57 protein-coding genes, 2 pseudogenes and 1 riboswitch (2 of these 60 running past the window's edge) are annotated in these 57,671 nt (G+C 35.2%); of the genes and pseudogenes, 36 read left to right on the forward strand and 23 right to left on the reverse strand.

What is annotated here, in order from left to right; all coding sequences use genetic code 11:
- Positions 1 to 405 carry the 3' portion of an aspartate ammonia-lyase gene (locus AC2G3J_RS08915; protein ID WP_483770972.1) on the forward strand. 1,014 nt of this gene lie to the left of the window's left edge, so the window shows 405 of its 1,419 coding nt (coding positions 1,015-1,419); its start codon lies beyond the left edge, outside the window; its stop codon occupies positions 403 to 405.
- A 141-nt stretch (positions 406 to 546) separates the two neighbouring features.
- On the opposite strand, the gene AC2G3J_RS08920 is transcribed toward AC2G3J_RS08915, so the two are convergent.
- Entirely contained in the window at positions 547 to 1,011 is a 465-nt protein-coding gene (locus AC2G3J_RS08920) for a hypothetical protein (RefSeq protein WP_004719918.1), read from the reverse strand.
- A gap of 229 nt (positions 1,012 to 1,240) precedes the next feature.
- On the opposite strand from AC2G3J_RS08920, the gene AC2G3J_RS08925 reads away from it, so the two are divergent.
- From AC2G3J_RS08925 to AC2G3J_RS08965, 9 genes are all read left to right on the forward strand, one after another.
- Positions 1,241 to 2,881, forward strand: a complete 1,641-nt coding sequence (locus AC2G3J_RS08925) for a CTP synthase (protein ID WP_336950949.1) — start codon at positions 1,241 to 1,243, stop codon at positions 2,879 to 2,881.
- Positions 2,882 to 2,911: 30 nt separating this feature from the next.
- On the forward strand, positions 2,912 to 3,769 hold the full coding sequence (gene kdsA, locus AC2G3J_RS08930) for a 3-deoxy-8-phosphooctulonate synthase (protein WP_336950950.1): 858 nt from the start codon (positions 2,912 to 2,914) through the stop codon (positions 3,767 to 3,769).
- A gap of 45 nt (positions 3,770 to 3,814) precedes the next feature.
- Positions 3,815 to 5,104, forward strand: a complete 1,290-nt coding sequence (gene eno, locus AC2G3J_RS08935; protein WP_004719930.1) for a phosphopyruvate hydratase — start codon at positions 3,815 to 3,817, stop codon at positions 5,102 to 5,104.
- 400 nt (positions 5,105 to 5,504) lie between these two features.
- Positions 5,505 to 5,891, forward strand: coding sequence for a cell division protein FtsB (ftsB, locus tag AC2G3J_RS08940; RefSeq protein WP_336950951.1), 387 nt, complete (start codon positions 5,505 to 5,507; stop codon positions 5,889 to 5,891).
- A complete protein-coding gene (gene ispD / locus AC2G3J_RS08945; protein ID WP_483770973.1) occupies positions 5,854 to 6,573 on the forward strand; it encodes a 2-C-methyl-D-erythritol 4-phosphate cytidylyltransferase in 720 nt (239 codons plus the stop codon). Before ftsB ends, ispD begins: the two co-directional genes overlap by 38 nt.
- Before the next feature lie 99 nt (positions 6,574 to 6,672).
- On the forward strand, positions 6,673 to 7,809 hold the full coding sequence (gene rodA, locus AC2G3J_RS08950) for a rod shape-determining protein RodA (RefSeq protein WP_483770974.1): 1,137 nt from the start codon (positions 6,673 to 6,675) through the stop codon (positions 7,807 to 7,809).
- Between the two features lie 730 nt (positions 7,810 to 8,539).
- Positions 8,540 to 9,808 (forward strand): D-amino acid dehydrogenase, encoded by a 1,269-nt coding sequence (locus AC2G3J_RS08955; protein ID WP_419359742.1) that lies wholly within the window; start codon positions 8,540 to 8,542, stop codon positions 9,806 to 9,808.
- A 293-nt stretch (positions 9,809 to 10,101) separates the two neighbouring features.
- Positions 10,102 to 10,190: riboswitch (glycine riboswitch) on the forward strand.
- A gap of 172 nt (positions 10,191 to 10,362) precedes the next feature.
- Positions 10,363 to 11,607 carry a D-amino acid dehydrogenase gene (locus AC2G3J_RS08960; RefSeq protein ID WP_419327362.1) on the forward strand — a complete coding sequence of 415 codons (1,245 nt, stop codon included), beginning with the start codon at positions 10,363 to 10,365 and terminating at the stop codon, positions 11,605 to 11,607.
- 82 nt (positions 11,608 to 11,689) lie between these two features.
- Positions 11,690 to 12,298, forward strand: a complete 609-nt coding sequence (locus AC2G3J_RS08965; RefSeq protein ID WP_483770975.1) for a DUF4303 domain-containing protein — start codon at positions 11,690 to 11,692, stop codon at positions 12,296 to 12,298.
- Positions 12,299 to 12,378: 80 nt separating this feature from the next.
- Here the strand turns inward: AC2G3J_RS08965 and nfsB are convergent, their stop codons facing one another.
- The 3 genes from nfsB to AC2G3J_RS08980 form a co-directional block, all read right to left on the reverse strand.
- On the reverse strand, positions 12,379 to 13,032 hold the full coding sequence (gene nfsB, locus AC2G3J_RS08970; RefSeq protein WP_483770976.1) for an oxygen-insensitive NAD(P)H nitroreductase: 654 nt from the start codon (positions 13,030 to 13,032) through the stop codon (positions 12,379 to 12,381).
- A gap of 592 nt (positions 13,033 to 13,624) precedes the next feature.
- On the reverse strand, positions 13,625 to 14,347 hold the full coding sequence (locus AC2G3J_RS08975; protein ID WP_483770977.1) for a UDP-2,3-diacylglucosamine diphosphatase: 723 nt from the start codon (positions 14,345 to 14,347) through the stop codon (positions 13,625 to 13,627).
- A gap of 92 nt (positions 14,348 to 14,439) precedes the next feature.
- Complete coding sequence (locus AC2G3J_RS08980) at positions 14,440 to 14,949, reverse strand: peptidylprolyl isomerase (RefSeq protein WP_105712525.1); 510 nt, start codon at positions 14,947 to 14,949, stop codon at positions 14,440 to 14,442.
- Positions 14,950 to 15,117: 168 nt separating this feature from the next.
- Between AC2G3J_RS08980 and AC2G3J_RS08985 the strand changes: the two genes are divergently transcribed.
- Positions 15,118 to 16,839, forward strand: coding sequence for a glutamine--tRNA ligase/YqeY domain fusion protein (locus AC2G3J_RS08985; protein WP_336950958.1), 1,722 nt, complete (start codon positions 15,118 to 15,120; stop codon positions 16,837 to 16,839).
- A 136-nt stretch (positions 16,840 to 16,975) separates the two neighbouring features.
- Positions 16,976 to 17,296: a pyrimidine/purine nucleoside phosphorylase gene (locus tag AC2G3J_RS08990; RefSeq protein ID WP_336950959.1), complete on the forward strand. Its 321-nt coding sequence runs from the start codon at positions 16,976 to 16,978 to the stop codon at positions 17,294 to 17,296.
- A gap of 24 nt (positions 17,297 to 17,320) precedes the next feature.
- On the opposite strand, the gene AC2G3J_RS08995 is transcribed toward AC2G3J_RS08990, so the two are convergent.
- Positions 17,321 to 18,217 (reverse strand): LysR family transcriptional regulator, encoded by an 897-nt coding sequence (locus AC2G3J_RS08995; RefSeq protein WP_483770978.1) that lies wholly within the window; start codon positions 18,215 to 18,217, stop codon positions 17,321 to 17,323.
- 104 nt (positions 18,218 to 18,321) lie between these two features.
- Here AC2G3J_RS08995 and AC2G3J_RS09000 point away from each other — a divergent pair, with 104 nt between their 5' ends.
- Positions 18,322 to 19,374, forward strand: a complete 1,053-nt coding sequence (locus AC2G3J_RS09000) for an aldo/keto reductase (RefSeq protein WP_483770979.1) — start codon at positions 18,322 to 18,324, stop codon at positions 19,372 to 19,374.
- Positions 19,375 to 19,482: 108 nt separating this feature from the next.
- Positions 19,483 to 19,926 carry an SRPBCC domain-containing protein gene (locus tag AC2G3J_RS09005; RefSeq protein ID WP_336950962.1) on the forward strand — a complete coding sequence of 148 codons (444 nt, stop codon included), beginning with the start codon at positions 19,483 to 19,485 and terminating at the stop codon, positions 19,924 to 19,926.
- 57 nt (positions 19,927 to 19,983) lie between these two features.
- On the opposite strand, the gene AC2G3J_RS09010 is transcribed toward AC2G3J_RS09005, so the two are convergent.
- Positions 19,984 to 20,520, reverse strand: coding sequence for a lecithin retinol acyltransferase family protein (locus AC2G3J_RS09010; RefSeq protein ID WP_209826074.1), 537 nt, complete (start codon positions 20,518 to 20,520; stop codon positions 19,984 to 19,986).
- A 189-nt stretch (positions 20,521 to 20,709) separates the two neighbouring features.
- Between AC2G3J_RS09010 and AC2G3J_RS09015 the strand changes: the two genes are divergently transcribed.
- The gene (locus AC2G3J_RS09015; RefSeq protein WP_419327286.1) at positions 20,710 to 21,468 is read left to right on the forward strand and encodes a phosphodiester glycosidase family protein; all 759 of its coding nucleotides are present in this window, start codon (positions 20,710 to 20,712) and stop codon (positions 21,466 to 21,468) included.
- A gap of 88 nt (positions 21,469 to 21,556) precedes the next feature.
- Here the strand turns inward: AC2G3J_RS09015 and AC2G3J_RS09020 are convergent, their stop codons facing one another.
- The gene (locus tag AC2G3J_RS09020; RefSeq protein WP_004719975.1) at positions 21,557 to 21,802 is read right to left on the reverse strand and encodes a hypothetical protein; all 246 of its coding nucleotides are present in this window, start codon (positions 21,800 to 21,802) and stop codon (positions 21,557 to 21,559) included.
- Positions 21,803 to 21,993: 191 nt separating this feature from the next.
- Complete coding sequence (locus tag AC2G3J_RS09025) at positions 21,994 to 23,235, reverse strand: transporter (RefSeq protein WP_419327285.1); 1,242 nt, start codon at positions 23,233 to 23,235, stop codon at positions 21,994 to 21,996.
- Positions 23,236 to 23,749: 514 nt separating this feature from the next.
- Here AC2G3J_RS09025 and AC2G3J_RS09030 point away from each other — a divergent pair.
- Both AC2G3J_RS09030 and AC2G3J_RS09035 read left to right on the forward strand, forming a co-directional pair.
- Positions 23,750 to 24,379, forward strand: coding sequence for a TetR/AcrR family transcriptional regulator (locus tag AC2G3J_RS09030; RefSeq protein ID WP_336950965.1), 630 nt, complete (start codon positions 23,750 to 23,752; stop codon positions 24,377 to 24,379).
- A gap of 29 nt (positions 24,380 to 24,408) precedes the next feature.
- Positions 24,409 to 25,089 (forward strand): class I SAM-dependent methyltransferase, encoded by a 681-nt coding sequence (locus tag AC2G3J_RS09035; RefSeq protein ID WP_336950966.1) that lies wholly within the window; start codon positions 24,409 to 24,411, stop codon positions 25,087 to 25,089.
- A gap of 145 nt (positions 25,090 to 25,234) precedes the next feature.
- Here AC2G3J_RS09035 and plsB read toward each other — a convergent pair whose 3' ends face one another.
- Positions 25,235 to 27,436, reverse strand: a complete 2,202-nt coding sequence (gene plsB, locus AC2G3J_RS09040) for a glycerol-3-phosphate 1-O-acyltransferase PlsB (protein WP_419327283.1) — start codon at positions 27,434 to 27,436, stop codon at positions 25,235 to 25,237.
- A gap of 232 nt (positions 27,437 to 27,668) precedes the next feature.
- Between plsB and cysK the strand changes: the two genes are divergently transcribed.
- Positions 27,669 to 28,667, forward strand: coding sequence for a cysteine synthase A (gene cysK, locus AC2G3J_RS09045; RefSeq protein ID WP_483770980.1), 999 nt, complete (start codon positions 27,669 to 27,671; stop codon positions 28,665 to 28,667).
- A 119-nt stretch (positions 28,668 to 28,786) separates the two neighbouring features.
- On the opposite strand, the gene AC2G3J_RS09050 is transcribed toward cysK, so the two are convergent.
- From AC2G3J_RS09050 to AC2G3J_RS09085, 8 genes are all read right to left on the reverse strand, one after another.
- Positions 28,787 to 29,323, reverse strand: a complete 537-nt coding sequence (locus tag AC2G3J_RS09050) for a lytic transglycosylase domain-containing protein (protein WP_336950969.1) — start codon at positions 29,321 to 29,323, stop codon at positions 28,787 to 28,789.
- A gap of 131 nt (positions 29,324 to 29,454) precedes the next feature.
- Positions 29,455 to 30,036 carry a hypothetical protein gene (locus AC2G3J_RS09055; protein ID WP_419359734.1) on the reverse strand — a complete coding sequence of 194 codons (582 nt, stop codon included), beginning with the start codon at positions 30,034 to 30,036 and terminating at the stop codon, positions 29,455 to 29,457.
- A 28-nt stretch (positions 30,037 to 30,064) separates the two neighbouring features.
- Complete coding sequence (locus AC2G3J_RS09060) at positions 30,065 to 31,009, reverse strand: phosphatidate cytidylyltransferase (RefSeq protein ID WP_004719987.1); 945 nt, start codon at positions 31,007 to 31,009, stop codon at positions 30,065 to 30,067.
- Positions 31,006 to 31,746, reverse strand: a complete 741-nt coding sequence (locus AC2G3J_RS09065; RefSeq protein ID WP_336950976.1) for a lysophospholipid acyltransferase family protein — start codon at positions 31,744 to 31,746, stop codon at positions 31,006 to 31,008. The genes AC2G3J_RS09060 and AC2G3J_RS09065 overlap by 4 nt, the downstream gene beginning before the upstream one ends.
- 314 nt (positions 31,747 to 32,060) lie before the next feature.
- Positions 32,061 to 32,489 carry a hypothetical protein gene (locus AC2G3J_RS09070; protein ID WP_336950977.1) on the reverse strand — a complete coding sequence of 143 codons (429 nt, stop codon included), beginning with the start codon at positions 32,487 to 32,489 and terminating at the stop codon, positions 32,061 to 32,063.
- Entirely contained in the window at positions 32,486 to 33,841 is a 1,356-nt protein-coding gene (locus AC2G3J_RS09075) for a phosphatase PAP2/dual specificity phosphatase family protein (RefSeq protein ID WP_483770981.1), read from the reverse strand. Before AC2G3J_RS09075 ends, AC2G3J_RS09070 begins: the two co-directional genes overlap by 4 nt.
- 93 nt (positions 33,842 to 33,934) lie before the next feature.
- Positions 33,935 to 35,683, reverse strand: a complete 1,749-nt coding sequence (locus AC2G3J_RS09080; RefSeq protein ID WP_336950978.1) for a bifunctional alpha/beta hydrolase/class I SAM-dependent methyltransferase — start codon at positions 35,681 to 35,683, stop codon at positions 33,935 to 33,937.
- Between the two features lie 28 nt (positions 35,684 to 35,711).
- Positions 35,712 to 36,347 (reverse strand): CDP-alcohol phosphatidyltransferase family protein, encoded by a 636-nt coding sequence (locus AC2G3J_RS09085; RefSeq protein ID WP_336950980.1) that lies wholly within the window; start codon positions 36,345 to 36,347, stop codon positions 35,712 to 35,714.
- Between the two features lie 492 nt (positions 36,348 to 36,839).
- On the opposite strand from AC2G3J_RS09085, the gene ybaK reads away from it, so the two are divergent.
- A complete protein-coding gene (gene ybaK, locus AC2G3J_RS09090) occupies positions 36,840 to 37,307 on the forward strand; it encodes a Cys-tRNA(Pro) deacylase (protein WP_483770982.1) in 468 nt (155 codons plus the stop codon).
- Positions 37,308 to 37,360: 53 nt separating this feature from the next.
- Here the strand turns inward: ybaK and AC2G3J_RS09095 are convergent, their stop codons facing one another.
- The gene (locus AC2G3J_RS09095) at positions 37,361 to 37,657 is read right to left on the reverse strand and encodes a hypothetical protein (RefSeq protein WP_483770983.1); all 297 of its coding nucleotides are present in this window, start codon (positions 37,655 to 37,657) and stop codon (positions 37,361 to 37,363) included.
- A 487-nt stretch (positions 37,658 to 38,144) separates the two neighbouring features.
- Here AC2G3J_RS09095 and AC2G3J_RS09100 point away from each other — a divergent pair, with 487 nt between their 5' ends.
- From AC2G3J_RS09100 to AC2G3J_RS09120, 5 genes and pseudogenes are all read left to right on the forward strand, one after another.
- Positions 38,145 to 38,486 carry a hypothetical protein gene (locus AC2G3J_RS09100; RefSeq protein ID WP_336950983.1) on the forward strand — a complete coding sequence of 114 codons (342 nt, stop codon included), beginning with the start codon at positions 38,145 to 38,147 and terminating at the stop codon, positions 38,484 to 38,486.
- A gap of 101 nt (positions 38,487 to 38,587) precedes the next feature.
- On the forward strand, positions 38,588 to 38,821 hold the full coding sequence (locus AC2G3J_RS09105) for a hypothetical protein (protein ID WP_483770984.1): 234 nt from the start codon (positions 38,588 to 38,590) through the stop codon (positions 38,819 to 38,821).
- 149 nt (positions 38,822 to 38,970) lie between these two features.
- Positions 38,971 to 39,207 (forward strand): hypothetical protein, encoded by a 237-nt coding sequence (locus AC2G3J_RS09110; protein WP_419327266.1) that lies wholly within the window; start codon positions 38,971 to 38,973, stop codon positions 39,205 to 39,207.
- 498 nt (positions 39,208 to 39,705) lie between these two features.
- A pseudogene (locus tag AC2G3J_RS09115) lies at positions 39,706 to 39,801 on the forward strand (DUF2280 domain-containing protein); the annotation flags it as partial.
- Positions 39,802 to 40,411: 610 nt separating this feature from the next.
- Entirely contained in the window at positions 40,412 to 40,906 is a 495-nt protein-coding gene (locus AC2G3J_RS09120) for a GNAT family N-acetyltransferase (protein WP_483770985.1), read from the forward strand.
- Positions 40,907 to 41,046: 140 nt separating this feature from the next.
- Here AC2G3J_RS09120 and AC2G3J_RS09125 read toward each other — a convergent pair whose 3' ends face one another.
- The 3 genes from AC2G3J_RS09125 to AC2G3J_RS09135 all read right to left on the reverse strand — a co-directional run bounded on the left by AC2G3J_RS09125 (position 41,047) and on the right by AC2G3J_RS09135 (position 42,491).
- Positions 41,047 to 41,241 (reverse strand): hypothetical protein, encoded by a 195-nt coding sequence (locus AC2G3J_RS09125; protein ID WP_336950987.1) that lies wholly within the window; start codon positions 41,239 to 41,241, stop codon positions 41,047 to 41,049.
- Between the two features lie 137 nt (positions 41,242 to 41,378).
- Entirely contained in the window at positions 41,379 to 41,849 is a 471-nt protein-coding gene (locus tag AC2G3J_RS09130) for a hypothetical protein (protein ID WP_419359726.1), read from the reverse strand.
- A 252-nt stretch (positions 41,850 to 42,101) separates the two neighbouring features.
- Positions 42,102 to 42,491: a hypothetical protein gene (locus AC2G3J_RS09135; RefSeq protein ID WP_336950989.1), complete on the reverse strand. Its 390-nt coding sequence runs from the start codon at positions 42,489 to 42,491 to the stop codon at positions 42,102 to 42,104.
- 985 nt (positions 42,492 to 43,476) lie between these two features.
- Here AC2G3J_RS09135 and AC2G3J_RS09140 point away from each other — a divergent pair.
- Complete coding sequence (locus AC2G3J_RS09140; protein WP_483770986.1) at positions 43,477 to 44,088, forward strand: NAD(P)-dependent oxidoreductase; 612 nt, start codon at positions 43,477 to 43,479, stop codon at positions 44,086 to 44,088.
- A gap of 300 nt (positions 44,089 to 44,388) precedes the next feature.
- Positions 44,389 to 44,622 (forward strand): hypothetical protein, encoded by a 234-nt coding sequence (locus AC2G3J_RS09145; RefSeq protein ID WP_419359725.1) that lies wholly within the window; start codon positions 44,389 to 44,391, stop codon positions 44,620 to 44,622.
- A 274-nt stretch (positions 44,623 to 44,896) separates the two neighbouring features.
- On the opposite strand, the gene AC2G3J_RS09150 is transcribed toward AC2G3J_RS09145, so the two are convergent.
- Positions 44,897 to 46,216 carry an NAD(P)/FAD-dependent oxidoreductase gene (locus AC2G3J_RS09150; protein WP_483770987.1) on the reverse strand — a complete coding sequence of 440 codons (1,320 nt, stop codon included), beginning with the start codon at positions 46,214 to 46,216 and terminating at the stop codon, positions 44,897 to 44,899.
- 298 nt (positions 46,217 to 46,514) lie between these two features.
- Between AC2G3J_RS09150 and AC2G3J_RS09155 the strand changes: the two genes are divergently transcribed.
- The 10 genes and pseudogenes from AC2G3J_RS09155 to AC2G3J_RS09200 all read left to right on the forward strand — a co-directional run bounded on the left by AC2G3J_RS09155 (position 46,515) and on the right by AC2G3J_RS09200 (position 55,870).
- Positions 46,515 to 46,952: a DNA breaking-rejoining protein gene (locus AC2G3J_RS09155; RefSeq protein WP_419327260.1), complete on the forward strand. Its 438-nt coding sequence runs from the start codon at positions 46,515 to 46,517 to the stop codon at positions 46,950 to 46,952.
- A 355-nt stretch (positions 46,953 to 47,307) separates the two neighbouring features.
- Positions 47,308 to 47,883 (forward strand): annotated as a pseudogene (locus AC2G3J_RS09160) (TMEM165/GDT1 family protein).
- A 131-nt stretch (positions 47,884 to 48,014) separates the two neighbouring features.
- Positions 48,015 to 49,502 (forward strand): phosphoethanolamine transferase, encoded by a 1,488-nt coding sequence (locus AC2G3J_RS09165; RefSeq protein WP_419820359.1) that lies wholly within the window; start codon positions 48,015 to 48,017, stop codon positions 49,500 to 49,502.
- A gap of 251 nt (positions 49,503 to 49,753) precedes the next feature.
- Positions 49,754 to 51,352 carry a histidine-type phosphatase gene (locus AC2G3J_RS09170; RefSeq protein ID WP_336951467.1) on the forward strand — a complete coding sequence of 533 codons (1,599 nt, stop codon included), beginning with the start codon at positions 49,754 to 49,756 and terminating at the stop codon, positions 51,350 to 51,352.
- Between the two features lie 62 nt (positions 51,353 to 51,414).
- Positions 51,415 to 52,089 carry an HAD family hydrolase gene (locus tag AC2G3J_RS09175; RefSeq protein WP_336950996.1) on the forward strand — a complete coding sequence of 225 codons (675 nt, stop codon included), beginning with the start codon at positions 51,415 to 51,417 and terminating at the stop codon, positions 52,087 to 52,089.
- 100 nt (positions 52,090 to 52,189) lie between these two features.
- On the forward strand, positions 52,190 to 52,858 hold the full coding sequence (locus AC2G3J_RS09180; RefSeq protein ID WP_336950997.1) for a 2'-5' RNA ligase family protein: 669 nt from the start codon (positions 52,190 to 52,192) through the stop codon (positions 52,856 to 52,858).
- A complete protein-coding gene (gene cobU / locus AC2G3J_RS09185; protein ID WP_336950998.1) occupies positions 52,846 to 53,358 on the forward strand; it encodes a bifunctional adenosylcobinamide kinase/adenosylcobinamide-phosphate guanylyltransferase in 513 nt (170 codons plus the stop codon). Before AC2G3J_RS09180 ends, cobU begins: the two co-directional genes overlap by 13 nt.
- 80 nt (positions 53,359 to 53,438) lie before the next feature.
- The gene (gene cobT / locus AC2G3J_RS09190; protein ID WP_336950999.1) at positions 53,439 to 54,491 is read left to right on the forward strand and encodes a nicotinate-nucleotide--dimethylbenzimidazole phosphoribosyltransferase; all 1,053 of its coding nucleotides are present in this window, start codon (positions 53,439 to 53,441) and stop codon (positions 54,489 to 54,491) included.
- A 30-nt stretch (positions 54,492 to 54,521) separates the two neighbouring features.
- Complete coding sequence (locus tag AC2G3J_RS09195; RefSeq protein WP_336951000.1) at positions 54,522 to 55,133, forward strand: histidine phosphatase family protein; 612 nt, start codon at positions 54,522 to 54,524, stop codon at positions 55,131 to 55,133.
- A complete protein-coding gene (locus AC2G3J_RS09200; RefSeq protein WP_419327252.1) occupies positions 55,130 to 55,870 on the forward strand; it encodes an adenosylcobinamide-GDP ribazoletransferase in 741 nt (246 codons plus the stop codon). The genes AC2G3J_RS09195 and AC2G3J_RS09200 overlap by 4 nt, the downstream gene beginning before the upstream one ends.
- Positions 55,871 to 56,003: 133 nt before the next feature.
- Here AC2G3J_RS09200 and AC2G3J_RS09205 read toward each other — a convergent pair whose 3' ends face one another.
- Positions 56,004 to 57,671, reverse strand: partial view of a TonB-dependent receptor plug domain-containing protein gene (locus tag AC2G3J_RS09205; protein ID WP_483770988.1) — the 3' portion only. 420 nt of this gene lie beyond the right edge of the window; only the last 1,668 of its 2,088 coding nucleotides appear in the window; the start codon falls outside the window, past its right edge; the stop codon is at positions 56,004 to 56,006.

A 57,671-nucleotide genomic window follows, 5' to 3' on the forward strand; every position in this document is an offset into this window, starting at 1 on the left:
AATTTGGCGTGTTATCAAATTATTGCAAATGATTTAGCAATTACTATGGCTGCAGAAGGTGGACAACTACAATTAAATGCGTTTGAGCCATTAATTGCGCTTAAACTATTTGAATCTATTGAACTATTAGGTAAAGCAATGCAAATGCTGAATGAAAAGTGCATCCAAAATATTCGTGCCAATGCGGCACATTGTCAGCATTTAGTGGATAACTCAATTGGTATCATTACGGTGTTAAACCCATATTTAGGTTATGAAACTACTACACGAATTGCAAAGATGGCAAATGAATCTGGGGAGAGTGTTTTGGCTTTGATTAAAGCTGAGGGATTACTTTCAGATGAAATTTTGGCAGATGTACTTGCTGTTCATAACATGGTTCAGCCAAAACAACACGCAGCTTAGTTTTTAAACTTATTGTGCAATTTAAGCAATTCATGACTTACATTAGAAATTAAGTTTCATATGACAGATAAAGCTTAATATTTATACAGAGTTATAAAAAAAGGGAAATTATAATTTCCCTTTTTTTAGTGATGAAAAATCTTAGTTTTTCAAAGCTGGTGTAGCAGCAGCGATGGCTGCGGCAACAGCATCATCTTCAGATTGGGCTGAACCAGAGCTTGCTTTTGGTGCTGGAGTTTTAGTTTGTGCAGTTTCAGTTTTTACTGACTCTGCTTTTGCAGGCTTTGCCTCAGTCGCAGCAGGTTTACTTTCTGCTTGTGCACTTGGCATTGTTGCATGAGCTTCATGCGTTGGCTCGCGTCGAATTTCTGTGGTTGTATTTGCTGTTTCAGTGCGTTCAACTTCTACATGTGCCGGAATTTCGACTTGTTGTGCATTATTCTGTTCAACGCTTGGTAAGCTTTCAAACTGTGTCGGTTCAGAAGTCGCAGGCTGAGCAGTTTCAACTTTCTCTTGCTCAGCTTCTTTAGGCTCTTCTTTTTTTACACAAGCAGATACCAAAAGCGCTGTCGCAATTGCACCACAAATTAAAAATTTCTTATTCATAATGACTCAAAACAAAACGTATTAAAGAGATGTTACTTAGTATAACAGCAAAATGATATTTAAAAATCACCTTATCAAGTGCTAATTTTTTATTGGAAATGCTGATAGAATAGCCAATTGTTTATTGTTCTATGAATTGATGTGAATTGACTTTGCTTTCTTGGTACAAGGTAAAGTAAAATCGCACAACATTGTAGGCCAATTTAGGCTCCATTGTACGAGAAACTTAATGACCCATTTTATATTCGTAACTGGTGGTGTTGTATCATCACTAGGTAAAGGTATTTCAGCTGCTTCAGTTGCTGCACTTTTAGAAGCCCGTGGTTTAAAAGTAACCATGGTCAAAATGGATCCATACATTAATGTCGATCCTGGGACTATGAGCCCATTCCAGCACGGTGAAGTATTTGTCACAGAAGATGGTGCTGAAACTGACTTAGATTTGGGTTATTACGAGCGTTTCTTACGTCGTGCCAAAATGACCAAATTGAATAACTTTACTTCAGGTCGTGTTTATCAAGACGTTTTAAATAAAGAACGTCGTGGTGATTACCTCGGCGGTACAGTACAAGTTATTCCGCATATTACGGATAATATTAAAGAACGTGTTCTTCGCGCAGGCGAAGGTTATGACGTTGCCATTGTGGAAATCGGTGGGACAGTAGGTGACATTGAATCTCTCCCATTCATGGAATCTGTACGTCAGTTGATGGTTGAGCTTGGTCATAAACGTACCATGTTGATGCATTTGACTTTATTGCCATATATCAAGTCTGCTGCTGAACTTAAAACCAAACCAACTCAACATTCTGTTAAAGAATTATTGTCGATTGGTATTCAACCCGACATTCTGATTTGTCGTACTGAACATGATGTTGACGCAGATACTACCCGTAAAATCGCACTCTTTACAAACGTTGAAGCACGTGCCGTTGTGGTGTGTAAAGATGCGCGTTCAATTTATCAAATTCCTCGTACATTTTATGAACAAAATGTTGATGATTTAATCTGTGAACGTTTTGGTTATGACAGCTTGCCTGAAGCTGATCTTTCGGATTGGGATCATGTTGTTGAAGCATTATTGAACCCAGAATACACAGTTCGAGTTGCGATGGTAGGTAAATATGTTGAATTGCCTGATGCATATAAGTCTGTTAATGAAGCACTATTACATGCAGGTATTCAAAATCGTGTCAAAGTTCAAATTGAGTATATCAATGCAGAAGAACTTGAAGGCCAAAATCCTGCTGAAGTATTAAAAGGTATTGATGCAATATTAGTTCCTGGCGGTTTTGGTGAGCGCGGTACTGAAGGTAAAATGCAGGCGATTCAATATGCCCGTGAAAACAAAGTACCTTTCTTGGGTATTTGTTTAGGTATGCAATTGGCCGTAATTGAATTTGCTCGTCATGTTGCTGCTATGCCAGAAGCGACTTCTACTGAGTTTAATCGTTCAACAAAATTCCCATTGATTGGTTTAATTACGGAATGGCTAGATGAACGTGGTGAAATCCAGCATCGTAGTACTGAGTCAAACCTTGGTGGCACAATGCGTTTAGGTGCCCAAAAATCAGAATTGGTTGAAGGTACTAAAACACGTGAAGTTTACGGCAAAGCTGAAATTACTGAACGTCATCGTCACCGTTATGAAATGAATGATCGCTTCATTCCTGCAATTGAACAAGCAGGTATGAAAATTTCAGGTTATTCTACTGCGCAACATCTTGTTGAAACTGTAGAAATTCCTGAACATCCTTGGTTTATTGCTGTACAATTCCACCCAGAATTTACAAGTTCACCACGTGATGGACATCCATTATTTGCTAGTTTTATCGATGCTGCTAAAAAGCAGCACCAAAACAGCAAGTAAGTATGTAAGAACTTAAACTAGGAAGTTTAAATGTCACAATTAAAACCACAAGAAATTGTACGTTTAGGCGATATACAAATGGCAAATCACTTGCCATTTGTATTATTCGGCGGCATGAACGTACTTGAGTCGAAAGACTTAGCTTTTGAAATTGCAGAAACTTATGTCGATATCTGTACGCGTTTAGAAATACCATATGTATTTAAAGCCAGTTTTGATAAAGCCAATCGTTCAAGCTTACATTCGTTCCGTGGCCCTGGTTTGGAAAAAGGTATCGAATGGTTAGGTGACATTAAAAAGCATTTTAATGTTCCGATTATTACCGATGTCCATGAACCTCACCAAGCTGCCGCTGTCGCTGAAGTTGCAGATATTATCCAGCTTCCAGCATTTCTCAGTCGTCAGACTGATTTGGTTGAAGCAATGGCGAAAACTCAAGCCATTATTAATATCAAAAAAGCGCAATTCCTTTCTCCTCGTGAAATGAGCCATATTCTAAATAAGTGTTTAGAAGCGGGTAATAACAAACTCATTTTGTGTGAACGTGGTACGTCATTTGGCTATAACAACTTAGTCGTTGATATGCTGGGTTTCGACACCATGAAAGAAATGAATGTACCAGTATTTTTTGATGTAACGCATGCATTGCAAACACCGGGCGGTCGTGCAGATTCAGCAGGCGGACGTCGTGCTCAAATCACAACCTTAGCTCGTGCAGGTATGGCGACTGGGCTTGCAGGTTTGTTTTTAGAAAGTCATCCAGACCCTGAAAATGCAAAATGTGATGGACCTTGTGCATTACGTATGTCGCAGCTTGAGCCGTTTTTAGCGCAGTTAAAAGAATTGGATACCTTAGTTAAAGGTTTCAAAAAGTTAGATACACATTGATGCGCTTAGAAAGCATCTTATTTTTAATCAACTGAGGAATTATTCATGAGCCAAATCGTTGACATTCGTGCACGTGAAATTTTGGACTCTCGTGGTAACCCAACCATCGAAGCAGACGTAATCCTAGACTCTGGCGTTGTTGGCCGTGCATGTGCACCATCTGGTGCTTCAACTGGTTCTCGTGAAGCTTTAGAACTTCGTGACGGTGATCAATCACGTTACTTAGGTAAAGGTGTTCGCACTGCTGTTCAAAACGTAAATGGTCAAATCAAAGACTTATTAAAAGGTCAAAACGTATTTGAACAAAAAGCACTTGATGACAAAATGATTGCGCTTGATGGCACTGAAAACAAAGAAAAATTAGGTGCAAACGCAACTTTAGCTGTATCTTTAGCTGCTGCGCGTGCTGCTGCTGTTGAGAAGAAAACTGAACTATTCCAATATATTGCAGATCTTCGTGGCCAAACAACTTTGTCTATGCCTGTTCCAATGATGAACATCTTGAACGGTGGCGCACATGCAGACAACACTGTTGATATTCAAGAATTCATGATTGAACCTGTAGGTTTCACATCTTTTGCTGAATCTTTACGTGCTGGTGCTGAAATTTTCCATGCTTTGAAATCTGTATTGAAAAAGCAAGGTTTAAATACAGCAGTTGGTGATGAAGGTGGTTTTGCGCCTAACTTACGTTCAAATGAAGAAGCAATTACTGTTATTCTTTCTGCAATTGAAACAACTGGCTATAAAGCAGGTTCTGATATTATGCTTGCACTTGATTGTGCATCTTCAGAATTCTACAAAAATGGTCAATATATTCTTGCAGGTGAAGGCAACAAAGCATTCACAAGTAACCAATTTGCTGACTATCTTGCTGGTCTTGTTAAACAATATCCAATTATCTCAATCGAAGATGGTTTAGATGAGTCTGATTGGGAAGGCTGGAGCTATTTGACTTCTATCCTAGGCGATAAAATCCAATTGGTCGGTGATGATTTGTTCGTTACAAATCCTAAGATTTTACAACGTGGTATTGATGAGAAAGTAGGTAACTCTATCTTAATTAAATACAATCAAATTGGTACTTTGTCTGAAACTTTAGATGCAATCTATCTTGCTAAAGCAAATGGCTACAGCACTGTGATTTCACACCGTTCTGGTGAAACTGAAGATTCTACAATTGCAGATCTTGCTGTAGGTACAGCAGCAGGTCAAATTAAGACTGGTTCACTTTGCCGTTCTGACCGCGTTGCAAAATATAACCAATTGCTTCGTATTGAAGAATTGACTCATGCTGCTTATCGCGGTAAAGCTGAGTTTAAAGGTTTAAATTAATATCTTTTATTGATTTAATTTAAAAAAGGCCATTCCTTTATTTGATATAGGGAATGGCTTTTTATTCGCTAAAAATAATCAAGAATAGTATGTGTTAAGTGAGATTTAATATCATGTGATTGATTAATAATGAAATTTAGAGGTGGAGTTTAATTAGCATAGTTTGTGGAAAAGAAAATTTATAATAAATAATATCGCGATATATGAGTTTTTAGCATAAAGATAATTCTTAAATTTTTAATTACAAAGTAGATTATTGAGCACATAATTATTCTTTTATAAAAAAGAGAATTTATTTTGTTCTAGTTTTGCAGTTTTCGCATAGTTTAGTGTTCTTCATACAAAATATTTGATGTATATTAGCATCTTAATTTAATGCTGTTACTCAAGACGCAAATACATGTTAGAAGTCTTTAAAACAACTTCAAGTAAAGTGATTGCAATACTCGCGATTTTAATCGTTGTGGTATTACAATATCGCTTTTGGTTTGGTGAGGGTGGTCATTTCCCTCATCAAGCTTTACTACAGCAAATTGAACAGCAAGCTGAAGTCAATGCTGAGTTAAAAGAACGCAACCGAATTCTTGCTGCTGAAGTGTATGATTTAAAAAATGGTGCTGAAGCCATAGAAGAACATGCACGTTTAGACCTTGGCTTAGTAAAGCCACATGAAACTTTTGTACAAATGAGTACCATTAGTACCCATTACAAACCTATTTATACCGATCCAAGTGTAGATTTAAGAACCAATGAAGATGACAACGAACCTGCGCCAGAACAACCGTAAAATTTGGGCAATTGTTCCTGCGGCTGGCTCAGGTCGTCGTTTTTCAAAAACTGAACTAAAACAATACCAAGTAATCCAAAATCAAACAGTTTTAGCGCATACCATAGCGCGTTTAAACGATTTACCACTTGCGGGTTATGTACTTGCTGTGGGTGAGCAAGATCATTATGCTCAAACATTGCCATTAAAAAATAAACATTTGAGTCATTTTTGTTTGGGTGGTGCAGAACGTGTTGATTCGGTTTTAAATGCGTTGCGTTATTTAGAACAATTTGCACAAGCCGATGATTTGGTTTTTGTACATGATGCTGCTCGTCCTTGTGTGACACAGCAATGTCTTGAAAACTTAGTCGATACCGCAATAAACCTGAACAGCAGTGCAATTCTTGCAATTCCTGTACGAGATACTTTGAAGTGTGTTGAAAATCAGCAAGATATCAATAAAACAATCAGTCGTGATCAATTGTGGCAAGCACAAACACCACAAATTTCTACCTTTTCAAAGCTTAAAACGGCAATCGAAAAAGCTTTAGCGAATAATATTGTCATTACAGACGAGGCGAGTGCATTGGAATATATCAATGAACCTGTCAAAGTAGTGATGGGGCGTTCTGATAATATTAAAATTACTTATCCAGATGATTTGGAGTTGGCCAAGTTAATTTTGCAATCGCAGCAATAAAACAACGAAAATAAAAATAATTATGCATTGATTGATTTTCTCAACCGCTATTTATCTCTATAATTTGACCAGATTAAACTAGGTTTAAGATTTGTATTCATGACACCATCGCCACAGTATAAGTTTTTACGTCAATCAGTCAGAGATGGTTTAAGTATTAATCAAAAAGTTTCAAGGTGGGACAAACTACACCTTGATCCTTGGTTATTGGGCTTTTTAATTATCAATGCAATTTTGGGTTTATTGATGGTCTATAGCGCATCTTCTGAAGATATGTCTATGGTCATTCGACAAGCCGTGAGTTTCGGTGTTGGTTTTATTTTGCTTTTTATTTGTGCACAAATTCCACCAAAAGTATATCAAGCGATTAGCCCTTGGTTTTATTTGTTTGCAATTTTGTTGTTGATACTGGTTTTATTGGTCGGTGATGTTCGATTAGGTGCAAAGCGCTGGCTGACCATTCCAGGGATTGGCAGTATGCAACCCAGCGAATTTATGAAGTTTGCCATGCCACTGATGATGGCATGGTATTTTGCACGTAACCCGTTGCCGCCAAAGTTTAAACATATTGTAATTGCCTTGATTATTATGATGGTGCCTTTCATATTAGCATTATTACAACCAGACTTGGCAATTGGTATCGTGATTGGTGGCGTGTTTGCTTTGTTTTTAAGTGGCATGTCGTGGACTTTAATTATTGGGACTTTAGCAGCATTGGCACTGGCGTTCCCTTTAATTTGGACTTTTGTATTACAAGCTTATCAAAAGAAAAGGATTATGACCTTATTTGATCCTGAGTCAGATGCGCTTGGGGCAGGATGGAATATTATCCAATCTAAAATCGCGATTGGTTCAGGCGGAATGACAGGGCGTGGATTCTTAGAAGGAACACAGTCTCAGTTGGGCTATTTACCTGAACATCATACTGATTTTATTATGTCGACCTATGCAGAAGAATTTGGCTTTATTGGGGTATTCTTCTTATTTGCACTTTATACCGCAATGATTTTTAGATGTATGATCATTAGCTTAAGCAGTTTTCATAATTATGGTCGTTTATTGGCAGGTACGATTGGTTTGTCTTTGTTTTTCTATGTATTTGTAAACTCTGGTATGGTCAGTGGGATTTTACCTGTGACTGGTGATCCATTACCACTTATGAGTTATGGTGGATCGGCGGTAATTGCGTTGTTAGCGAGTTTTGGTATCGTTATGTCTATCCATACGCATAAATAAATAAATAAATAGAATCTTCAAAATTTAAAATTTCTTAAACTAAAGCTATTCCTTCTCTTTTTTAGAGGAGGATAGTATCAAATATAAATAAAAAAAAGTTTTTCTTAAATTTAAGTTCCTTAGATTGTCAAACTACCTAATAATTCATACAAGTGCAATGCATCAAATTATTGATCGTAAATAATAATTATTTTTTTGGATGAGCTTTTAGATACTGTTGGTTTTAAATTCGTTTGGTGTACTTTTGAATCATAGATGGTTGTTTTATAGTGTGGCGACATGGATGTCGCCGTTGGGCGGCGCCCATGAGTAAAGAAAAAGCACTGCTTTGTTTGCAGCGCAAGGTTTGGCATCTCCTACGAAAAGTGAGGTATCGCCAACGCAAAGGAATTGAAACTTTGAATGTAAAGTGTGGCATTGCAAGTTTTTTTATAACGGAACAATTTCTTTTTCTATGCAATTAATTTAACTAAAAATATTAATTAGGAGAAATTGTATTCTTATGTCTGAGTTTTTTGACTAGGCAGCTATAATTTGCTGATGGTTTAAAAATCATGTGATACTGTGAATGATTTATCTATTTGAAATCGAATTTAAGCTGACACTTCAACATCAAATCAGTATTGCTAAATCTGTTCTAAGTGCTAAATTAAAATAGTCATATAAATTATTTCTCTAACTACATTATTCTTATTATAAGACGATTAAATCGTATAAGGTTCGGTTCAATATGCATATCATCATCATGGGAGCTGGTGTTATTGGTACAACATCCGCCTACTATCTAAAACAAGCAGGTCATGAAGTCACTGTGATCGATCGACAACCCAATGTGGCTTTAGAAACCAGTTTTGCCAACGCTGGGCAGATTTCGCCGGGTTATGCGTCGCCTTGGGCTGCACCAGGTATTCCATTAAAAGCGTTTAAATGGATGTTTCAACCACATTCACCATTGGCAATTAAGCTAACGGGTGATATGCATCAGTATCAGTGGATGATCCGTATGTTGGCTGAATGTAATATCAATCGCTACCAAATCAATAAAGAGCGAATGGTACGGATTTCTGAATATAGCCGTGACTGTCTAGATGAATTACGTGCGGAGACTAAAATTCATTTTGATGAGCGCCAATTAGGTACATTACAACTTTTTCGAAAACAACATCAATTGGATGTGGCAGGCAAAGATACCGAAGTTTTAAAACATGAAGGCGTGCCATTTGAGTTGTTGGATAAAGCTGGCGTAATCAAGGCTGAACCTGCTTTAGCCCACGCAACTGTTGATTTTGTTGGTGGTTTGCGTTTACCGAATGACCAGACAGGCGATTGCCAAAAATTTACAACAGAGTTGGCGGAGCTTGCAGCCAAACAAGGGGTCAATTTTTTATTTAATACGGTAATAGAATCAATCGAAAAAGATGCTGAACGGATTACCGCGATTCATTTAAAAGATGGTCGTAAAATCAAGGGAGATGTTTATGTCATGGCACTGGGCAGCTATAGTCATGAAATGCTCAAACAATTGGAAATTGATGCGCCTGTATATCCATTAAAAGGCTATTCGATCACCACCAAAATTGTTGATCCGGCACTTTCACCAGTGTCTACAATCTTAGATGAGTCTTATAAAATTGCCTTAACCCGTTTTGATGATCGAATTCGTGTAGGGGGGATGGCTGAAATTAATGGGTTTGATCGCTCGTTAAAATCTAGTCGTGAAGACACTTTGCTTATGGTTTTACAACAATTATTTCCAAATGCAAGTGACTTATCAGATGCACATTTCTGGACGGGTTTAAGACCTGCGACACCAGATGGTACCCCGATTGTTGGGCAAACAAGGTATCAAAATCTATATACCAATACAGGGCACGGTACCTTGGGTTGGACCATGTCATGTGGTTCTGCAAAATTATTATCAGACATTATTTCTGGAACCACACCACAAATTGAATATGATGATTTGAATGTGTTTCGATATGACTCAGTGAATCACTAAGATGTTTGTGAAACTGATATGAACCAAAGTTAGCAAGTCGCAGAACAGGCAATTTCATTTTCCAATGTGCATTTTTGGCATTGGTTTATGCTTTCACTTCGTGGTTTTAATGAAGAAAATTCAGATGAGGCGATTTAGGCTAATTTCAATCAAACTACAACAAAGCCAGAGTCAGTGATCAAGTTATTGACTAAGCTATTTAATTCTTAAGCGATTTAAAAATTAGATAATAATTGAACATATTTTACTTGTATTCGAGCAAATTCATGGCATATTAATTGCTAATACAAGGAAAGATGATTGCAGGAGAGAAGTCTCTTGCGGACTCGCCGAAGGAGCAACGACCCCGGAAACTCTCAGGCAAAAGGACTGTAATCATTGTAAAACCTCTGGAGAGAAGTCATTCTATTGAAAACAAAAAAGAAATGACTCACCGAAGGGGATGGTAAAGCCTAAATAGTTTAGGTTTTTATCGAAGCTCTCAGGTACACATGACAGATGGGGCATACATTGACAATGTAATTAAAAATATTGCATTTCAACGGAGTGTGCGTATGTGTCATGTCGTCATTATTGGTTCTGGTATTACAGGTGTTACTTCTGCCTATGAACTTGCTCAATTAGGTTATCAAGTTACTGTTATTGATAAACATTTATTTCCCGCAATGGAAACATCATTTGCCAATGGTGGACAGCTGTCTGCGTGTAATGCTGAAGTGTGGAATCAAAAATCCACTGTGTTAAAAGGTATTAAATGGATGGCGAAGAAAGATGCACCATTATTGCTCAATCCATCTTTTGATTTGCACAAATATGCATGGCTGGTCGAATTCCTTGGCAATATCAAACACTATGAAGCAAATACTCAAAATACAGTGAAAATGGCACTTTTAGCGCGTCAAAGGCTATTTAATATTGCTGAACAAGAAGGGATTGATTTTGATTTAGAAAAACGTGGCATCTTGCATTTCTACCATTCTGAATATGATTATAAAGTGGCAACCAACGTCAATGCGCTGTTATGTAAAGGTGGTTTAGAACGCCATGCAGTGACCAATGAAGAAATTAAATCTATCGAACCGAGTTTGACGGGTGAGTACTATGGAGGCTTTTATTGTCCAGGTGATGCAACGGGGGATATTCATAAATTTACCACTGGACTTGCCAAAGCGACTGAAAAATATGGGGTAAAATATTTATTTGGTATGGAAGTTATTAATGTAGAACACACTGCCAATGGGGTGAATATTCAATATCATTCGAGTGTTGAAAACATGGAAGGTGGTTCAGTAGCAGTTGAACAACTCAGTGCAGATGCCGTGGTGATTTGTGGCGGTGTTGGTAGTTATCAATTGGCCAATCAATTGGGCGATCGTGTGAATGTTTATCCTGTAAAAGGCTATTCGATCACCGTACAATTGAATGATGAAGAAAGTATTAATGGTGCACCTTGGGTCAGCTTGCTCGATGAAAGCGCGAAAATCGTCACGTCACGATTAGGCGCTAATCGTTTACGTATTGCTGGAACTGCTGAATTTAATGGCTATAATCGAGATATCCGCTCAGATCGTATCCAACCTTTAACAGATTGGGTCAATAAGAACTTCGATATTTCAACCGAGCATTGTATCCCGTGGGCGGGTTTACGACCAATGATGCCGAATATGATGCCTGTGGTAAAACGTGGAAAACGTGAACGGGTATTTTATAATACAGGGCATGGACATTTAGGCTGGACGTTGTCTGCTGCAACAGCTGTGATGATTAGTCAGGAAATTGCAAGCTCGCATCCGATTTAATCGTATAGGCAATATTTTTGTATTTGCACTTTGGTGAATGTCCATATTCACCAGAGTGCTGGTAAAAATAATTAGGTGTGTTATGAATATAGAATCAACAACTCAAAAGCACTGGCATGAAACGAGCTATGTAAAGTTAGTTGAATCGATTCAATATATTGCACAAAATTACCACGATGTGCACGCCTTGGCCTTGTACTATTATTGTGATGATGATGAACCTTGTTTTCCCAAAGTTGAGCTGAACTTTAATACCATTGAACAGTTTGAGTCGCAAATTTCTGAAGCTTCGAGTCAAGCTGAAGCGAAATGGAATTATGCCTATTGGTTACAACAACCGTCTTGGGATATTGGGGGAGAGAATGATCAGCTTTTGGCACAATGGTTTGAGCAAACACCATTTTATTATTCTCAAAAACAGATGGAATATGCTGAACAAGAAGATGATGCACTATTTAATGAACTTTTAGAAAAAGGCGAGCAGTTTGCTCAATTGTTTATTACACAAATAATCAAAATAGTTCAGCAATTATTTTCTGAAAATATTCTTCAAGATACATTTGGGAAAAATCTTCCAGTCATTATTCATGAGCTTGAATATTATGAAGAACCCATTTCGTGGACCAAAAGAGCCAATCCAAGTGCATTAATCAATGAATTTATGGATGCCTGTGAAAGTGATTTCTCTTAACAAAATATGCTTATGATTCAATGCTGAGGGACGTGATGTGCCCCACAGCACTTATTGAGTGGAAGCAAGTACTTTAAACGTTATAGACGAGTAAAGACATCTTCTTGGGTTAAACGAGACTTGGGCAATTTTGCATTAAAGTCAGTATCACTACGATAACCGAGTGTCATAATCACAGACGGGACCAAATTCTTTTCAATTAAGCCTAATTCTTCAGTCAGAATATCTTCGTCAAAACCACCGATTGGCGTTGCATCGATACCTTCAATACCTGCAGCTAATAGCATTTGACCCAGTGCGATAAAGGTTTGATTTTCCGCCCAGCGCTGAATATCACCTTTTTCATTGCGATAATAAGAGACATAGCCTGTACGACTGTCTTTTTGACCTTGCTTAGCCTTGTCATCTTTAAAGCGGCCACTGAGATCATCCTGCTGAAGTAAATTACTCAGGTGCTGTTCTGTAATATCTGCTTTGGTACAGAATAAAATCGTATGTGATGAATCTAAAACCTTTGGTGCGTTGTAGCTATATTTTCCGATTAAGGCTTTAGCAATACGTTGTTTAGCTGCATCATTGTCAGCAATAAAAAAGTGCCAAGGCTGGATATTGATTGATGATGGTGTCAAACGTAGGATTTCAAGTAAACGTGCAAATTGTGCTTGAGGAATCTTTTTAGAAGAATCATAAGCCTTTGTGGTGTAACGTGTTTTTGCTACATTTAATACATCCATAAGGAGATCTCATATATCGTAAATTTTCGATATATTATATGCTAAAATTCCGAAATGTGAATCTTCAAAACGTAAATAAAGGTGGAAAATCTTTTTTAGCTGGGATAAATATTTGTAAATTTTATCAATGGATTATATTTGAACCAATATATCCCTGCAAAAAAGCATAAATTAATTGATTAATTCTTAATATTTTATTTCGTGTTTTTATTAAACTCTTAAACTCGCTATTTAACTGGTATTACAATAGACTGGATTCGTTAATTACAGCAGGAAAAATCATTGGTTTTAGATGATCAGAAACTCATTTAACGGTATTAACTTATGAGAAATTTGATAGAGTAGTGTAGAGGAAAAGACATTTTTTAATAATTAAGTATTAAAATTCTTTTATCATTTTTTACTCCATGAAAAAGTGAAATAAGTTGAAAGACATAATATTATTTATAGGCTCAATTTTTGCTCTCTGCTGGATAATATATTAATAAGCATTCTCGTCTATTTTTACTATTAAGCTTACTGTGATATTGATTCATGTTTGGATGGTTTTAATTTTATGGAATTATTAAATCTGTTTAGTTTAAGGGGGGAGTTATTGAATAATCCACTTAATAAATTTCCAATCCGCATTTTCATCCACTTCTAAAATCATTGCTTCAGATGTTTTTTCACGCCAATCTCCTAAAACAATTCTAGCTTTACCATTTACATCATGAATTTCAGGGCGATGAGTGTGACCATGAACCAACAGATCGACATTATTAATTGCTTTTTCTACAGCTTGTTGGTTAACATCCATAATTTCATAGGACTTATTTTGTTGAGACTCACGGCTTTTTTTACGAAAACCATTAGCAAGTTTTTGTCTAAAACCAAGTGGAGTACTTTTTAAAAGTCCCAATACAATCGGATTGCGAATAATTTTCTTAAATCGTTGATAAGAGATATCATCGGTACATAAAGCATCGCCGTGTTCAAGTCGAAATTGTTTATCAGCTATGGTAAATGTATAAAATTCGGGAAGTAGTTTGCCATCAAACTGATTTAAAATTTTTTTCCCTAAAGCAAAGTCACGATTACCCACTTGAAAATAAATTTGATTACCAGCTTGCAAGGAAAATTGTTTTAGATGCTCTATAATTTCATCTAACCAAGGCGCAGTATAATCATCCCCAATCCAAGCATTAAACCAGTCACCGAGAATAAACAGTTGTGTGTTTTGATATTTATAGTGTTCTAATAAATCAAAAAACCCTCGAACCAGTCGAGGGTGTTCTGGTGACAAATGTAAATCAGCGATAAACAGATAGGTCACTTATTTTTCCTATTTAATAACTCCTCCTAACCTTGCTTAGTAAAGGGAACAATATCCCTTTATTTAAAAGAAGCTTCGGGAGGATTTATAAATTATTCAGAGATAATTTTTGCAGATTCAATCACAATGTTTTCTAAAGGAACATCAGCATGATAACCACGGTTACCTGTACGAACACCTTTGATTGCTTCAACGATGTCTAAGCCTTCAGTCACTTTACCAAATACTGCATAACCCCAACCTTGAGCAGTTTTACCTGTATGGTTAAGGAAAGAGTTATTTTTTACATTGATGAAAAATTGTGCAGAAGCAGAGTGAGGTGCTTGAGTACGTGCCATTGCAACTGTACCCTCATCATTGCTTAAACCATTGTCCGCTTCATTTTCAATTGAATCACGTGTGGTTTTTTCTTTGAAGTTTTCATCCATGCCACCGCCTTGGATCATGAAACCGTCAATAACACGATGGAAGATTACGCCATCATAAAAACCATCACGAACATATTCTAAAAAGTTAGCAACAGTTTTTGGTGCTTTTTCAGAGTTAAGTTCAAGAACAATGCGTCCTTTGTTGGTGTTTAATTCGACTTGAGGAAAACTCATTCTATAATCTCCTAATCATGACTAAAAATGTCATGGGTTTTTGGTTGAGAGAAGCATAAGCAAACTGTAAACTACATAGCAAGTAAAAATGTGAAATTCTTTTGTTAAAAAAGGATAAAATCACATTTTATATATTCAATTTTAACTTTTAGAAGTGATTTATCAACTATGAAGCCAAATGATGTTGTTTCAGAACTGCCGAAAACTCCGACAAATAGTCCAAGCCCTGTCGATAATGCGCAGCAAGAACAACAAGCGGGCTTAGATTTTGTACGCCAAGTCATTACAGAAGATTTGGCAGCGGGCCGTACACAAAAAGTTGTTACGCGTTTTCCACCTGAGCCAAATGGTTATCTACATATTGGCCATGTAAAGGCTATTTGCTTAAATTTTGGTATCGCTCAAGAATACGATGGTTTATGTAACTTGCGTTTTGATGACACCAACCCAGATGCTGAAGAACAAGAATATGTTGACGGTATTGCCAATGATGTAAAATGGTTAGGTTTTGAATGGAATGGCGAACCTCGCTATGCATCAAGTTATTTTGACCAATTACATGCTTGGGCAGTTCAGTTGATCAAACAGGGCGATGCTTATGTAGATCTACAAAGCCCAGAAGAAATTAGAATTAACCGTGGTAATTTTGTCGAGCCAGGTAAAAACTCACCTTATCGTGATGCATCTATTGAAGAAAACCTTGCTCGTTTTGAAAAAATGAACAATGGTGAATTGGCCGAAGGTGAAGCAGTATTACGTGCCAAAATTGATATGACATCACCAAATGTACATATGCGAGATCCAATTCTATATCGTGTACTTCATTCAGAACATCACCAAACTGGTGATAAATGGAAAATGTACCCAATGTATGACTATGCTCATCCATTGTCAGATGCGATTGAAGGGATTACACATTCATTATGTACCTTAGAGTTTCAAGACCATCGCCCATTTTATGATTGGGTTGTTGAGAAAGTGCACTCACAATCGGTTCCACGTCAGTATGAATCTAGCCGTTTAAATGTAGATTATACGATTACCTCTAAACGTAAATTACGTAAATTGGTAGAAGGTAACTATGTTCATGGTTGGGATGACCCGCGTATGCCAACTGTGGTGGGCATGCGTCGTCGTGGTTTTACTCCTGAAGGGTTACGTGAGTTTTGTAAGCGTGTAGGTGTATCTAAAACAGACGGTATCGTAGATGTGGCTATGCTTGAATTCTGTATTCGCCAATCCCTTGAAAATACAGCAGCACGTGGTATGGCTGTTTTAAATCCGCTGAAAGTGACTTTGACCAACTTGCCAGCAGATTTGAATTTAAGCCATTCACGTCATCCAAATGTAGATATGGGCGATCGTATTATTCCTTTAACCTCTGAAATTTTTATTGATCGTAAAGACTTTGAAGAAGTTCCGCCAAAAGGTTTTAAACGTTTAGTTCCTGAGGGTGAAGTGCGTTTACGTCATGCGTATGTGATCAAGTGTGATGAAGTGATTAAAGATGCCAATGGCGAAGTGATCGAGTTGAAATGTTCTATTGATCCGGAAACTTTAGGTAAAAACCCAGAAGGTCGTAAAGTGAAAGGCGTTGTACATTGGGTTTCTGCGTCGAAAGGGATTCCTGCTGAGGTTCGAGTTTACGATCGTTTATTCACCGAAGCTGCACCAGATGCGGATGATGATTTCTTAGCAAACTTAAATCCAGAATCTTTAACGGTACTTCAAGCGGTAATTGAGCCTGCTTTGGCAAAAGCGCAGCCAGAAGATCGTTTCCAGTTTGAACGCGAGGGTTATTTTGTTGCGGATCAATATGATCATACAGCAGATAAACCTGTGTTCAATCGTGTCTTAGATTTGAAAGATAGCTTTAAACCGGGTAAATAATTTTATTCAATCCTGAATGAAATCATGAATTAAGACCTAGCTTTGGCTAGGTTTTTTTCATGTTGTTTAAAATTGATTGAGTAATACTATAGAAAAAAGATATAGTAAATGCATAAATAATAATCAGGACAAATATATGTCTTCCCAATTTGATTTTGTTACGGTCCATATTAAACCTAATGTTCATTATAAAGGACGATCAATCAGTTATCTTATCGAATGTAAAGATGGTTCGAAGAAAACATTGGGGGTAATTTTACCCACAGAGAAACCTTTAACTTTTGAAACTCATGTGACTGAGCGCATTGAAATTGTTTCTGGAAAATGCTTGGTTCGGATAGCAGATCAAGAAGAAATGGAGGTCTACAGTTGTGGAGAATCTTTTACTGTACCTGCAAATAGTCGTTTTAGTCTGCAATCTAGCGAAGTTGTAGATTATGTTTGTCATTTAGAATAACGAATAATGTTAGGCAAATCATCATTAGAATTCTTTAAAGTAATCCTGTAAATACTCAATAAAAACTTTTACTTTATCAGAGATTAATTTTTTATCTGGAATAACAGCATAAATAGCAGTGGGTTCTACCATAAAATTAGGAAGCACATGAACCAGTTTTCCTGAATCTAAATCGTTTTTGACATGCCAAAGTGAGTGATTGGATATGCCGAGCCCTGCCAAAGATGCCTGACGAATCCCTTCGCCTGAGTTACTAATAAAATAGCCATTTACGTGGATATTTAATCTTTGATTGGATTTAGCATGATCCAGAAACTTCCATGTATTGGTGATGCCTTGTTGATGACGCTGCACGATACAACGATGTCGCTGTAAATCCTCTAAACGTTTGGGGATACCAAATTTAGCTAGATATTCAGGTGCAGCACAAAGTAAGCGTTTATTGATAGATAAAGGTTTTGCAATTAAAGAAGAGTCTTGTAGTTTGCCTATGCGAATTGCGATATCCATACCTTGGGTAATAAGATCTACATTTTGGTCATTTAAATCTAGATTGATTAATAATTCAGAATGGTGTTTTAAAAACTCAGCAATAACTTGAACTAGTATCTGGGTTCCAAAGGTTGCGGAAGCCGTGATATTAATGCTCCCTGAAAGTTTTTGATCTTGAAGCTTTAAATTTTCGGTCAATGTTTGAAAACTATCGAGAAGTGGACGTCCTTGCTTAATCAATATTTTGGCTTCTTCAGTCAGACTCAGTTTACGTGTCGTGCGATAAAAAAGTTTAAGGCTAAGCTGATTTTCAAGCCTTTGCACTCGTTGACTTGCCACTGAAACTGCAATATTGGCTTCTTTTGCGGCTTGGCTGATTGAACCCAAATCTGCGACACGTAAGAAGAATTGAAAGTCTTGTGTATTCATTTTCCATAAAATCGAAAAAGTAATTTCTTATTATCCTGATTTTTTAAATAATACCAAGTTGTTATTTTGTGATGAGACACATTATTCAATCAAGGTGAATGATCATGAAATATAATTTTTTAGGCGAATCTGGTTTAAAAGTATCTGAGCTGGGGTTTGGTGCTGGAACCTTTGGAGGAAAAGGTCCTCTATTTTCTGCATGGGGACAAACAGGGCAGATCGAAGCGAATCAAATGATTAGCACATGTATAGATGCAGGAATTAATTTCTTTGATACTGCCGATGTGTATTCAGACGGTGAATCTGAAAAAATGCTTGGAATTGCATTAGCGCCTTATCGGCACAGTACGATTATTTCAACTAAAGTTGCGCTTCGTAGCAATGAGCAAGTGAATCAGGTCGGATTTAGTCGTCATTATTTAATTCATGCAGTAGAGCAATCGTTAAAACGATTAAATACAGACTATATCGATGTTCTACAGTTACATCAGTTTGATAGCTTTACTTCACTCGATCAGCTTATGAAAACTTTAGATGAATTGGTCCGAAGCGGAAAAGTTCGTTATATCGGGGCATCTAATTTTTCAGGCTGGCAATTGATGAAAGCACAGTCGATTGCAGATCGTTATGGTTATGAAAAAATGGTAGCACATCAGGTGTATTATTCATTGATAGGTCGGGATTATGAATGGGAATTGATGCCTTTAAATCATGATCAGCATATTGGTGCTGTTGTGTGGAGTCCTTTGGGATGGGGTCGTTTGACGGGTAAGTTTGATCGTGAGCGTCCTATGCCTGAAAATAGTCGCTTACATGAAACAGCACAATTTGCACCACCCGTAAACAAAGAATATCTTTATCAAGTGATCAATACTTTAAAACAGATTGCATTAGAAACGGGATATTCAGTCCCACAAATTGCTTTAAAATGGCTGTTAACACGAGCTACCGTTTCGACTGTATTGATTGGTGCTCGAAATCAACAACAACTGCAAGATAATCTCATTGCAAAAGATCTAGTACTTATGGATTCACAATTACAGCGTTTAAATCAAGCCAGTGCGGTTTATCCAGCATATCCATATTACCCATATTGGAATGGTCAATTTTCAGAGCGCTATCAGAGCATCGTTGAATCATCACTTATTCAAAACTAATTGGTTAAATTTATTAACAAAAACATGATACTGATTACATAGCACTTATGTTATCAGTATCACTTTGTTATCTATATAATTCAATATAAGTTTAGAAGAGTAATAAGAATGAATCCAACCATTGAAACTCAAATGTTAATTCGTAAACCCGTGTCTGCGGTTTTTAATGCATTTATTGATCCTGACATTACTTCAAAATTCTGGTTTAGTCGATCTACAGGACCACTAAAAGAAGGCAAAATTGTGCAATGGAGTTGGGATAAGTATCAAGTCAGCTCAAAGGTTATGGTATTTAACATTATTGAAAATAAATTGATTCAAATTACTTGGGGTGAACCCAAAACATCGGTAGATTTTATATTTGAAGAAATCAGCTCAGAGCAAACTTATTTAAAAATTAGAAATTATGATATTTCGCTTCAAGGCTCTGAACTAATTCAATTTATTATAGATGCAACTGGAGGATTCACCACAGTGCTGGATGGTTTAAAAGCTTATTTGGAATACGGATTAGAACTCAAATTGGTTGAAGACAAATTTCCACCATTTTAATGGTATTTTAAAATCAGGGCTGTACTTAAGGTCATGTGAAGAACCTCGTTGAGTATTTTACTTTTTAGGCTGTTGTTCTTTAAGAGATAAATAGGTTGGAAGTTTTAATTTTGACTGAGCCCTGAGTTTCATTTTTATATATAAAACTAAAGCAAAACAGGTGGTTGCAACTGTTAAAAATAAGCCATTCATATAGGTCATGATTGAACTGATATAGCCAATCGTGGTTAAACGGTTCATCATTTTTACCACTTGAGGACTACTTTCAACCCCTGTAATTGCCCAACTACACAGATGTTCACAATTATTGATAATTAAATGATAGCTATTTTCGTGCATGCGTGTACGCATACGTCGAACCACATGACGACCAGAAAACTTAGGTTGATCATAGTAACGGACACGGATCACTTTACCATGTGAAAATTTTTCAAGTGAAGTGATTTCGATTGGGCGTTTTTTTACAAAATGTGCCAGTCCAGAATAATGTATAACACGACCTTTTCCAGCATAGATTCCATGATGGCTATAGCCAAAATGTTTGACGATTAAATGCGCACCTAACGGGTATTTAGCTATTTGTTTTGTCTGCATATTCCCACTCAGTTCAAATAAAGTGTACACATGTATTTAATTGAAAGGATAGTTTGATTATAACGATGCAAAATGAATTTGATAGCCCTTAAAGTGATAATTACGTAAAAAAATGCATTAAAAATGCTAATTAGCCTTCATTATTCAATAGATCACACGATAAAATATAACACTTTGAATGGGGGTGTTATGAATTTGAAAACTGGAGTATATGCGCTGATAAGCATGATGGGATTGAGTGCACTTTCCTTTCAAGTCAATGCCAATACCGACTATATCAAAATAATCAAAGACAAGAAGGTGATCGCAGATGCTGTACGTATCGACGATCTTGATCAGCTACAACTATTTTTAAAAAATCAACAAGGACAAACTTATAAAAAGTTCGCAGCTGTACAAAAAGAGCATAAAAAATGCCAGATCAGTTTTGCCATGAATGCAGGAATGTATCATCCAAATTTTGCACCAGTGGGTTTATACATTGAACAAGGTAAACAACAAACAGAATTAAACCAGCAAAAAAATAAATTTGGTAATTTTTTTATGCAACCCAATGGCGTGGTTGCTTGGAACAATAAGCAAGCTGTGATTAAAACCACAGAGCAATATCTTAAATCTAATTTTAAAGCTCGCTATGCAACACAATCTGGTCCAATGTTATTGATCAATGGTGAGATCAATCCAATTTTCGTTAAAAACTCAGATTCATTAAAAGTTCGCAATGGGGTGGGAATTAAAAATAATCAACTGTATTTCGTGATAAGTCGTGGAAAAATTAATTTTTATAATTTTGCTGATATTTTTAAGTCGCAGCTTAAAACAGATCAAGCTTTATATTTAGATGGCTCAATTTCAAGTGCATTTATTCCACAAGTGAAAAGGCATGATCAGACTTATGATTTAGGTCCAATGTTTATTTATAGTGAAGCAAAAAATTGTGACGATTAAAATGTGAAAATTAAAGTTTTAGTTTTTATTTACAGGAAAAAAAGGATGCCTGCAAATTGAAGCATCCATTTTGTAGATTAATGATAAATTACTTAACCATGCCAATGATTGAAGACTGTGCTTTACAGGCTTGAATAGCATCTTCTTTAGATAACTTTTTAATTTCTTCTTCAAAGGCTTTTTTCTGTTCTTTTAGTGAATCTTCAGGAATGCCACTTTGTTTTGCCAAGTCTTCCATATGCTTCCAAGATTCTTCACATTCCTTTGGCATACCACCACATGCGGTTAAGATAGTGCCTAAAGCGAGAATTGGAATTAAACGTAATAATTTCATATTTAGATCCTTTAATTAAGTTGGTTTTTTACTGAGGTTTATTCATATTGATCATTAAAATTTATAGCGTATACAAATGACGGAAAAATGAATTTGTCTTTGAATAAAAAGAAAAAGACTTCATTCTCAAGTATATACACTAGAATGAAGTCTACGCTAAAAACAATTTTAACAAGATCATGCATTGAGCATTAGAAACGGTAACCTATTTTTAAACCATAGCCTATGGCATTGTTGTCACGATAATCACCTTGTTGGGCAATTTCTGAAGCACCGGGTACCGGAATGTAATAGGTACCATCTTGTGCCGTGGCATCCCCAATCCAAATATATTTGATGCCTCCTGCGATAAAATAATTTTCAGCAGGATTGTATTGAACACCCAACCCTAAGCCCCAACCGCCTTTGGTAGGATTCAATACAGAAGCAGGATTTCCAGTACCAGAATCCCATGAAACATCAGCCGACGCAGCCCATTTTTGTGTAAATTGATGTCCTAAACCAATAGTGATGCTGTATTGGTCTTTTTGATAGTCATCGAGATTGAATCCACCAGCATACAGGCCTTGGCTTAACTCAGCTGTTGCCAGTTCAGTGAGTGCACCAAACTGTGTTGGACGGATTCTAAAATCTTTCCAATTTACCCAACGTGCATTTAAATATGCCAGCGTGTCTTTATAGATGCCTGTTTGAAAATCTAAATTTACCGATTGTGGCGTTTTGATTTCTGTATCTTTATCAGTGGTGAATGCTAAAGGTTGTCCAAAAATCGTTTCTTGAGCATCTATTTTATGCTTGATTTCAGAACGATAAGTTACCGCTGCTTTTAAAGCAATTTCAGGAATCTGAAAAGCAGCACCAGCAAGCCATCCAACAGCATTATCTTGTTTAAAATTAGCATCATAGCCATTAAACACACTCATCGAATTACCACGCAAAGACACTTTGCCTTTGACTGTCTGGTATACCGCACCGCCGTAAAGGTTAAAATGGGCATCTGGCTGAAAACCAAATAACATCGCAATATTTTGAGTATCAACATCCGCAATGGTACCTTTCATACTGATTTCGGTATCAGAGAAGGTATTATTACTACGTAAAGGATATTCGATTGCAGCACCATAAGGTTGATCATAGATGAGCCCAAAGGAAACTTTTGGCGCAATTTGCAGTTTTAAAGCAGCATTATAGTATTGATATGATTGTGCCATATCACCTGTAGTTAAATCATTGCTCCCTGTATTGACTAAATCAGGTCGATTTCGGACTTTGCCTGATACTTCTGGGTCAACTGTGGCAATACTGGCTTCGAAATAATTCTTGTCTTCAAGAAACGCCAGTATCGATTGACCAGATTGATCCATCGCAGCTGCATGAGTATATGCAGTGGGTAAAATGCTGAGGACACTGAGAATCAGTGATTGAGTTTTCATGCTTTTCTTTCCTTGAATGTTTTTTTTATTTAGCATATAAAATTCAGATAAACAAAGTGAACAATAGAGGTTAAGCTATTAGTTTATTTAATTTTTATCTGAAATCTTTATGATTTTAGTGAATCATTTTTAGTGGATTTAATAAAGGGGGCTAATGACCAATTTAAGGGGGGATTATCGGACAACTCATGTTTGCATTGTCTTAAGAAGTTGCCTCAGATCATTTAAGAATATTGTAGAATCAATTAATGATTTAAAAAGGTTCATTTTCTAAAAAGGAGTAATTTAAAATGACTGTTTTGATCGATCAGGAATTGATAAATCAGCAAGGGTAGAAAATAACATCAACAAGATAATTAAGTTCATCAATGATTTATTAAATATTGAATCAAGCGATCAGGGTGGATAGCTTATTGCTGCAAAATTTATTAGTATTTAGTCTGCATTACCTTGTAGTACCAACAGGGCAATCTATTCGCTGCCAGTTTATTTGGAATGGAATTTACATATCGCTATGAATTATAAAAGATCCTCTGTCATGGAAGAGAAAATGCAACAGAACCGTGAGACAATTTTATTGTCTGCACGTGAATTGATTGCACAAGGAGGATTTAAAGATGCACAAATTCAAGCAATTGCAGATAGGGCGGGTGTATCAAGTGGTTTGGTCTACAGATATTTTGAAAATAAAAATCAGGTATTGATTGAAGTTTTAAATGCAGCGATTCATATCGAAGTTAATATTCTCAATGATATTGCACATACTGAACTTAGTGCGATAGAAAAATTAGATCGAGCAGTCACAACCTTTGTAAAAAGGGCAATGAACAGCCCTCGACTCTCTTATTCTTTATTATTTGAACCAGTCGATCCTCAATTTGAGTTAGAACGCTTTCAAAGTAAGCAATTGATTAAAGAAAGTATTATTAAAATTTTGACAGAAGGACGTCATTCAGGCGAGTTTATTTTTGAGGATCTAAACACCACCGCATTGTGCATCGTTGGCGCAATGACTTTCGTTGTGATTGAACCTTTAAGTATCGCCAAGACCAAGCGTTTTGATAAAAGCTATAAAGAGTATTTTGTAAAACAAATTGCTGATTTTTGTTTACAGGCAGTGAAAGTTAAACATCCTCAGGAATAATATTAATCATCATTGCAAGGGTTAAAGGAATGGCAAAGGACTTTAATAATCCAGTTGTAGTTGAAGGATATGATGCGCATATTCGTAGATTAATTCCCGGCTATGAACTGATACATTTACAAGTCCATGCTGTATTAAAGAGCTATGTATTGACTCAAGCGAAGATTTTAGTCGTGGGATGTGGTACAGGTTATGAACTGCAATATTTGGCTGAGCAATTTCCTCACTGGAATTTTACAGCAATCGATCCTGCAGCAAATATGATTGATAAAGCCAAACAACATATAGCTGGTTTAGGGCTTTGTTCTCGAATTCAGTTTGTACAAGGTGATACATCTGTTCTTAAACAAGTCGATGAGAATTTTGATGTGGCTTTGGCTATCTTGGTTTCACATTTTGTTCCAGTTGATGCAAAAGCACAATTCTTAAAAGATATTGCAAATCACCTAAGCAGTACTGGTCTATGTTTAAGTTATGAATTAATGGAAATTTCGAATGCCAAACAATTACAAGCTTTAAAAAATCTGAGTTTAGCAACAGGATTAACAGAAAAACAGGCGCAACTTATGGCAGAACGTATTGAACAAGATTTTGCTTTAATTTCTGTTGATGAAATGAGCGCTTTGTATTTACAAGCAGGTTTTAAGCGTGTGGAAAGTTTTGCTCAAGTATTGAATTATCATGGTTTTATTGCATTTAAAACGGACTAAGAAAAACGTCTAAGTAATAACTAAAAATCATTTTTTGCTTTAAAGTAAATCAATTAGTCATATTGCTATACGCTTACAAAAAAGTTCCTTATCCAAATGGTTGAAGGAACTTTTTTATTGCAGATCATCGTCAAAGCTTAAAAGATTATTTCTCTTTGCTTTCTTTTTCAGGTTCTTTCACAACATTGACATCATACAAATGAGCAAAGGCTGAAAGTAAACGAATTTTAGGATCTGCATTTGAAATCTTAATGCTTTGATCCGCTTCAAGTGTGATTAATTTCTCCGCAACAAAATAATCGATAATTTGTGTGATTTCACTCTCAATCTCAGACTCATCCCATTTTAAAAAGAAGGCTTTTTGTATAAGTGGGTATTGTTTGATGACTTGGGTATATAAATCAGATTTTGGAATCTCAAATTGCTGCTGCTCTGTTTCAACACGCAATACTTTGGCAATCAGTGCAGGCAGGATAAACGTGTGCAGAATGTTATTACTGAAATACTTAAGCAATCCCACCTGTATATCACTGACTTTCACCCAGCGCTCATTATCATGCTCAATCAATTCAACTTGTTTTAGCTTCATGGCATATTGAATGATTTCTGTGTTGGAAAGCTCGGTAATTTGCATACGATCATCATAACGATGCTGTTTGAGTAGATTACGGAATTGTTCTAAACGTACCAATACTTCACGCTCTGCCAAAGCATGCGTTGGTGCATTTAACAAGACCAGAGAAATCAAACTAACAGGATTAATCACGACCGCTTTATTGATATTTTCCAAAATATCAAACGCCACATCATTGACCGTGGCTTTAACCGACTCAGGCATCTCTTCATGCAAAGCAACATGTTGTGGAACATTGTTCTTTTTTAAGATCTCTTCAAGGAAAACCGGTTCACCTAAATTGACATGGACAACACCAAAGACTTTTTCAATTTTTTGAATAGATTTAAGTAGTCCAAATAGTGATTCAGCTTGTTTTTTCTGCCCACCCAGCTCTTTTATGTATGAACTGCCTTCGATCAGTTTTTCATATCCAAAGTAAGTCGGAATAAAGGCAATCGGTTTGCTATTCCCACGTAAATAACTTTGGATGGTCATTGCGAGCATCCCTTTTTTAGGCGGCAATAAAAGTCCAGTACGAGAACGACCACCTTCAATAAAGTATTCCATAGGGGTATTTCGATTGAGCATACTGTAGATATATTCTTTGAAAACAGCCGTATAAAGCGCATTACCATTAAAGCTACGTCGAATAAAGTATGCGCCTGCACCACGCATCAGTTGCCCAACCACAGGCATATTTAAATTAATACCTGCTGCAATATGGGGAACCATCAAGCCACGGTTATAAATCACATAAGACAATAATAAATAGTCAATGTGGCTACGATGACAAGGGGTATAGACAATTTCATAATCTTTGGCAAGTTCACGAACCGTATCGAAATTATGTACTTCGATACCGTCATAGAGTTGGGTCCACAATTTGGTTAAAGCAATTTCAGCAAAGCGTAAGGTCGAATAAGAAAAATCAGACACGATTTCATCGAGGTATTTATGCGCGAGTGCTTCGGCTTCATTGATGCTGATTTTTTTATGAATGCTTTCATTGAGAATGGCTTCTTTGACCGCATCACTCAGCATGAGTTTGTTAATTACATTGCGACGATCTGAAATATCAGGACCAAGAATTGCTTCTTTATAGCCATTAAATTGTTTATTAAGCTCAGTCACCACATAATGCGCTGGTGAAAAATTGGGTGTGAGTTCAATGGCTGAGTCAATTAACTGCCGTAAAGAAACTGCTTGATGGAATTCAATATAATTATTACGGCCATAGAGAGTAATGTTGAGTGCTTGTTTAATGCCCGTTGGCTTAGCCCAAGCATCAGTCATCAATGCTTTATACCAACTGTCCTCATTTTCCGGCGCACGCCCCCATAAAATCGTTGTTGGTACTAAAAGCACATCTTGTTCAGGGTGTTTTAATAAATATTCGACCAAACGAATAATTTTGTCTGGGTAGTATGCAGAGGCGTTGCTTTTGGTCGGTTCTAAAGTGATAAAACGATCATCTTCCTGATAATCTGATCCTAGGTTAAGTGGCGCAAAAGCAGGGCTGAGTTTTCTTTTTTCTGTTTCATTGTCAATTAAGACTTTATTCGAAGTTGAGTCATCTTGGATGACATAGCAAATTGGAAAATTGGCTGTGTTTGGATCATTAACTGTATTTTCAAGTGTTTTTGTATCGCCTAAAACTTGTGGGCTGACGATTTTATCTAAGATTTTTTTTGTAAATTGACGATAAAATTTTTGATAAGCATTGCTTGCCATAATATTCTCTAAATATGAGTCATATGGTTATTATGCTTGAAATAATATACAAATATATAGTTTGATTTGATGACAAATCGGTCAAACACTTTGCCTAAAAACTAAACTTATGATTTTTATCAATAAACTATTTAAATATCGGTATAATTAAATTCAGTTACTCAATATCAAAGTTTCATAGAAAAGCATTATGATAGATTGATATAAATTCATTTAAATTCAAGGAAAGGTCATGTCTACAGATCCAAATTTTCCAGCAACTGAAAACTTAGGTATTGCTGTTTATTCTAATAATGCTGAAGCAATTGGTAATACACCACTTATTCGTATCAATCGTCTTATTACAGGTGGCGCAACGGTTTTAGCAAAAATTGAAAGCCGTAATCCTGCTTTTTCAGTTAAAGATCGAATAGGTGCTGCACTCATTGCAGATGCAGAAGAGAAAGGGCTCTTGAAAAAAGGTATGCATATTGTAGAACCTACGAGTGGAAATACTGGAATTGCATTGGCATTTGTAGCAGCGGCAAAAGGTTATGCCATCACTTTAACTATGCCAGCAAGTATGAGTATAGAGCGCCGTAAAGTATTAAAAGCGTTGGGTGCAAATTTAATTTTAACTGAACCTGCAAAAGGTATGAAAGGTGCAGTTGACGAGGCAGTGCGTCTAGCAACTGAACATCCTGAAACATATTATTTACCGCAACAATTTGAAAACCCAGCCAATCCAAAAATACATGAGACAACGACTGGCCCAGAAATTTGGGCAGCCACTGGTGGTAAAGTTGATATCCTTGTTGCTGGTGTTGGAACTGGCGGTACTATTTCAGGTATTTCAAGTTATTTTGAAAAGGTCAAGCAGCAAGCGATTTACTCCGTTGCTGTAGAACCCGCAGATTCACCAATTATTGGACAAACCAAACGTGGTGAAACGTTAACGCCTGGGCCACATAAGATCCAAGGGATAGGTGCAAACTTTATTCCTAAAAACTTGGATTTAGATTTAGTAGATGAAGTTATTGCTATCGACAACCAAGAAGCGATTGATTTTGCCCGTCAAAGTGCCACTCAAGAAGGTATTTTTGTCGGTATTTCTAGTGGTGCGGCTTTAGCTGCTGCAGCAAAATTAGCTGCCCGTCCTGAAAATACAGGCAAAACTATTGTGGTGATTCTTCCTGATGCGGGTGAACGTTATTTGTCTTCCGTTTTGTTTGAAGATATTTCAGCAGATTAAGATTGAATTAAATCATTTATGTTTATGCTGTTTATTGTTGCTATGGACTAAAAAAATAAACCCACTCAAGTAGCAGCAGTGGGTTTATTTTATTGATATTCAGTTTCTATTTTTAAACTTTATAATGAAGACTTTAACTGTTTTTCATGTTGTTTGACTTGTTTCGCGTATCGTTTACCTTGACGTTTCATTTTACGATTTGTTTGGTAATTTGTGGGTCCAACATTGTAGTAGGCTAAGGCTTTTTTCCAGCTTCCTGCACTTTGATTGTATTTAGCCAAGATCATAGTGCCACAGCGTACATTGGTATATTCATCAAACAAATCACCAGGGCAGGCTTGTTGCCAATAACGCGGCATGATTTGGGTAAGCCCGACAGCACCAGATGGAGAGGTAACATAACTACGGTAGCTCGATTCTTGACGTATGGTCGCTGCAATCAGTAAAGGATCTACATCATATTGATCTGCGCTTTGTACAATGATTGGGGATACGCGATTAGCAACATCTGGAGAGACAGAATAGGCTTTTTGGATTCCAGTCGAAAGTTTAGCAGCACGTTTTTGCACAGAGCCACCACCCAAAGACGAGCATGCTGTGATCGCAAGTGTTAAGCCTACTGTAGAAATTATTTTTAACTGATACTGAAAATTCAAAATAAAACCAATGTTATGTATCCAAGATTGCCCTGATGTTATGTAGCTGATTTAAACCTGTCAATCTGTGAAAATTGGTAGATTTATTCGTAATTTGTATCTTAAGCTTTTGGTTGCTTGGTATTTAGGCGTTATTTCGTCATTTTCGTTTGTTTTTTCTGTAACAATATGGCCAACATTAAATGCAATGGATTCTTAGCAGTATATTGGACTTCAAATTGTTGATTTCCATTGTGTGGGTACAGCGCATAAATTACTGGAATATTTAATTTATTTCCTTCAATCAAATTTGAGTCTTTATCTGAAAGTTCTTTGGTTATATCTGCAAGTACATTGGTGCTAATCTCTTGCTGAATTACACCTTGGCAAATATATTGTGCACCTTCAAAGCGATCAGTAATCAAATCGATTAGATTTTGTGAATCCTGATTGTCTTTATCAGCCTGTAATTTTTCTAAATTTAATCGCTTTATTTTATTTAAAGTGATTCCTTCTATAGAAGGGATGATTTTTATTGTTGTGTTTATATTTGGATTAAATTGTTGAGTAAGTTGATTTAATTTTGATCCAAAACTGATATTTACCTGACTTGAGTAGAGTTTTTTTACATGATCAGTCACTTGTTGATTATTACATTCAGACTGATTAAATAAACTACAGGCTTGTAGGCCGAAACCTACACAGAGCATTGTAAATATTATTTTGTAATTCATCTCTATCTCTCACAGTCATGTTTATTCACTAACTCCACCAATATCTTAAAATATGAAAGAAGATAGGGGCAGAAAAGCAGATAGAGTCAATCCGATCTAACATCCCACCATGACCATGAATCAACTGGCCCCAATCTTTGACACCACGGTCACGTTTGATGGCTGACATCACTAAACCACCGAAAAAGCCAAAGATACACACAACTAGTCCTATCAATGCAGCTTGTAGATAGCTAAATGGAGTAAGCCATGCCATAGCAACACCTAAAGCTGTGGCTAAAACGATCCCACCCACTAAGCCTTCAACTGTTTTTGATGGTGACAAGACGGGTGCAACCTTGTGCTTTCCAAAAAGCTTACCACAGACATATTGCAAAACATCGGATGCCTGAACGACCATAATCAGCCAGATTGCTAACCAAATCGGTTCACCTTTAAAACCATTAAGTTTTAAATTGAGTAATGCAGGCACATGGGAAATACAGAAAACACAGACCATGAGTCCCCATTGAATTTTAGAACTACGTTCAAGGAAGTGTTTGGTATCTTCTTGTTTTAAACTGGCAATCGGAATCAGTAAAAATACATAAAGTGGAATAAAAATTGAATATAAGCCGTACCAGTCGATATAGATCAAATAATATTGATAGGGAATAACAAAATAAAAGGCGATAAGTAAAGGAAAATAATCACCACGCCTTGTCGGCAATAGACTGGTAAATTCTCGTAGAGCGAACAGGGAAATAATCCCAAATAAGATAATAAATGCAGTTTGACCCAATAGAATTGCTGCGCCAATGACGATCAACATCACCCACCAAGCATTGATCCGTGCATTTAAATTATCAATCACTGATGAGGGTTTTTGCCCAGCTTTTTGTTTGAGAATAAAGCCTACACTAGATGCAAAAACTAAAATTCCCGCAAAAATACCAAATAAAAGATAGGTTTTATTCAGATTATCTAAAATCATTGATTCTCAACCTCTTTTAATAGTACTAGCTGCTTCTGTGCATAATCTATAAATGTGGCTTTATCCATTTCTAAATGTTGTTCTAAAGGAAAGCCAAAGCATACGGTAGACAGTAAAGGCAAAGGAACAAAAGAACCTTTTGGCATGACACGTCTTAGATTTGAAATCCAAACAGGGACAATCTCAATCTCAGGAAATTGTTTATGTAAGTTATAGAGGCCACTTTTAAAAGGTAATAGCTCAAGATCATCATCAAGATTTCGAGTACCTTCAGGAAAGAAAATAATGGAATACCCCTGAGCAAGAGCGTCTTTTACAGGTTGTAAAGGGTCTGCATTATCTTCGCGATTACGTTGAATCGTGACACCATTAAAGGTGTCTTTAATTAAAAATTGTCTAAAACCATCTTTCAGCCAATAATCTGAAGCAGCAACAGGTTTAGTTTTTCGACGCATCAGTTTGGGAAGTGAGGACCATAGTAAGATAAAGTCGATATGACTATTGTGATTGGCATAGTAAATACGTTGTTTCATCTCAGGCTGACAACCAACCCATAAGCTACGAGCACCAGTTAACAGTCGTGCGCCACGGCGTGTCAAAAATGCGATAAAGCGAGCAATAGAGTGTGATGCTAAATTTCCATTAGAAGAATCTAAGTGTTGAGTCTTTTGCTCTAAAGACTGTTTATTGTATGACTCTTTATCTTGTTCGGAACGTGGTTCAGGTAGTTGATTCATTCTTTAAGCCGATTGATATTGAAGCATTTTATTGTGGGGCAAGCTGTATAATAAGATGACTAAAGTACAAAATTCTACTTTTTAAGTGATTAAAATAAAATATAACCAAACTTAGTTTTGAATAAAAAGTAAAAAGGTTGGTCTCCTTTTACAAATTTATCATTTCTATTTTTTGAATCATAGAAGAATTTTATAGCATTTCAAGATCTTCACTGCTGAGAAGCTGATAATTTTCTTGATTTAAGATCATTAAAACTATCATACGATAACAATTGAATATATCAGCAACTGTATCAGTTGAGGTTAAAATCGCTTTAAATCATTCTAGAAATCAAAATCATTAAAACCAGATATTGTACCAATAATAAAGCAATTTGTAGTTTTAAAAGTTTAAAGCATCCTACAAAACGCTGTGACCAATCACGTCCTGCTTTGGATGCGGGCATCAATTTCATACTCATTAGGGTTTGATCAAATTGTAGGGTTAAGTTTTCAATAGATTCAGTTTGGGATTCTCGTGCTATCATTTTAATGATTTGAGCATCAAACTTAACTCTAAATGAGAGATAGTGATGAAGCCCAGATAATAACAATGTAATGACAATGAACGTCCAAAACTCAAAGGATTGCCAACCTTTGAACAGGATGGCAAAAATAGATAACGCAAAAGCCAAATAACCTGAAAGTAATATAGCTGTGGTTGCAGACAACAGTTGCGCAACCACATAAAAATTCATTTTCATGGCGCTAAACCTTTCAATTTTAGATGGTAAATTTCTAATTCTTCCAGTTGGGCTTGTTTTAATACCACCCAAGGGCGAGCTTTACGAATAATGTTTACCATTTCATCAATATTGGCATCTTGGTTTTGTTGAATCAGCCAAGCGGTGAGTACAGCGCTACTTCTTGAATAACCTAAGGCACAAAAAATCAGAATATTTTGGATAGAGCTTGCTTCAAGCTTTGACATCAAATCATTTAATCGTGCTACGGCTAACTCAAGCTGATTGGCTTGTAATGGAATCAGATCTAGACTGAGATATTGCTGATATGCCGTTACTTGGTTTAAGGGTAACTCAGCAACACAATCAAATATTGCATTGTATTGGTGGTGATCTTGTTGTGTTGGGACTCTTCCAATATAGATTTTTTTAAGTTCATGTTGAATGATAAAAGAATCTTCGGGATGTTTTTTGGTCCAAACACGACTATTAAGCCAAGCAAAGATTAAATAAGGCGCAAGCAGTATTTGTGCTGCAACCGTCATTTTGCCATTTTCTTGTTTTTGAAAAAAATGTGGACGTACAAAACTATAGCTATGTGCAACGATAAATAGACTCACAGCAGGGTAAATTAGCCATAATCCCCAAGGTCTAAACTCATAAGCTAAGATAAAGAAAATCACTGAGCCACAAAGGTAATAACTACCAAGCTTTAAATGTTTTGTTGTTAACAGCTGCAGTCCATCTTTTCTAAATGGGGATTTTACTGAAATTGGAAATAACCATAAGCATAAAGCGCCAACAAGTATTCCTGTAGGAAGATCAATAAAATGATGTTGCCATGTCGTGAGTACAGAAATTCCAATCAGCACACACCAAAAATCGACCACATATTTCCATGCCCCAGATACATGGCGACGATAGAAATCCCAAAGGATAATCAGCAAAACAATATGTAATGAGGGCGCTTGATTAAAGGGCTTATCGAAGCCCATCAGGACATCAAACCATAGACCGAAAAAACCATCTAAAGGTGGACGTTCAAAACTAAACTTTAAAGGGAACACTAAGAAGCAACTAATCGAAATGACTTGCGCTAAAAATAGCCTAAGCGCTTGTTGTTTAAGCTCAAATTTGTTCCAACAAAGCAATAAGGAGAGGCCGTAAAACAGGTCAATTGACCAATACGGCACAATCGTCCAAGCCCAAAGTGGAATATGCTTTTCCCAAGCAAAGACAATACTTGGAACATCACTAAGACCTGACGCATATTGATTTGCAAAGCCATAAGTGAGGAAAAAGAAAGGCGCAAGAAAAACTAAGCAAAGTAGGCCCCATTTCCAAGTCCCAGTTTCTTTGATGAGTGTTCGCATAAAACATCCGTAGATTATTATTCTATTAAAATTAAAAAATTGGTGACTTAAAATGATTTATATCAAGTCACCAACTGTGTGATAGCAGAAATTTTATAGCTTTTGTGCGACTGAGACGGTAAATATTCCAAACTCATCAATACATTGGTCGACCTTTTTAAAGCCAGCAGCTTCAACAAGTGCATCCATTTCCGCTTGTGAGCGTAAACGCATTACCCATGCATCACCTTCACGATGTGAGGTTAGTGCGCGCGCAATAAACTCTTGCTGCGGGTGCCAAATTTGACCAGTATAAATCAAATAACCATCTTTAAGGATTGCTTTACTTAAGCCCTCAAGTGATTGACGTAGCAAATCATTGTCTGCAAATAACTCATATAAACCCGAAACCACTGCAAGTGAAGGTTTTGGTTTAACAGAGGCCAAAGACTGTGTATCAAATGCATCTGCTTGAACAAATTCAGCAATGTCATTGAGTCCACGTGTTGCAATCATTTGCTGACCAGCTTGTACATTGATATCGCTATAATCACGCAATAAGATTGAATCTGGTCGTTTTGGTAGTTGAACCACAGCATCTAAAATATAACGCCCATGACCAGAAGCAATATCCATAATGCTCAATGGTTTATGGTTTTTAATCAGAATATCCGCATATTTCTGAACTAAAAGTTCAATATTCTGTTTACGAACACGGATTCCACGCCAACCAATCGCATTTAAATATTGGCGGTCTATGATGTTGCCAATAGGATTAGAACTTTCAGGTTGGTTACGATAAACAAAATCTAAAGTGCTTCCAGAGTCATAGCCAGTGTCTTCACCAATTTTTAAGCCTTTTGATAAATGACTACCAATTTTTAGATTCTTTTTTGTAATTTCCCAAAATGCATTCTTTATTGATTTAGCGGGTAATGGTGAACTGAGATCTTCAGCTATAGCGCAACTTGGACCAATTTTGTCCGCATTTAAAACATCTGGAGCTTGATATTCAACCGCAAAACATTGCTGGATAAATCTGCGTATTTTTTCTGTTGCAATATGGCGATCTTTTTCGCCTAAAGTATCGTGAAAGAAACCCTCTAAAATATGTAATTCTTTTTTAGGATGTGGAAGCTTTTGGTAAAATTCACGTTGCGGTTTTTGAAAAACTACAAAATCTGAACCTGAACATAACACCTGAGTCGGCACAAAGATATTTTGTGAGTCAGCAACAATACGCTTAGAGGCATCATAGAGTCCAAGCAACATTCTCACCGAAATTGCTTTAGCAATTTTAGGATCGGTATCATAGCTTTGAGCACGTTCTTCATCATGGGTCAGCATTTTGGCTTTAACATAACTTTGAATGAAAAAATTACCACGAATTTTTTCCATGACTCTTAAACTTGGTTCGGCAAATGGCACATAAAGCTTAATATCAAAAGCAGGGGAAGCGAGACACAAGGCGCGAATTTTTGGCGCATAATCATGTACCCATGTTGCAGCTAATACAGCACCTACACTTTGTGCAACCACAGCAATGTTTTTGGCGTCGATGCCATAGTTTTCTTCAATATGCTGTACAAAATATTGAATATCTTTTACACATGTGGAGAAGCTAGGTGCATCACCACGTTCACCTGGTGAATCGCCGTGCCCACGGGCATCCCACGCAAAGAAATCAAATTCACTTAAATTGAGTTCATTAACTAAATGCGCCATACGTCCTGAATGTTCATGGCCGCGATGAAACAGAAGAATGGCTTTTTTTGTTTCGCTTGGAGTGTTGGTCGACCAATGTTGATAAAACAATTCTGTTCCATCATGACTCTTAAAGGTGTGATGACTGTTGTTATACATACGAATTTACCCTAAATATGAAACTGTTTTATAACGCTGTTTTTAAACTATTTTTAATTCGGTTATAGATGGTTAAACTAAGTAGTAGACCAATTAAAATGAGTATGCCATTACAGATTAAGCTGAGAAGTTGTAAATTTGTAGTGAATAATGGCGTGATGACAATCACGACAGTGATTAAACTAAACCAAAATGCGCGATCACTTTTCCCCATTGGGCCGTCATAACGACGTTCTTGACCAATCAGTGGGGCCATAACGCCCGTGTATTCACTTAAAATTGCAAGAAAAGCGACTAATAAGAGTAATTTTGCATTAATAAAGCCAAAAGCAATCAAGCATAGATAGAGTGCTGTGTCCGAAATAACATCACACAACTCATTGTAAAACGCACCTAAGTTGGATTGTTGTTTAAATTCACGGGCAAGCATTCCATCGATGGCGTTGAAAGCCATTCGTAGCAGCATCCACAAAGGAAAGAGCAATAACCATCCATTTACAGCATGATTCAGATAATACTGGTATAGAAAAAAGCTTAAACCGAGCGATATAAACATCGCTAATAACGTGACTTGATTTGCCGTGATTCCGATATTAAAAAGCTTTTTAACAAAAGGGCGCAGTAAGTTTTGAAATGCTGGTTTTAATTGATAGATTGATGGCATTGTTCTAGTAATATAAGGTATATGATAGGATTTTAATCAAGTTTTCCATGATTTTACAAGTATTAATTTTCATCATTTAAATTCGTGATGTTGGGAGCTACTGACATTTCATAAAAGGTTCGCGTTGTGGGCTAAAATTGCATATGAGACGTATACATCGTAGTGTATTGAGTGAGATTGATTAGAGAAACTATTGGCGAGTTTTACTGCTCAAGCTGAGATAATTTAGCCATCACCTGAGCAAGAACCAAGAAATATTTTGTTTATAGAGAGGGTGTGCGGGGACTAGAATATTTTTTCAGCAACGTCGTTAGCTTGTGAAATGATGTTGCTCATCTTTTAGAGTGTCTAAATTCAATATTTCATGCCTCGTATCATCTAAAATCATTTGTAGCCGCAAACGCAGACAAATTATCAACAGACCCTAATTTAAAATTTCTATGAATGGTCCTATAATTCAAATATCATCTTAATTTTGATCTTGTTTATGCTATGACACCTGCTTGTAAAGTTTTAAAATCAAATAAAATTGAATTTTCTGTTCATGAATATGAACATGATGTAAATGCAAAAAGTTTTGGCTTAGAGGCTGCTGAAAAATTAGGTTTAAATGTCGAAGAAGTTTTTAAAACCCTGATGGTAACAGATGATAAAAACTATTTTGTTGCCATCCTTCCAGTGAATCATCAATTAAATTTAAAGAAAGTAGCGAGTGCCTTTGCTTGTAAAAAACTACATATGGCTGATCCTAAAGATGCAGAGCGTTTAACTGGATATTTAGTTGGTGGAATCAGTCCTGTAGGTCAAAAAAAGCGTTTAAAAACGGTAATTTGTGAAAGTGCACAGCAGTTAAGTAAAATGTATGTGAGTGGTGGGAAAAGGGGCTTGGATATTGGGGTTAATCCACTAGATTTAGCGAAGGTTTTGAGTGCGAATTTTGCTGATATTGTTGATGAATAATCCATCCTTTTATTGATGAATTTTAATTAAAAATAATAATGTTACTCACTATGTTACTCACAAAAAGATTTGCTCAAAAATAAAGCCACTGAAGTGGCTTTATTTTTTGAATCTATATCTAATATTACAGACTGGACATATGAACTAAACCAATAACTCTTCCGACCATCCTTAAATGGCTTCGTGTAGCGTCCTTCTCTAATTCTGGCATCTAGAGTTTCTGGTTCTATATTCAGCAAGTGAGCAAATTCGGCTCGCCCAATTCTGCGTTCTTCTTTTTGGCTTACCAGTTGCTCAACAAGTCTTGTTAAATGTTTGAGAGATTCAGATTCAATTTTTAATGCGCCCATTTCATCACCTCAACAAGTTTTCTTTCTAGTGCGCTTAATATCAACAGCCATAGATTGAGTAGAATTAATAATTAATTGTTCAGCCTGATTAATATTATCAGAACTGTTCATGTAACAAGCAATTGCATTACTAGCTATGCAATAACCAAATTTAACTGCTATTAAGGTTTACTACAGAACAAGTGAAGTCAGTTTTAGCGGTTCAACAGCTAGAGATGATACTAGGGGATTTATTACACTGGGAACTGTAGATGCAACGCGACATATTTTACAAGCAGTTGATTGATCCCGTTTTGACTTAATAGTTAAACTGAAGTTTTTTCTAAGAATGTTACTTGATCTGGATCAAGGCGTATGGCATATTTTAGCTATAGTGGACGAATTTATGGTAATCCACACAGTTTAATAGATTTGTATACCCACTGATTAATAGATTTGTATACCCACTGATTCCATCAAGCGGGTATTTTTTTGAGATATACAGCTAATGAAATGGATTTTATCGCTAACTCTTATAATCGTATCTACGACAAGTTTTGCTTATCAAATTACAGATTATTCAGGGAAATGTTTTACACAAAATGAGAAAAAAACTTATTCCTGTTCAATTCAAAAAGGTGTAAGTGCTGGTGGAAAGTTTGTATACATAGAATTTGATCAAAAAGAATATTTAATTGAGCAATCAACAACATGTGGTGGTAAATGTAAACCTTATTTGGGTACAACTCCAGAAAATGTATTGTCTGCTAAAAATTATAAAAAAGATCAATGGAGTTGTTACAAGCAAGAGCAAGGCAATATGAATATTTGTTATATGCTAACCAAATAAATTAATTTTTAAGGAGCTCATCGAAAGGTGAGTTTTTTTTTCATAAAAAACAAATCTGTAATGATTAGGTGCTAAGATACTATTGAAGAATAGGAAAAAACATGAACATTTGTATTGGTGGTCCTTGGCATGGAAGTAAGTTGCTTGGGAATGTAAGCCATGAGAAATTTTTCAAAATTAAAGGTTCTACATCAAAATCAATTACAACCTATTATAAAAAAATAGTTAAGATTAAAAATCAAGAGTATGTATTTTGGGTATCTGATGAGTTATTAGATATGCAGGCTGATGAAATAATTAGAGATTATTTAGTAAAAAATTTTCAAATTCAATAGAGAAAACATATAGTCGTTAAAAGATATAGATTGATAGTGATTGTTTAGAAAATTATAGAATGTTACGTATTTCATTGAGATAGAGATTATCTGGCATTGCATATTTATATATTTAATGGATAATTATGTTTTCTTCCATGGTTTTTTACATGCCAATCGTTAATGTTAAAAAGCTTGATAATATTCTTAGTAAATTATTTGAAAGTAAAAGAATTCCAAAAATAATTTTAATTGGCTATAAATCATATAGTGATCTTATGAATGACCGAAAATTTTTTGAAGATGTAGTGGGCTCATCAATGAAACCCAGCAAACGAACTTATAAAAATATTAAAATAAAAGTAACCCAAGATGATAATCAGCTTGAGGTTAGATGTTTTTCTTGAATTTTTGAAGATCCTATTAGCATGAAAATTAAAATTGGTTTACTTATTTTGAAAATTGAGTGCAATATTAGATTAAAATATTATATTAGTATCCTACGCTAATGAATAAAAATAAATTTTTATAATAGTTTTTACTTCTGTATTAATAGTTAGCATATTTTTACTAGGTTTTTCCGTTTATAAGATTTCTCAAGCACGAAATAAAAATAACATCTTGAAACTTTCTAGCGATGCTAAAAATTCATTAGTCGATATTGCTAAATAGAATTACTTATTCGATATAGATCGAACTAATGAAAATACCATAATGATTTTTTTAAATTTTATCGGCTACTTAGTGATTGATTTTTTGATCCTGTTACTCTTGATTATGAGCTTTTTCATCATCTTTAGCTGAATTTTGTGCTTTAATTGAGCATGAGCTGAATCACAATTAAACAGTTTAAGGATGAAATGCAGGTTATGAAATTCAAATTATGAGATGAGCATCTTAAATAGCTTGAAATAGACAGAATTAAAAGCGGTGATAGTGAAGGTACTGATGATCTTACATCAGTAAAAATAACTATTCAGGTTGTTGATGCAAGTAAGTAAGCCCTCCTCGATAAGGGATTACATCCTAAAAAAGGACAAAATTAAAATCTTAAATTTATCAGTTTTATAATTATGTTATTGAATTGACTGATTTAAAATTAAGTTGTAAATTACCATGTTACATCTTAGATGATTAAACAGTGACCTTATTTTTTCGTTTTTTTATTTCGGTGCTCCTAATATTAATAATCTTCATGTTTATGTATATTGTTATAAAGGGTATTTGAGTCTGACATATTTTTTAAGCAATAAGAAACCCGCATTAAGCAGGTAAATACTCAGTTTCTTTTTTGGAGTAAACCATTGTCTAAGTATGAGGTGCTTTGTTTATAGCATCAATAGAATTTCTCTTTTTTAGTTTTATAAAATTAACATGATATAGCTATCCAGAACTCTAGATAAGCTTCACACATCAAATAATAGAATGACACCTTGCCCTAAACTTTTAAAATTAGCGTCAGGGCAGGGTAAACAAATCACACGATGTATCATTTACTATTGCTAATTACAATGAGTGTAATACATTGAAAGATGCAAAGAATAAGGCTTTTAAGTGAGGGTTAAACTTTTAATTTTGTATAATCTTTTAAAATATTGGGATGAAAAGTAATTGTCAGATATTAAATTATATTCGCTAAATAAGAGCGTTGTTACACTTGTTAAGACTCAATCTAGTGACTTTGAAGCGCTTGTTGCTATTCGAATTGAAGCAATGTTTGAAAGCCTTAAGCGTCTTGGTCGTTTTGATCCCATACGTGTAAGAGAGCGTTTTCGAGAAGGCTTTAATCCTGAGTTTACTCGCTATATAGAAGTTTCTGGTGAAAGAGTAGGTTTCGTGGTTGTTAAACCTTATATCGATGGAATGTTACTTGACCATCTCTATATTAAACCAGGTACACAAGGTATAGGCATAGGTTCTGTAGTTCTTCGTCATATCTTCAAGGAGGTGGATGAACTTGGTTTGTCATTGAAAGTAGGAGCTTTAAAAGAGAGTGCTTCAAATCGATTTTATAGTCGTCATGGTTTTCAATTCGTGGAAAGTAGTGAATTTGATAACTACTATGTTCGTCATAATGGACAAAGTGGTTTGGGGGTGGATATTTGACTTAAACTTATTTGTTATTTAGGAAAATAAATAATTTAGAACGAGCGAATGCAGTGCGAATTGATAATGAAAAATTAGATGAAGCATGACCCTTAGATTGAGAGTAGTTCCCTTAAAGACCATTAGGTTTAATGAGAATGTTATTCTTTTGAATTTTCACAATTTAGTAGAATACATTTGCCATCAATTTTACCAACCGAACTTATTGGTTTCGATGTATCTCCATCGTCTAGAGAGATCTCAACAAATAAGTTTTGATCCTCGAAAGATTCCAACTCTTTAATTAATTGTTTGATAGTTTTTCCACGTGTTATCCATTCTGGCTGTTTAGACATATTTTTTCCTGTTATAGATCATTGATACTGTCGCCAAATACAATGAATGTAGTGCTTTAAATGATGCGAAAAACAATGTGTTAGAATGAGACTAAATAAGCTAGAAACTCATTTGAAATTATAGGCTTTAAGCTACACTATGACTTCTTCTTATTACAGCCGATCACACTGGCATCTGTGATGATATTCTTTTTATCGGTGTACAGAGTGATATTGCAAAAATAATCGATAACAGTCCGATTCTCTGTATATCCAGTTTTCCGATATACAGGTTCGCTACCAACTGGCATTTGGCCAATCACGCCACCACCTCCAATTCCAACCATTGTCGTCTTTTGGCCAATATACTCAACACCTGTCTGCACGAAAACTTTTTCTGGTGTTACATGGGTCTGCACTCGATTCCACCCATAGAAGCCACCACTACCATACGACGATGGACCCAGACCATGATCAGGTTTACCAAATAATTTAAATGCATTACTGGCTGGTTGCCCTACTAGTTTTTGTGCAGCCACTTCGACTTCATTGGGTTTGGAGACCAAGGTAGCGCAAGCGGTGATGGTAAACACCATAAGGGTTACACAACTATATTTGAATAAAGGCATGGAAATGATTCCCGAAATAATGAATGTTATACGCATAATGCAGATTGAGAAATTAATCAATAATGACTAAGTATATAATTTATTCGATTATATCGCTTAATTATAGATAACCTCAACATAGCCTAGTCCTAACTCATAGAATCAGGACTAGCAAAAAATATCGATTTACGATGTTTAGACTATTCAAAAGTACACTCAGTGTATTTCTTCAAGTGTATCGAAGAAAACGCATTTAAGCCTCTGAGCTTTGGGTTATTGATTTTGAATATTACGCTGATTTAATAAAGGTGTATTTAGATTATTGAATTTTCTCTGATACTCATCATTTGAAATAAGCCCTCGATCTTTTGCTTTTTGTAAATACTGAATGTTTTGTTGATTTTGTAGAGACTCTACTGCATTCATATCATTTTTCTTTAAGTAGTATTGAGTCTTTTCATACGTATTCATAGTAGATGTGTTTAATGAGTCTTCTTGAATTTTTACCGCCTTTTCATATCTTTGTTTTTTTGATAATTCTTCTTGTTGTTTTTTAAAATCAAAAAAATCAACTGAAGGAGTGCTTTCAAGTGAAATTTCATTTTGTTCAGAACTAAACATTAATGATCTTTCTTTTGAGTTTTGCTCAGAAAATGCTGGCATAGAATACGATTGCCCACAAAGTATAAAAAGATAAAGGCATTTTTTAATCATTACTAAATTTCTCAGAAAAGATTTTACGTTAAAATAACTAGCAAAGCTTTTGTAGAATATCTTAAAAATGAAAATATAACTATTTAAATTTTGTATAGATGACACATTGGTAAGCATACAGTTGAGTCTAATAAGATCAATCAAAGCAACACAGCCATTTCAATGGATAATTGTCTACGCATTACGGTAGCTCAACTTAACCATATGAAACGCTAGAGGAGTTCGATGAACTACTTTTCTAGATTTATTCAATCTTTTAAGATGTTTTTTCAATTTGTTTTTCTCATAAATTTTACATAATTATAATAAATATTTTGTTGGATTATATTTATGGGATGTATTTTTAATAGAGGTAATTTAAATAAATATTATTTTAAAGATTTTATTTTTTATTGAAAATTCAGTGTTTTTCTATAAATAAGGCTTATATTAGGTTACAATATAAAATATTTAATCCGTGATGTTTTATTGTATTAAGAATGTGTGATTAACATTGTGATAAATAGATTGTTAAAATTTTTATCTTTTAATCAAGTTTTAAAGTTTTAAAGTTTTAAAGTTTTAAAGTTTTAAAGTTTTAAAGTTTTAAAGTGGTTTTGATGGTGGGGTGTATTTTATATTTCGCTTAAAAGGTGTAATTGAGTCTTTATTAAGATTAAAATCACATTAAAAAATTACAAAAATAATAATGCTGTAAACAAATATTAATATATAGTTTTATTGTATAAGACATTACTTACATAATTTTGACATAAAGTTAACTTAAATTATAATGTAAAATTTAAGGATATAAATGATTATAAATTATCGGAAATAACTAGCTTATAAATTATTGATTATTTTGTTGTTGAAATTTTGAGCTTTAAAAATTTTATATCTGATAATTTATAGATCTTTTTTATTTGAAATTATCTTAAACACTTGAGGAATTATTATGAAAATTGCTTTGATTGGTGCAACAGGTATGGCAGGTTCACGTATTTTAGAAGAACTTGTTTCACGTGGTCATTATGTTAAAGCTATTGCACGTGATACACATAAAATACCAGATACGGAACGTGTTTTATCTTTAGATGTTGACTTAAATGATCATGATGCACTCGTAGAAGTACTAAAAGGTCAGGATGCTATTATAAGCTCAGTTCCTTTCCAAGGATTAGATGCTAATGCATTGATCAATACAATTAGGGATTCAAAAGTTAAACGTTACCTCGTCGTAGGCGGCGCTGGTGGATTAACGCTTCCTAATAAAAATGTACGTTTATTGGATACCGATGATTTTCCTGCTGCTTATAAACCTGAAGCAGAAGCAGCTACAAATTTTCTTGAAAAACTCAAACAAGTTGATGATATCGACTGGACTTTCATATCACCTTCTGCTGAGTTTGCACCTGGCAAACGAACAGGGGAGTTTCGTTTAGGAAAAGATGAACTTATAATAGGTAAAGATGGTAGCAAAATTTCAGCTGAAGATTTTGCAATAGCATTGTCTGATGAAATTGAAAGTAATAACCATATTCATCAACGTTTTACTGTTGGTTATTAAGAAGTGAATGAAAGCCCTCAATTGAGGGCTTTTTTATATATAAAATCATTAAAATTAATAGTATTAATAAGATTTATAGTTTCTTGAATGAATATTATTTAAATATTTTAAGTGGATTATAAGTGTTTGCAAATTTTATTTTGATTGATTTTTAAATGTTTATATTGAATTGATCTAAATAAATATTATTAAAAAATAATGAAATAATATTTCAATCAAATCAATGCTTTTGAATTTATTTTTATAATTTTAATATATGTTGATACATATAAAGAGTAGCTATTAATAAAGCAAAGGATCATGCTTGATTTTGTCATTAATGTTAATGATAAAAAAAGGATAATTATTATGTCTAACTCCACTAATCAACCTGGTTCAAATCAAAATAACCAAACATCTAAACAACCTGATAGCGATAAAGGTAATCAACCTCAAAAACAGCAACAAGGAAATCAAGATCAGCAAAATTCTGGTGTTAATCCTAAACAAGATAATAATGCAAAAGAACAGCAGCAAGCTCCTAACACGAAGTAATAATGTCAAAGTATTATCTTATAATTAAAGGGGCGTAAGCCCCTTTAATACATGGAAAATAATTAAATGGGCTCCAAAACAACATTATGATATATGTGAAATATTGTATCAGTATATGAGCTTGCTCATACCAATGATGATGAAATAATAAATAGAGATCTAGATATTAATTATTTTTTAGATGTTGATATAGACATGAAGCTGCTACTTTTGAATATTTACACGCATATCTATTTGGTTGAGTAAGTTTTACTGTTGTATAACAGCCACTATTTTAAATAGGTGAAACTATTCCCAATATCTTTTCAGCTATTTCATTACCATTTAAATATGCTCCATGAACAGTACCTGCATATTTCAAACTACAATGCTCGCCAGCGAAGAAAATTTGTTCTCGAATGGGTTTGTGTAATACTTTAACCAGATCATCTGTGTGCTTCAGTGATGGAAAACTAAAGGAACCATAACTATAAGCATCAGAACCCCAACGTGTAATGATGAGCTTCTTAGGCTTATGGGGAATACTGCCGAATTGTTTTTTTAAGCTATTATAAATAAACTGGTATATTTGATTATTCGTTGAATTATCGATAAATTCTGATTGTTTTCCTCCAAACAGCATCAAATAAACTGGTTTTTTATAAATTTCAGATAAGTCTAAAATATTAAAACAGCCAATATCATTCCAATAGAAATCACTTATATGTCTGGCAGGTAGTTTTAATCTAAAAGAAAGCGGTTGTTCTAATTCAAAAAATACTTTATTGAATGAACCAAATCCAATATTTTTAATAGAATTAGCATAGTGATTAGGGAGCAAGGGATAAAATTCGATATGATTTTTTTGTAAGACACCGAGTGGTACAGTAACCACCACACGAGAACCTATGTAAAAATTATTATTGGAATCAATAATTTTTACATAATCATTTTTGCAGATGATTTTTTTTACATCTACATTTAATTTAATATCTAATTTTTTTGAAAGTACATCTATCACTTGATGATAGCCCATGGGAAATATTACTTCATCTCCTTCAAAATAACCTTCATAATTTTTATAATTTGCTAAAAGTTGGTCAAGATTTGTCGCAAATGGATCATTTGCTATTCGCTCGAAAAAGTTAAATAATATTTTTTTAAGATAACACTCTGAAAATTTGCTACCTGAATAATCTAAAGAAGATATTATTTCTTTAATTGCATTCAGGGCAGATATTGTTTGTGTTTGAGAAAGTAGCATTTCTATTTTTTCTACATGAGATTCAAACTCCTGAACTTCTTGATCAGAAAATAGCAAACCATTTTCATGAAAATATTGAGATTTATAGTAGTTAAATATTTTTGTTTCAATGTGGTTTTCTTGGGTAATTTTCCATATAGGATTACCTTTAATACCATGAATCCATGATGCACCTAAATCAAAAACATCAGAATCAGATTTCAATGAATCTATTCGTCCACCTATACGAGATCTGGCTTCAAGTAGGGTAACTTTTTTACCACTTTCTTGTAGTTTTTTAGCGCATGCTATTCCAGCAATACCGGCACCAATAATAATAATCGGAAGATGAATATCGCGATTTTTTAACATAAAATTTATAGTACACTTATACATCCTAAAACTAGGATAATACACCTTATACTTTTTATACAAAATTATTAATATTTTTTCATTATAAATCAATAGATTGGTTTAATAGGATGCGTATTTCAACCTACAAACATGGCTTTTTATGGTAATTGGAGTCGGACTTGGAGGGCATATATGTAACTTCTGATCAACTTTGATACAAGGTAAGCGATATCTTTAATAAACCTATACATAACTTAAATAATAAATATTTAAATTTTCCTATACTTAGAGACAAGTAATATTATTAGGTTTTAAAATGAAAAACATCATAAGTGTTCCGCTTTTATCAGTTTTAGTATCATTTAGTTCACTATCTGCATTTGCTAAAACTTCTCAAGAATCTATAACCTTTTCCAAAGGTACAGATCAAAAAACACAGACAGGAAGTTTTAAGGGATATGATGATATTCAATATAAAATTTATGCAAAAAAAGGACAAGTTCTTAAATTTAAAATAAACAGTAATAAAAATTTAGCAAATATTAATTTTTTCTCTCCTAATAGTAAGCCGGGTAGGGATGAGGCAATTTTTATTGGTTCTACTGGTGGTCAAGTTGGTGAGCTTATTTTACCTTTGAGTGGTGAATACACAATACAAGTTTATCAGATGCGTAATAGTGCTCGCCAAAATCAGAAAGTTAATTTTCAACTTAATATTCAGATTCAAAATGAACTTAAACATGCTGCTAGGTGATCTTTTTAAGGCATAAAAATCCAATAATTTAAAGTATATAGTAGGTATAGAATTTATATTAATATGATATTGAAAGTACATTATAGATTTAATTTATCTACATAATGCATGATTGAAAACTAATCTTATTTCTACTAGAATACAAAAACTTCATTGGCAAGTAGCCGCTTTTTACTCAGGTAAAGAGGTGATGATCAACATAATTGCTCAAATGGGCATGGTCATCCTAGCAAAGAACTAAAAGATCTTTCGAGCATATATTTCTTTTTGCTGGCAAGACCTTTGATTTATGACTCTGCTCTGGCTAGAAAGAGTGACAAATCATTGGTAATTATTGCTAGCCAGAGAAATTATTATGCTATCCGCTTTGCTAATATCTCGTTCCGTATTTGCTTTATCCGAAATTGGGGATAAAACCCTATTATTGGCGTTACTACTTTCAGCTCGACTCCAAAAGCCTACTCCTATTCTTGTCGCTATATTTCTCGCAACATTACTAAAACATGGTGTTTCAGCTGTTTTAGGGCAGTGGATTACTACTGTTCTTAGTCCTACATTATTGTTTGGATAGTTTCTGTGGGATTTATCGGTATGGCTGTATGGATGCTTATTCCAGATGACTAGGCGATGAATCCGAAAGTATTAAAAAATGGCAAAAATATGGCATCTTTGGTGCAAGCTTTATACTTTTCTTTTTGCAGAAATTGTTGATAAAACTCAATTAGCTATGGTGGCTTTAGCAGCGCGTTTTGACAGCATAGCCTGAGTAACTATAGGGAAGAGTTTGGGGATAATGTTAGTGAATGCTCCTACAGTTTTCATTGGAAATAAGCTTGCTGGAAAACTTCCTATTCCATTAATTCATGAAATTGGCATACTTGTCTTTTTATTTATTTGGATCACTGTACTCATTCAATATTACTTTTTCTAACTATAATGAGGCGATTTAAACTAATGCCCATATATTGGCACCGCTTATTTTTTACTTTGTATCTACTTACTCCGCCACTTATTACTTTACTGCTATTGGGTTTAGCAGGTAACTGGTCGGATAGTGTACGATTGGCACTTTTATCACTACCAGGTTGCTGGCTGTGTTTTCAAGCGACCCAAAAATCAAACTTATTGTGGAAATTTTTTTCCATATTTTGGTGGTTTATCTTTATATTTCATACAAGTTTACTTTCAGTAAGTTGGCTATTGTTCAATAGTGATGCTGAAGCATATACAGTTGTAGAATCTATTGCGAATACAACATTTAATGAAAGTTTAGAGTTTTTTCATCTACATGTGGTTTTTTTTACGCTCTTTATTGGCTTTATTTTAATTGCTCTAATTTTATATTTTTCTATATTATTTAAATATTTTAATAAAACAGATTTACATGATCAGCAAGTAAACCGAGTGGGACGCTATGCTGTAGGTTTGTTAATATTACTATGTATAGTGAGTTATGCGTTTAAGCCTTCAATTGCTTTACATCCATTACTTTTTTGGTATGGATATTATGGCAATATTGCAGACTTTAAACTCCGTATTTTACAGCATGATAAAATACATAAAGAATGGACCCTTAATGCAAAAAAGAGGTTGGTTGTTGATGGTAAATTTAATAAAAAACAGATACATACGATTGTTTTAACAGATAGTATTACAAGTTTTAATTTTGGATTATGTGGTTATCCAAGAAATACAACACCTGAACTAACTAAACGTAGTGATCAGTTCAAAGTATTTTGTCGTGGATACGCACCTGCATCTTCTACTATTCAATCTTTACGTTATTTATTTAATGATGGTACACGGGATGTAATGGATGATAATGCGCCAGAAAATATCATGGCATATGCAAAGGCTGCAGGTTTTAAAGTTTACTGGATTAGTAACCAAGACGATGTTTATATTTCTTCGCTTTTTGCAGCTTATGCAGATAAAGCAGTATTTATAAATAAGAAATCAGGCCGTAGTAGTACTTCATTAGATGAAAAGATTCTTCCTGCATATAAAATTGCTTTAAATGATCCAGAACCTCGTAAATTTATAATTCTACATCTTATTGGTTCACATCCGAATTATAAAATGCGCTATCCAGAACAATTTTCTAAATTTAGCGATTCTTCAAATGATGAAGTAGAAGAAAAACTTGAAAAAAATGAGATAAGCCATTTAATTCAACTGAAGCGAAATGAATATGATAACAGCATACTTTACCAAGACTGGATTGTTTCAAAGCTGTTTGACCTTCTAACTTCCACTCAATCAGATTTTAGATCTTTTACCTTTTTATCAGATCATGGTAATGAAGTTGGACATGATCAGAACTATGCTGGACATAGTGCAAGTACCGAGGCTGGATATCGTGTTCCCATTGTTATTTGGTATGATCAAATGCCAACTAAAGGTATAAGAAGTGAAAGACCAATTGATGCTGGTGATTTAGATCGTTATATATTACATCTAATGGGGGGACATGACAGGTTAGATCGTAAAGAACAACTATGTTGGTTAGATCAAACCTGTAAATTTTTACCTGGCTTACTTTGGCATTAGCTAAAATAATCCAAGACATTGTTTGTGCTTTAAACTGGTTTTTGGGTAAGTTGATAGTTTTTATTGAAATTAGATGGTCTTTAATAAGTATAGGAGTGTATCAACTCGTCACTATATTTCTTAATGGTTGGTATTTTCTTATTGCTGTCTTTTATTTTGTTGTTTTAAATGGAATAAATAGATAATGGTCATATCAGTGTCATGTTCTTTGATTAGTTTGCCTGCATTCAATCTAATATGATATTTCAATGATGAAACCATTTAAAATTAAATATTCTCTAATAATTTGTTTCTATTCAGGAATGTTTTTAACAGCCTGCAATAATGATCATGATGATAATTCAGCTGTTGTAGTACCACCCAAGGCAGATACATCACTATATTTACAGACTAAACAACCCTATCAACCTCAGCAGAAACTAAGCAGTTATGAAGCAACACCCGTTGGTTATCATGCAGTTTTTACAGAATTAGTTGCTCGACATGGTTCACGAGGTTTATCGAGTATTAAATATGATTTAGCTTTATACAACATGTGGTTAAAAGCAAAACAGGAAAATGCCTTAACGCCATTGGGTGAACAATTGGGTACCGATTTAGAAGCTATGATGAAAGCCAATATTCTATTGGGTTATGGGGTAGAAGGTATACGTCAGTATGGCTATGGCAACGAAACTTCTGTGGGTATTAAAGAGCATCAGGGTATTGCAGATCGTTTATTACTACGCTTACCACAATTATTTAATCAAGCTAGCCAACAAGGTAAATCTGTACAAGTCATCAGCTCGGGTGTGGATCGAGCGGTGGACAGTGCTAAATTTTTTACCCATGAATTATTGAAACAGCAACCGAGTTTAAAAACTGTAATTACACCGGCAAGTTATCAAAGTCTCAACAGTATCTCTATACCAAGTATTGTTGATGGTGGGGTAAATCGCTTTCATCTGTATTTTCATAGTTTAAATGTACAAGACGATTTGACCAATGTTAAAACGGATTTAGACAAAACAGTCTATGCTGCTAGCTTAAAATATCAAGATTTTGAAGAGAACGATCCAGACTTAAAACAAAAAATTAAAGCATTGAGTGCAGATCCTAATGCGCAAAAAATCGCAACAGATGTATTAAGCCCAATTTTTAAAACAGCGTTTATTCAAAAAATTGGTCAAACTGGCTATAGCTTTAGTAATTCAGGATCATTCACTGTAACAAGTCCAAAAGGAGAACAGATTACTGAAAAAGGAAAAGGTAAAAATACTATTGCCAGTGCAGTAGATGCTGCGGCTTATGTGTACGAGTTGTATTCAATCACCGATGGAATGCAAGACGAGCTTGGTGCGACCCATTTTAAAAAATATATGCCTATCAAAGCGGCTAAGTTTTATGCGCAATATAATGATGCCAATGATTTTTATAGTAAAGGCCCAAGCTTTGATACAGGAAAAGCTGTAACAACAGATATTGCCAAATCACTTAAACAGGATTTATTTAAACAAGTTGATGATGTTATGAGCAACACACAAAAGAATGTTGCTGTATTAAGATTTGCTCATGCTGAAATCATTATCCCTTTAGCAACTAGCTTAGAGTTAAAGGGGATGATGCAATCTGTGCCCTTTACACAGACGTTTAATTATTCAAATAGCGCATGGCGTGGTGAAGATATCTCACCGATGGCAGCAAACTTACAGTGGGATATTTATCAAAATTCGCAAGGGCAGACTTTGTTAAAAATGCTCTACAACGAAAAAGAGATTGCTTTTAAAAAAGATTGTGATTATGCCCGCTATAAAGCAAACAGCTATTATTATGATTATTTAAAGTTGAAACAATGTTATAATATTCAATAGATTGCTATAAAATTTTAGGGGAACTGGTTTCTCCTTTTTGATCGGTTTATAAAAGGAACACTGTGAAATTCCAGCAACATACTATTCAAGCTGCTATTTTTGATATGGACGGTACGATGCTGGACACTGAAAGGCTTAGGTTTAATGTATTAAAACAAGCGTCGTTGGAAATTATCGGTGTAGAGTTTAGCTTAGATTATTTGATGCAATGTTTAGGGCTTAATGCGTTAAGCTCAGAACATTTAGCGCAAAAGTTTTATGGTCAACATATTCCTTACCAGCACATTCGGCAGCGTGCTGAACAAATTGAACTTGAGATAGTTTTGTCGCAAGGCGTACCAGTGAAAGCTGGAGTTTTAGAAATATTAGCTTATTTGCAATCTCAAAATATCCTATTGGCTGTCGCTACATCTAGTACCCGAAAAATTGCTGAAAAATATTTAAAACTTGCAAAAATTGATCATTATTTTACCTTGTTGGTCTGTGGCGATGACGTGATACAAGGTAAACCACATCCAGAAATTTTTAACAAAGCCTGCACTTTATTAAATCTAAATCCGCAACACAGCTTGATGATTGAAGATTCTGAAAATGGGATTACTTCAGCAGATTTGGCTGGGGGAGTCACGATTTTGATTGAGGATATTAAAGCGCCGAATCAGGTCATGCTGGCGAGAGCAGATTACTATTTTGAATCTATGTTGGATTTTTATCAGGCAATCATAAAATCTGACTGAATAAAATTCATTTTCAATTGAACAACACTCAGTCAATTCAAGATTTAAACATGATGATTACGTGCTTTAATAGAAGCATTAAAATTAATGTGAATTTGATGTGTTTTTAGATTCTCAAAGTTTAACAACTCCAACTGAGACACATAATTATCCTGAGTGGCACAAAGGGAGAAAACACTACGCCTTATGGTACGTCGAAATTCATCATCCCGAATTATTAGCTTATTTAAATGATTTAACAGAAAAATTCTCAAACTATTTATTGCAACCCAACACACGCCAATTTCATATCACATTGTATATTTGTGGCTTTCTAAAAAAAAATAAAATGCAATTTGATGATGATTTTATTCAAAGCAAATTTCAACAACAGCTTAAAATTCTGACCCAAAACCAGCCAAATAGTTTTAAATTAACGACAGGAAAAATAAATAGTTTTAGTAGTGCTTTGTTTATAGAAATTCAAGATCATGAAAATAGCCTAAGCAATATTAGACAGTTATTATCCTATTCAAGCCAAGAAATTGCTGCATTACATTATTATCCACATATTACCTTAGGTCTGTATTCAACAGAGATTAGAGCACAAGAAATATTCAAAGCTATCGAAACGATTGATCAAAAAAGTTTTGAAATTAGCGTTGATCGGCTTAATTTTGGTATATATCAAGCGCAAGTCTTACAAGGGCCTTTAGCCACGTTACATCAGCTTATACTCAATCCGAAAAAAACAGATGGATATTGGGAGTGGAATTCATGTTGCAATTAATCCTTGGCGGCGCGCGTTCAGGAAAAAGTAAATTAGCTGAAAAGATCGCGAAAGACTCAAATCTAAAGGTCATTTATATTGCTACGGCCCAAGCTTGGGATGATGAAATGCAACAACGTATTTCACACCATCAGTCACAACGACCTAATGAATGGCGGCTGATTGAAGAACCACTCTATCTAGCAGATTGTTTAAAACAAATAGATCAAGAAAAGCAAGTGATTTTGGTCGATTGCTTAACCTTATGGATGAGTAATTTATTGATGCATGAGGACACAAATATGCAACGCATTGAATGTGAAAAATTGCTTAAAAACTTACCTAAATTAGAGTCTGAAATTGTTTTAGTCAGTAATGAAACTGGGCTAGGTGTTATACCAATGGGTGAAATAACCCGAAAATTTGTTGATGAATCAGGACGTTTACATCAACTATTAGGTCAAATTGCTGATAAAGTAGTGTTTTGCGTCGCAGGTTTTCCGATGTTATTAAAAGGATAAATATTGTGATTACTATCATACAAATTTGAGCATTTTAACGATTAATAATGAATTTTTAAAATATGAGATGGAGAGTAACAATGAGTTGGTGGTTAGAAGCATGTAAAGTACCAAATGCAGAAACAAAACAACAGGCTGAAGAACGTCAATTACAATTGACCAAGCCAACAGGCTCACTGTCTGTTTTGGAAAATGTCGCCGTGCAATTGGCTGCTTTGCAAAGTAACCCAAAACCTAATGTAGACAAACCTTGGATCACGATTTTTGCAGGCGATCATGGGGTGATGGCTGAAAATATTTCAGCATATCCACAAGCAGTAACTCGTCAAATGCTGCAAAACTTTGCAACGGGTGGCGCGTGTATCAGTGTGATTGCTAAAGAATATGCTGCCACTTTACAAGTCATTGATTGTGGTACAGTGGGTGAAGTTTACCAATATCAAGGGGTTGAGCGTCACAGTATCGCTCAAGGGACTGCCAATTTTGCTCAACAATTGGCAATGACTGAGCAACAATGTCAGCAAGCCATGGCGCTGGGGCGTGAGAGTGTAGCAAAAGCCATTGCACAAGGTGCTTCAATTTACATTGCTGGAGAAATGGGGATTGGCAATACCTGTTCAGCTTCAGCGATTGCATGTTTCTTATTAAATGAGCCCGCTGAGCAACTGACAGGTGTAGGCACGGGGATTCGTGCTGATCAGTTGATTCATAAAAAAAATATCATTCAGAATTCACTTGAATTACATAAAAATTATGTTAAAAATGATGCATTTAAAGTTTTGTGTGCTGTAGGTGGCTTAGAAATTGCTGCAATGACAGGAGCTTATATTCGTTGTGCTCAACTCGGCGTTCCTGTAATTGTTGATGGTTTTATTAGTTCTGTGTCGGCATTAGTCGCGGTACGACTCAATCCTGAAGTTCGACAATGGATGTTGTTTGGTCATCAGTCTGCTGAATATGGACACCAGCGTCTATTACAAGAATTGAATGCTGATCCATTATTAAAGCTTAATTTACGTTTAGGGGAAGGCAGTGGTGCGGGTGCTGCCTTGGGGGTGATTAAGTTGGCATGCAGTTTACATAACAACATGGCAACCTTTGCAGAAGCAGCTGTGATTGGCCAGAAAGTTTAAATTTATTCATAATTCAAAAAGAGCATATGCATGAAACTGAGGATTGATCTATTACGTCATGGGGAAACTACGCTGAATCATACTTTGCGTGGTTCGACTGATGACGAATTGACGGAATTGGGCTGGCAACAAATGCACCAGACCATTTCTTATGATCAATCTTCTGTGCAAACGAACTGGGATTTTATGTTTAGCTCGCCCCTTAAGCGCTGTTTTTCATTTGCACAGTCACTTTCTGAACAAGTAAAAATACCTCTAATGCAGGATCATCGATTACAAGAAATACATTTTGGTGATTGGGAAGGCATTTCAACACAGCAGATTTATGAAAAGTCCCCAGAGTTATTGGAAAATTTTTGGCAATCTCCGACACATTTTACCCCGCCAAATGCTGAAAGATATTTAGATTTTCAGTATCGAATTAAGCAAGCATTACAAGCAATCAAAGAGCAGATGTTGATTAGCCAAAGCCAAACTGCTTTGATTGTGACGCATGGTGGTGTGATTAAGCTTTTAAAATGTATTGCACTAAAGCAATCTCTTGATGATATTTTAAAAATGTCAGCAGAACTTGGGCAATTAAATCGGTTTATATTGGACAGTGAAACCATGCAGTTAGAGTTATTGGAGAGCAATAAATGACCCCATTTTTGATTGCATTGCAATTTCTAACGGTTTTCCCTGTTCATTTAAAAAATATGCCTTCGCCAAAACAAAATGGTCAGTCACTGCTATTTTATCCAGTGATTGGGCTTTTGATTGGTTTGGTTCTGTTTGCCGTTGCCAGTTTTCTACATGTTTTACCTGTTGTTTTACTCAGTACTATTATTCTAGTCCTCTGGATTTTACTCACAGGTGGTTTACATTTAGATGGTTTAGCCGATACTGCGGATGCTTGGGTCGGTGGCTTTGGTGATAAAGAAAATACTTTAAGAATTATGAAAGACCCAGCATGTGGACCATTTGGTGTGCTGAGTTTAATTGTTATCTGCTTGATTAAGTGGTCTGCACTGTATGTGTTATTACAAGAGCAATACTATACTGCTTTGATTCTATTTCCTATTTTAGGGCGTTTAACACCATTATTTTTATTTCTAACCACTGAATATGTCCGTGAAAAGGGTTTAGGTTGGTCTATTGCTCAATATATTCCTAAAACTTGGGCAATGATCATTTTTGGTATTAGTTTATTGGGTGCAGGTTATTTTGTCTGGGTAGGTTTAGTGACCGCGACGATTTTTATTTTGACCTTAATTTATCTTCGCTATAAATTTATTCAACGAATTGATGGCATTACGGGTGACACCATTGGTGCAAGTATAGAAATCGCAGAAACCGTCTGTTTACTCTGTTTTATCATTTGTGGTTTTTATATTTAAGCAGATTAAGAAAAACCGAAGTTTCTAAACTTCGGTTTTTAAATGGATCACTTATTTATGTTTATTTACTCATTATTTATTGGCAAGTAACTTATAAGAGTTTGATTTATATATGTATTTATTCCAATCAAAATTAGAATTTTTTCTCGACACTGAACAAGAAACTTGGAATAGCATCATTGACTCGAGCTTCATATAAACTACCATCACTTTGATTATTTAAACTCTCTTTATAATCTGTACTCAAAATATTACGAGCACTCAGTGTTGTTGCCCAAGCTTTAGGGAAGCGTTTTGTTGCACTAATATCGACATTTACACGTTCGTTACTTGTACGATCATAGGCAAGATTATCTAGAGCACGAGTAAATTCTGGCGTGTAAGTAAGATTAATACTGGTCGCTAACTGCCAAGGCTGGTAATTGTATGAAACGCCTGTACTAGCTGTATAAGGTGCAACATCACTGGCTAAACGAGTATTGTGATCGGTATCTTCGATTTTGGCGCGTACCGTCGATAATTGTCCATTCAACATAAATGAATGACCATTTTCAGTTTGTTTTAAAGCATAACGACCGGAAACTTCTACACCATAGGTTGTTGCTTGGTCTTGATTATATGGACGCTCAACAAAACGTGTACCTTCTTGACGAATCACTTTTTCGATATAGTCATCAATATCTCGATGAAAAGCCGTAATATTTATACCTCCTGTAGTAGTGTTATAACCCAAGGTCGTTTCCAGTGCAGTGATTTTTTCAGGTCGAAGATTGGGATTACCGCCACGGTCTGGGTTATTGATAGAACCTGCATCAGCATCAGTTGAAATGGAAACAGTCGGCATGAGATTGTTACTATTTGGACTTTTATAGGCGCGACTAATATTGGTTTGCAAAGACCATTGATCGTTGAAGTCTAAACGATGTGCAAGCACAGGACTTAGGCTTTGATCACTATAACCGACCAAGCCTGAACGTTCTAACCATTCCTGACGCACACCCACGGTAAGCGTTTGATGTTTTGAAAATTTCAAACTGCCTTCCAAATAAAGTGCATAACGTTGCTCATCTAATGTATCAGCAATATTGCTTGCTAGCTCATTGGCACGCGCATCAAGTCCAAATTTTACTTGTTTACTTTCATCAAACTTGCGTACCCCATCATAAGCTAAACCGTACTCATTCACAGTTTCATCAATATAAGAACTGTATTGATTGGAACGAGTGGATTCAGTTTCATTTTGTTTTTCAATAGACAAGCGGACTTTGTCTGAGTCACCTTTATCTTTACGCTCATAACGGCTGTTTAAACGAATACTGTCATTTTTATCATTTTGAACTTGATTACTGCTAGAGCCATCACTTTCATTCTTACGATAAAAAATTTCTGAAACCAGTTTTCGTTGATCATCAATTTGATATTCAATACGTGGTGCAAACATGGTATTAGTACGATTGGTACTGCGTATTTGTTGGCGTGTACCATTTATATTTTCAATTTCTGTGCTTGTTTTACTGTCATTCCACATTTGATTGGATGAAACACTATAAATCCATGCACCATCACGCCCATCTGCTTGGACACTGATATTTTTACGTTGTTCTTCTTTTTGATCGGATTGGGTGATGCCATATCCTAATTTAACATTGCCACTGATTCGAGCATTGTCTAAGGGTTCTTTTAAAATGATATTGATCACTGCGGATGAGGCAACTGAGGCTTGAGCTACACTAGGTTGTTTGGTGATTTCAATTTGTTCAATCATTTCAGGCGTAATCGAGTCAACAATAGATATACCACC

It is taken from the genome of Acinetobacter legionensis, assembly GCF_057165765.1.

Coding starts and splice junctions, on each gene's coding strand:
- AC2G3J_RS09085 (WP_336950980.1), bottom strand. CDS start 36,347: ATGCCATCAATCTATCAATTAAAACCAGCATTTCAAAACTTACTGCGC.
- eno (WP_004719930.1), top strand. CDS start 3,815: ATGAGCCAAATCGTTGACATTCGTGCACGTGAAATTTTGGACTCTCGT.
- plsB (WP_419327283.1), bottom strand. CDS start 27,436: ATGGCAAGCAATGCTTATCAAAAATTTTATCGTCAATTTACAAAAAAA.
- AC2G3J_RS09025 (WP_419327285.1), bottom strand. CDS start 23,235: ATGAAAACTCAATCACTGATTCTCAGTGTCCTCAGCATTTTACCCACT.
- AC2G3J_RS09125 (WP_336950987.1), bottom strand. CDS start 41,241: ATGTCTAAACAGCCAGAATGGATAACACGTGGAAAAACTATCAAACAA.
- AC2G3J_RS09070 (WP_336950977.1), bottom strand. CDS start 32,489: ATGAAAATGAATTTTTATGTGGTTGCGCAACTGTTGTCTGCAACCACA.
- AC2G3J_RS09080 (WP_336950978.1), bottom strand. CDS start 35,683: ATGTATAACAACAGTCATCACACCTTTAAGAGTCATGATGGAACAGAA.
- rodA (WP_483770974.1), top strand. CDS start 6,673: ATGACACCATCGCCACAGTATAAGTTTTTACGTCAATCAGTCAGAGAT.
- AC2G3J_RS09010 (WP_209826074.1), bottom strand. CDS start 20,520: ATGCAGACAAAACAAATAGCTAAATACCCGTTAGGTGCGCATTTAATC.
- AC2G3J_RS09005 (WP_336950962.1), top strand. CDS start 19,483: ATGAATCCAACCATTGAAACTCAAATGTTAATTCGTAAACCCGTGTCT.
- AC2G3J_RS09030 (WP_336950965.1), top strand. CDS start 23,750: ATGAATTATAAAAGATCCTCTGTCATGGAAGAGAAAATGCAACAGAAC.
- cysK (WP_483770980.1), top strand. CDS start 27,669: ATGTCTACAGATCCAAATTTTCCAGCAACTGAAAACTTAGGTATTGCT.
- AC2G3J_RS09075 (WP_483770981.1), bottom strand. CDS start 33,841: ATGCGAACACTCATCAAAGAAACTGGGACTTGGAAATGGGGCCTACTT.
- AC2G3J_RS09150 (WP_483770987.1), bottom strand. CDS start 46,216: ATGTTAAAAAATCGCGATATTCATCTTCCGATTATTATTATTGGTGCC.
- AC2G3J_RS09000 (WP_483770979.1), top strand. CDS start 18,322: ATGAAATATAATTTTTTAGGCGAATCTGGTTTAAAAGTATCTGAGCTG.
- cobU (WP_336950998.1), top strand. CDS start 52,846: ATGTTGCAATTAATCCTTGGCGGCGCGCGTTCAGGAAAAAGTAAATTA.
- AC2G3J_RS09195 (WP_336951000.1), top strand. CDS start 54,522: ATGAAACTGAGGATTGATCTATTACGTCATGGGGAAACTACGCTGAAT.
- AC2G3J_RS08960 (WP_419327362.1), top strand. CDS start 10,363: ATGTGTCATGTCGTCATTATTGGTTCTGGTATTACAGGTGTTACTTCT.
- AC2G3J_RS08955 (WP_419359742.1), top strand. CDS start 8,540: ATGCATATCATCATCATGGGAGCTGGTGTTATTGGTACAACATCCGCC.
- AC2G3J_RS09130 (WP_419359726.1), bottom strand. CDS start 41,849: ATGCCTTTATTCAAATATAGTTGTGTAACCCTTATGGTGTTTACCATC.
- kdsA (WP_336950950.1), top strand. CDS start 2,912: ATGTCACAATTAAAACCACAAGAAATTGTACGTTTAGGCGATATACAA.
- AC2G3J_RS08925 (WP_336950949.1), top strand. CDS start 1,241: ATGACCCATTTTATATTCGTAACTGGTGGTGTTGTATCATCACTAGGT.
- AC2G3J_RS08990 (WP_336950959.1), top strand. CDS start 16,976: ATGTCTTCCCAATTTGATTTTGTTACGGTCCATATTAAACCTAATGTT.
- AC2G3J_RS09015 (WP_419327286.1), top strand. CDS start 20,710: ATGAATTTGAAAACTGGAGTATATGCGCTGATAAGCATGATGGGATTG.
- AC2G3J_RS09065 (WP_336950976.1), bottom strand. CDS start 31,746: ATGAATCAACTACCTGAACCACGTTCCGAACAAGATAAAGAGTCATAC.
- ftsB (WP_336950951.1), top strand. CDS start 5,505: ATGTTAGAAGTCTTTAAAACAACTTCAAGTAAAGTGATTGCAATACTC.
- ybaK (WP_483770982.1), top strand. CDS start 36,840: ATGACACCTGCTTGTAAAGTTTTAAAATCAAATAAAATTGAATTTTCT.
- AC2G3J_RS09155 (WP_419327260.1), top strand. CDS start 46,515: ATGAAAAACATCATAAGTGTTCCGCTTTTATCAGTTTTAGTATCATTT.
- AC2G3J_RS09035 (WP_336950966.1), top strand. CDS start 24,409: ATGGCAAAGGACTTTAATAATCCAGTTGTAGTTGAAGGATATGATGCG.
- AC2G3J_RS09100 (WP_336950983.1), top strand. CDS start 38,145: ATGAAATGGATTTTATCGCTAACTCTTATAATCGTATCTACGACAAGT.
- AC2G3J_RS09135 (WP_336950989.1), bottom strand. CDS start 42,491: ATGCCAGCATTTTCTGAGCAAAACTCAAAAGAAAGATCATTAATGTTT.
- cobT (WP_336950999.1), top strand. CDS start 53,439: ATGAGTTGGTGGTTAGAAGCATGTAAAGTACCAAATGCAGAAACAAAA.
- AC2G3J_RS08980 (WP_105712525.1), bottom strand. CDS start 14,949: ATGAGTTTTCCTCAAGTCGAATTAAACACCAACAAAGGACGCATTGTT.
- AC2G3J_RS09055 (WP_419359734.1), bottom strand. CDS start 30,036: ATGAATTACAAAATAATATTTACAATGCTCTGTGTAGGTTTCGGCCTA.
- ispD (WP_483770973.1), top strand. CDS start 5,854: ATGAAGATGACAACGAACCTGCGCCAGAACAACCGTAAAATTTGGGCA.
- AC2G3J_RS09110 (WP_419327266.1), top strand. CDS start 38,971: ATGCCAATCGTTAATGTTAAAAAGCTTGATAATATTCTTAGTAAATTA.
- AC2G3J_RS09200 (WP_419327252.1), top strand. CDS start 55,130: ATGACCCCATTTTTGATTGCATTGCAATTTCTAACGGTTTTCCCTGTT.
- AC2G3J_RS08920 (WP_004719918.1), bottom strand. CDS start 1,011: ATGAATAAGAAATTTTTAATTTGTGGTGCAATTGCGACAGCGCTTTTG.
- AC2G3J_RS09145 (WP_419359725.1), top strand. CDS start 44,389: ATGCTTGATTTTGTCATTAATGTTAATGATAAAAAAAGGATAATTATT.
- AC2G3J_RS08985 (WP_336950958.1), top strand. CDS start 15,118: ATGAAGCCAAATGATGTTGTTTCAGAACTGCCGAAAACTCCGACAAAT.
- AC2G3J_RS08965 (WP_483770975.1), top strand. CDS start 11,690: ATGAATATAGAATCAACAACTCAAAAGCACTGGCATGAAACGAGCTAT.
- AC2G3J_RS09105 (WP_483770984.1), top strand. CDS start 38,588: ATGAACATTTGTATTGGTGGTCCTTGGCATGGAAGTAAGTTGCTTGGG.
- AC2G3J_RS08995 (WP_483770978.1), bottom strand. CDS start 18,217: ATGAATACACAAGACTTTCAATTCTTCTTACGTGTCGCAGATTTGGGT.
- AC2G3J_RS09170 (WP_336951467.1), top strand. CDS start 49,754: ATGAAACCATTTAAAATTAAATATTCTCTAATAATTTGTTTCTATTCA.
- AC2G3J_RS09060 (WP_004719987.1), bottom strand. CDS start 31,009: ATGATTTTAGATAATCTGAATAAAACCTATCTTTTATTTGGTATTTTT.
- nfsB (WP_483770976.1), bottom strand. CDS start 13,032: ATGGATGTATTAAATGTAGCAAAAACACGTTACACCACAAAGGCTTAT.
- AC2G3J_RS09020 (WP_004719975.1), bottom strand. CDS start 21,802: ATGAAATTATTACGTTTAATTCCAATTCTCGCTTTAGGCACTATCTTA.
- AC2G3J_RS09095 (WP_483770983.1), bottom strand. CDS start 37,657: ATGGGCGCATTAAAAATTGAATCTGAATCTCTCAAACATTTAACAAGA.
- AC2G3J_RS09140 (WP_483770986.1), top strand. CDS start 43,477: ATGAAAATTGCTTTGATTGGTGCAACAGGTATGGCAGGTTCACGTATT.